The sequence below is a fragment of the Streptomyces sp. NPDC107581 genome (assembly GCF_055657175.1).
Genome location: NZ_JBVKBH010000016.1, coordinates 1 through 54,486 on the forward strand (window position 1 = coordinate 1; position 54,486 = coordinate 54,486).

Below are 54,486 nucleotides of genomic sequence, written 5' to 3' on the forward strand. Positions count from 1 at the left end.
GCCTCGAGGTCGAAGAGTTTGGTGGCGTAGGCGATCAGTCCGTTGGCGATGGCGGAGACCACGCCGATCAGGACGAGGGGGAGGATGGCCAGGATCGGTGCGCGGAAGATGATCAGCAGGGTGACCAGGATGATGACGAAGGTGCCGATGCCGATCAGGGCGTCGCCGCGTTTGGAGGAGTCCTGCTGGTCCAGGGCTTGTGCGGCGGGGCCGCCGAGTTTGACGTCGAGGTGGGTGCCGGCGGCGAGTTTCTTGGCGTCCTCGCGCAGTGTCTTGGCGGCGTCGGCCTGTTTGGGCTGGCCGGCGGTGCGGTCGTCCATCTGGACCAGGGTCATGGTGTATTTGCCGTCCGCGGAGGGCGGGCCGGGTACGACCTTTTGGACCTGGTCGATGTGTTTGCCGCCGAGTTCCGTGGTGATCCGGGCGACGTCCTTCTTGTCGTCGGCGGTCAGCCTGGCGCCGTCGGTGCGCTGGTAGAGCGCGATCGCCGAGGGGGTGAAGGCGGCAGGGAACGCCTTGTCCTGGACGTCTGCCGCTCTGATGGATTCGTAGCTCTTGGGCAGGAAACTGCTCTCGTCGCTGTTCGATGGAAGGCTGGGCGCGGTGGCGACGATGGCCACCGCCGCTATCAGCCACGCCACGATCGTCCAGACGGGATGACGGACGACAGCGGTCCCGATACGTCGGAACATTCGGGGGGTCCTCCTGGATGGGAAGATCACCGCCGCCCGGGCAGTCCCCCCGGCGCCGGCGACTCCGACCGGCATGCGCCAACAGGTCGGTCGATGGCTGGTGTTGAGAATGGTTGCCTAGAGGCCTGATCGGCGGGACCCCGCCGGGGACCGGAGCCGGGGACCGGACTCCGCCCGCGGAAAGTCCTCAGGAACCCTTGGGGAAAACGGCGCGCAGCGTGGAGCCGCGGGTGACGACGGCGGCCCGGATGACGGGCAGGGCGCACACACCCTGCATCACGGCGAACCAGAGCGGGCAGACACCCGGGATCAGGTCGACGCCGATGATCGCGATGGGCATGATGGCGCTGAGGGTCTCGACGCGGTCGAAAGCCTTACGGTTTCCCTGTGAAGCGGTGACGGCCATCCGGTGGATCACCACGGCGACGGCGAGCAGCACGGCCGACCGGACCCACATGAACGTGCTCACCGAGTGGCCGCTGATCGCCACCACGGCGAGCACGACGATGGCGACGGCGGTCAGCACACCGTAGAGCTTGATGCTGCTCTTCACCGTCTCGAACGCCGCCTGGACACCGGGGTCCGTGAGCTGCGTCGCATTGACCGTCGTGTCCTTGGTCTTGGCCATGTCCTTCATCCTCCGTCTTGTTGTGATGCCGACGCTACGGAGTGCAGGAGTGCCGCGGTATGGGCCTGGACGTACGGGTGGGTGGGGCCAGACCCACTCCCGGGCCGATCCGGGGGAAATGAGACAGACCGGTGCACGACGAGGCGATTCCAGCCTGCCCCGCCATGCGGCGCTCACACCTCGCAGCGGCGTGAGTCCGGTCTCGAAGTCGCCGCCGGCGCAGCGCCGGGTTCTAGGCTCGAAGACGTCCAGTGATCCCGGCGGAGGGCTTGAACTGCAGTGACTGAGCAGCGGGTTGTGATCGTGACGGGCGGAGGTACGGGTATCGGCGAAGCCACCGTACGGCTGTTGCGCGAGGGAGGTCACCAGGTGGTCGCCTCCGGCCGGCGGACCGAACCCCTGCGGCGCGTCGAACGGGAGACGGGGGCGCTGGCGTACCCGTCCGACGTCGGGGACCCGGACGCGGCCGACGGTCTCGTCCGGGCGGCGCTCGCCGCCCACGGACGGCTGGACGGGCTCGTGCTCAACGCGGGCATCGGGCGGGGCGGAGCGGTCGGGGACCTGTCGCTGCAGGACTGGGACGAGGTGATGCGCACCAATGTCACCGGACCGCTGCTGCTTCTGCGCGCCGCGATCCCGCACCTGCTGGAGACCAGGGGATCGGTGGTCGCCGTGGCTTCGGTGTCCGCCCTGCGCAACGGCACGAGCAACGCCCCCTACGCCACGTCCAAGGCGGCCCTGCTCCAGCTGTGCCGTTCCGTCGCCGTCGACTACGGGCGCCAGGGGGTCCGGGCCAACATCGTGTGTCCCGGCTGGGTCCGGACGGAGATGGCCGACCGGCGCATGGCACGCTTCGCCGGGGAGGCCGAGTTGCGGCAGGGGCAGGACGGGGGTGTGGCGGCCGCCTACGAGGAGGCGACCAGGCTGCTGCCCGCGGGCAGGCCCGGTGAGCCGGGCGAGATCGCGGAGACCATCGGCTGGCTGCTGTCCCCGGCCGCGTCCTACGTCAATGGCGCGGTGCTCACGGTCGACGGCGGGGCGACGGCCCTTGACCCCGGGACCCTCGGCTTCGACTTCCACATCGCGCCGCGCGATGACGGCCGAACCGGCACCGCACGATGACGGCGGTCACGTCGGGAGCCGACCATGACGGAAGAGGGACGGGAGCCGACCATGACGGAAGAGGGACGGGAGCCGACCATGACGGGAAAGAGACGGGAGCGGACAATGACGGAAAAGAGAAGGGACGCCCTCCGCACATGACGCAGTCCACATCCCTGCGCCGCCCACGGCCGCGCCCGCAGGCCCGCCTCCAACTGGTCTGTCTGCCCCACGCGGGCGGCTCGTACAGCATGTACAGCGCGTGGGCGGAGCTGCTGCCGCCCGAGGTGGAGCTGATCGTCGCCTGTTATCCGGGGCGGCTGCACCGGTTCACCGACCCCTGGCCCGTCTCCCTCGCGGCGCTCGCCGCGGATCTGGCCGCGGACCTGCGGACGGTACTGGACCGCCCGTGGCTGGCCTTCGGGCACAGCATGGGCGGCCTCGTGGCATATGAACTGGTCCTGGCCCTGGGGGAGTCGGGGAGCCCGGCCGAGCGGCTGTTCGTGTCCGCGCGTGAGGCTCCCGACTGCCCCGCCGCCCGGCAGCTGCATCTGCTGACCGACGACGAGATCTGCGAAACCCTGGTGGAACTGGGCGGCACCGAACCGGAGTTGCTGCAACTGCCGGACATGCGGAAGCTGATCCTGCCCGTGGTGCGCGGCGACTACCGGCTCCTCGGCACCTACACACCCCGCCCGGACGCCCGGCTGACCTGCCCGGTGACGGCGTTCGCCGGTCTGGCGGACGACCGGCTCTCCCCGGACGCCATCGCACGGTGGCGCGAGTGGACCTCCGGCCCCTTCGACTCCGTCGAGTTCCCCGGCGGCCACTTCTACCTCTTCGAGGAGAGGGACCGGGTGATCGGCGAACTCACCGACCGTCTCCTCGCCCACACCTGACGGGCACACCGAATCAGCACACCGGGCCCGTGTACCGAATCAGCGCACCGGACCCGCACACCGAGTCAGCGCACCGGGCCCGTGTACCGGATCAGCACACCGGCCCGGCGCACTGGTCCGGCGCACCGGACCAACCCATCGGACCAACCCACCGGTCCGGCGCACTGGCCCGGCGCACTGGTCCGGCGCACCGGACCAACCCACCGGACCAACCCACCGGTCCGGTGCCCCGTTCACTTCCCGCCGAACGCCCGCAGGATGCGTTCCGCGGCCAGGGTCGCCGTCAACGAGCCGTCCCTGACCTGCTGTTCGAGGCCGGGGGCTGCCTCGCGCACCGCAGGGTCCGCGTGCAGCCGGCCCAGCAGTTCGTCGCGGACCATCGACCAGGTCCAGTCGACCTGCTGGTCCCGCCGCTTGGCGGTGAGCCGCCCGGTGGAGTCGAGCAGCGTGCGGTGCTGTTCCAGGCGCTCCCACACCACGTCGAGGCCCGCCGACTCACGGGCACTGCAGCTGAGCACCGGAGGAGTCCAGAAGGCGTCCTTGCCGTGCATCAGGCGCAGCGCTCCCGCCAGCTCCCGTGCCGCCGCCCGCGCGTCGCGCTCGTGCGGGCCGTCCGCCTTGTTGACGGCGATCACGTCGGCCAGCTCCAGGACGCCCTTCTTGATGCCCTGCAGCTGGTCACCGGTGCGGGCCAGGGTCAACAGGAGGAAGGAGTCGACCATGTCGGCCACCGCGGTCTCCGACTGGCCGACGCCGACGGTCTCGACGAGGATCACGTCGTAGCCGGCCGCCTCCATGACCACCATCGACTCGCGCGTCGCCTTCGTCACCCCGCCCAGCGTGCCCGCGCTGGGGGAGGGCCGCACGAAGGCGTTCGGGTCCACCGCCAGGCGTTCCATCCGGGTCTTGTCGCCCAGGATGGAACCGCCGGTGCGCGTGGAGGACGGGTCCACGGCGAGCACGGCGACCCGGTGGCCCAGCGAGGTCAGCTGGGTGCCGAACGCGTCGATGAACGTCGACTTGCCCACGCCCGGCACGCCGCTGATGCCGATCCGCCGCGCCCGGCCGCTGTGCGGGAGCAGCTCGGTGAGCAACTCCTGTGCCAGCGCCCGGTGCTGGGGGCGGGTGGACTCGACGAGCGTGATGGCACGGGCCACCAGGGCCCGCTTCCCGTCGAGCACACCCTTCACATACGTGTCGAGATCGATCGCTGCCATGCGGATCAGAGGGCGTGGCCGAGGTTGCCCGACAGCCGCTGCACCAGGTCGTACGCCGCGTCCGGGATCACCGTCCCGGGCGGGAACACGGCCGTGGCGCCCATCTCCAGCAGTGTCGGCACGTCCTGCGGCGGGATCACCCCGCCGACCACGACCATGATGTCCTCGCGCCCCTCGGCGGCGAGCTGCTCGCGCAGCGCCGGGACGAGCGTGAGGTGACCGGCGGCCAGCGAGGACACCCCGACCACGTGGACGTCCGCCTCGACGGCCTGCCGGGCGACCTCCTCCGGGGTCTGGAACAGCGGGCCGACGTCGACGTCGAAGCCGAGGTCGGCGAAGGCCGTCGCGATCACCTTCTGGCCGCGGTCGTGGCCGTCCTGGCCCATCTTGGCGACCAGGATGCGCGGCCGGCGGCCCTCGGCCTCCTCGAACGCGTCCACCAGGGCACGGGTGCGGTCCACGGACGGGGACTGTCCTGCTTCGTTGCGGTACACGCCGGAGATCGTACGGATCTGGCTCGCGTGCCGGCCGTACACCTTCTCCAGGGCGTCCGAGATCTCCCCGACGGTCGCCTTGGCGCGGGCCGCGTGCACGGCCAGCTCCAGCAGGTTCCCCTCGCCGTCGGCGGCCCGGGTCAGCGCGTCGAGCGCGTCCCGGCAGGCCGTCTCGTCCCGCTCCGCGCGCAGCCGCCGCAGCTTCTCGATCTGCTGGGCGCGCACGGAGGAGTTGTCGACCTTGAGGACCTCGATCTGCTCGTCGCTGTCCACCCGGTACTTGTTCACACCGATCACCGGCTGGCGCCCGGAGTCGATGCGGGCCTGGGTGCGCGCCGCGGCCTCCTCCACGCGCAGCTTGGGAATGCCCGCGTCGATGGCCTGCGCCATGCCGCCCGCCTGCTCGACCTCCTGGATGTGCTGCCAGGCCTTGCGGGCGAGGTCGTACGTCAGCTTCTCCACATAGGCGCTGCCGCCCCACGGGTCGATGACCCGGGTGGTGCCCGACTCCTGCTGGATGTGCAGCTGGGTGTTGCGGGCGATGCGCGCCGAGAAGTCCGTGGGCAGCGCGAGCGCCTCGTCCAGGGCGTTGGTGTGCAGCGACTGGGTGTGGCCCTGGGTCGCCGCCATCGCCTCCACGCACGTACGCGTGACGTTGTTGAACACGTCCTGCGCCGTCAGCGACCAGCCGGAGGTCTGCGAATGGGTGCGCAGGGACAGCGACTTGGTGTTCTTCGGCTCGAACTGGGAGACCAGCTTGGCCCACAGCAGCCGGGCCGCCCGCATCTTGGCGATCTCCATGAAGAAGTTCATGCCGATGGCCCAGAAGAACGACAGCCGGGGCGCGAACGCGTCCACGTCCAGGCCCGCCTCGCGTCCGGCGCGGATGTACTCGACACCGTCCGCGAGGGTGTACGCCAGCTCCAGGTCGGCCGTGGCCCCGGCCTCCTGGATGTGGTAGCCGGAGATGGAGATGGAGTTGTAGCGGGGCATCCGCTGCGAGGTGAAGGCGAAGATGTCGGAGATGATCCGCATCGACGGCTTCGGCGGATAGATGTAGGTGTTGCGGACCATGAACTCCTTCAGAATGTCGTTCTGAATGGTCCCGGCCAGCTTCTCGGGCGGTACGCCCTGCTCCTCCGCCGCCACGATGTACAGCGCGAGCACCGGCAGCACGGCGCCGTTCATCGTCATCGACACGGTCATTCTGTCCAGCGGGATGCCGTCGAAGAGCTGACGCATGTCGTAGATGGAGTCGATCGCCACGCCCGCCATGCCGACGTCGCCGGTCACCCGCGGGTGGTCGCTGTCGTAGCCGCGGTGCGTGGGCAGGTCGAAGGCGACCGACAGGCCCTTCTGGCCGGCCGCGAGGTTGCGCCGGTAGAACGCGTTGGACTCCTCGGCGGTGGAGAAGCCCGCGTACTGACGGATCGTCCAGGGCTGGTTGACGTACATCGTCGGGTACGGGCCGCGCAGATACGGGGCCATGCCCGGGTAGGTGCCGAGGAAGTCCAGGCCCTCCAGGTCACGGCCGGTGTACAGCGACTTGACCCCGATACCCTCCGGGGTCTCCCACAGCGGTTCGGCGGCGCCGGTGGCCCGTTCCACGGCCCGGCGCCACTCACCGTCACCGCCCTCGGTGACCGGCGTCCCCAGCTCGATGCCGGAGAAGTCGGGGATTCCCATCAGGACACTCCCATGCGGTCGAGGGTCGCGGAGAGTACGGCGATGGCGTCGCAGCCCGCGAAGACGTACGAGTCGATGCCGGCGTGGTCGGCCGGGCGCCCCGCGAGGAACAGATGACGGGCGCCCGAGGAGCGCAGGAACTCGGCGGCCTGCCCTGCCTGTTCGGCGTAGAGGGCGTCACTGGAGCACAGGACGGCTTCGGTGGCGCCGCTGTCCTCGAAGCGGCCCTCGGTGACCGGCTCGATCCCGCCCGCCTGGAACAGATTGGCGGCGAAGGTCGCCCGCGCGGTGAATTCGGCGGCCGAGCCCAGGGTCGCGAGGAAGATCCGGGGCCGGGAGCCGGTCGCCGCCAGATGGGCGTCGGAGCGGGCCCGCAGGGCCTCGTACGCCTCGTCCCGGCGCACCCGGGGCAGCCCTCCGGAGGGCTGCTCGGGCGCCGGCTCGCGCTCCACCGGCTTCTCGGCGAGCAGCGGGAACTCACTGACACCGGTGATGGGCTCGCGCCGCTTGGCGAGCTTCTTGGAGCGCTCGGCCCAGGTCGTCGCCAGGTCCGTACGGATGCGGCCGGAGCGCAGCACGGCCGCCTGGCCGCCGTCCCGCTCGACGGTCCGGAAGAACTCCCAGGCCGCGTGGGCGAGTTCGTCGGTGAGCCGCTCGACGTACCAGGAGCCGCCCGCCGGGTCGATCACCCGGGCCAGATGCGATTCCTCGACCAGGATCGTGGAGGTGTTGCGGGCGATGCGGCGGGCGAAGGCGTCCGGCAGGCCGAGCGCGTGGTCGAACGGCAGCACGGTGACCGATTCGGCGCCGCCGACCCCGGCGGCCAGCGTCGCGACCGTGGTGCGGAGCATGTTCACCCATGGATCGCGGCGGCTCATCATCACCGGCGAGGTCACCGCGTGCTGTACCTGCGCGCCCGCCCCGGGTGCCCCGGACACCTCGGCGACCCGCGCCCAGAGCCGGCGTGCCGCGCGCAGCTTGGCGATGGTCAGGAACTGGTCGGCGGTGGCCGCGTACCGGAACTCCAGCTGGGCGCAGGCCGCTTCGACCGTGAGGCCGGCCTCGGTCAGCTCACGCAGATAGGCCACACCGGTGGCGAGGGAGGCACCCAGCTCCTGCGCGGCCGAGCCGCCCGCCTCGTGGTACGGCAGCGCGTCCACGGTCAGCGCGCGCAGGCCCGGGTACTGCTCGGCGCAGCGCGCGGCGAGGGCGGCGACGGGCGCGAAGTCCAGCGCGGTGCCGGTGCGGGCCTCGTACCCGAGCGGGTCCGCGCCCAGGTTGCCGCGCGCTGCCTTCGGGTCGACGCCGTTGTCCTCGTACAGCCGCAGCAGCGTGTCCGCGGCGGCCTCGACCTCCCGGCCGGCGTCCAGGACCACCGGGGCCAGGTCGAGGTAGACGCCGTCGAGGGCGCGCGCGATGCCGGACACCGGGATGCCGCCCTGGCCCACGAGCAGCCAGAGCGAGGTGACGCCGTTCTCCAGGTCGGCGAGGACGGCACCGTCGACGAGTGCCGCGTGCCGCTGCCGTACGTCCCAGCCGCCCGCGGTGCTGCCCTCGGGGCGGCTGCCGCGCACGAACGGCGCGAAACCGGGCAGACCGGGGTCTGGCGCGTCGTCATGCGCCGTGTACAGGGGCCGGGTGCGCAGCCCGTCCTCGAGCATGGTGGACAGGGCGTCCTCAGCTGCCGTACCCGAGACTTCCTTGCCCGACTTGCGCAGCACACCTTCGACCAGGTGTTGCCACTGCTCGTGGGTCGCGTCAGGGAACTCGGCGGCCAGTGGGAGCCCGTCGTCAGGCAGGACCGTCATGGCTCGGATGCTAGGGCAGCAGCCTCGGGTCGGAGCAGAGCCGGGCTTGTGACGTTTCCCTCCTTGCGCCGGTGAGCTGTACCGCACCCGCCCCCAAGAGCCCGTTTTCCTACGGTTCTACGGCTGCTGCGGCGCGTCGGCGAGGTCGGGGACCAGCGCGGACAGCGCCTCTCGCTGCTCGGGTCCGACGAACCGGGACAGTGCCTCCCGTACCGTCTGCGCGAGCGTGCCGGAGGCCTCCCGCAGCAGCCGCCGGGCCTTGTCGGTGAGCGCCACCTCGATGCCCCGTCTGTCCCCGCACACGGACTCGCGGGTGACCAGGCCGGCCCGCTGGAGGCAGGCGATCTGGTAGGTGAGCCGGGTCTTGGGGCGGCCGAGGAGTTCCGCGATCCGGGTCATGCGCAGGCCGCCGCGCGGCTGCTCGGCCAGCAGGCACAGGATGAGGAACTCGTCGTGCGAGACGTCGAGGGACTTCTTGACGACCGACCGCAGCCGCTGCTCCACGGCGCCCGTCGCGGCCAGCAGGAGCATCCAGGCGCGCAGCTCGCCCGGGAGCAGCCCGGTGCCCCCGGCGGAGGGGCAGGAGGGCTGGTCGGCGGGGGGTTCGTCGTGGGCGGCCATGGCTTCGAGTCTACCTGTTGTCCAAATTTGGATAGTGGGCTAGCGTGAGGTCATCCAAATTTGAACCACCGATGTCGCCGCAAGCCGGCCATCTCACCGAACAGGAGGACGGCCATGACCGTCGCCGTGGAAACAGGCACCTGGCAGCTCGACCCGGCCGCGTCCACCGTGGGCCTGCGGCACCGCACCTTCTGGGGCCTGGTCACCGTCAAGGGCACGTTCACCGCCGTCACCGGCCACGGAGAGGTGCGCGCCGACGGCTCGGCCACCGGCGCCGTGACCCTGGAAGTGGCCTCCCTGGACACCGGGAACGCCAAGCGCGACACGCATCTGCGCTCGGCCGACCTGCTGGACGCCGGCAACCACCCGGAGATCACCTTCGCCGTCCGCGCCGCGGACCGTCTCGACGGCAGCGGCAGCGGCAGTGGCAGTGGCAACGGCGACAGTGACGGTGTCCGGGTCGCCGGTCAGCTGACCGTGCGCGGCATCAGCCGGCCGCTGGACCTCACCGCGCGCCTGACCTCGGCGACGGCCGACGCGCTGACCCTGGAGGCCGAGTTCGAGGTGGACCGCGACCAGTTCGGGGTGACCTGGAACCAGCTGGGCATGATGCGCGGCCTGACCACGGTGACGGCCGGGCTGCGGTTCACCCGCACCGCCGTCTGACGTCAGCCCTGCCGGCCCAGCTCGGCCGGTCGCACATCACGGGTGGAGAGCGTCTGCGGGGTCGCCGTGAAGGCGCGCAGCCGGATACGGGCGCTCTTCTTGACGGACAGCGGGAACCGGCCCGAGGGCGCCCGGAGTTCCACGGTCGCCGTGGTGTGCGCCGGGATCGTGGCCGGACCGTGCTCCAGGGACCAGTACTTGCTCATGCCCTGGCCGGTGGTGAGCATGTAGTGCGGGGTGAGCGGGGAGCTTCCGGTGTTGGTCACCCGCACGGTCAGCCCCGACAGCGCGTGCCCGGTGGCCCGCCGCGCCGCCGTGATGTCCATCCGCAGCGGCGGCCGCCCCGAGACCGCGAGGACCGCACTCACCAGCGCGGGCAGCATCAGCAGCGCGACCGCGCCCGCCAGCGCCGGCCGCCGGCGCGGCCCCGAGAGCCACCGCGGGCGTGGCTGCCAGGCCCGCGCGAAGTCCGTCAGGGGCACGGTGACGGCCGCCGCGAGCCACAGCGGCGTCATCATCAGGTAGTAGCCGTCCTGGGAGCGGGTCGCCAGGTAGAAGGCACACCAGGGCAGCACGGTCGCCGCCGGGCCCAGCCGCCGCACGAAGAGCACGAACAGCGCCAGCAGGGCCGCGGCGAGCAGCACGCTCGCGTGGCCGTACCAGTCGAGCCGGTCGCTGCCGTGCGTGAAGTACAGGGAGATGTCCACCAGGCCCTGGCCGTGCAGCACCGCGCCCTGGGTCAGCGGCAGAGCGATCCCGTCGAGCCAGGGGCCCGGCTCGTGCACGACGAAGTACGCGTTGATCAGCAGCCAGGCCGCCGCGGCGATCCCGAGGATCCGCAGCACCACCAGCCGGGCCTCCCGGCCGCCCAGTTCCCCGCGGCGCACGGCGTAGACGCCGGCCAGCAGGAACGGCATCACGAACCAGGGAAGTTGCTGGGCCGCGCACGCGGCACCCAGGCACACGGCCCGTGCGACCCCCGCGGCGCCCAGCCGGCCGCCGCTGCCGATCCGCGGCCAGCGCACCACCACCGGCACCAGCAGGGCCAGCGCGACGATGGCCGGATAGCCCTGGCGGGCGTACGTCGGCAGGAAGCCGAAGCCCAGACAGACCATCGTCGCCGCCGAGCGCCACGGCACCGGCAGCATCCGCCACAGCACCACCGCGGCCGCGATCAGCGCGAGCGTCGCCGCCGCCGTCGCCGGGGCGCCGCCGTGGCCCAGCCACAGCAGAGGCGCCGTCAGCAGCGGGGTGAGCGGGGGATAGCCGTAGGTGAAGTCGTAACCGCCGGTCGTCGTCGGTGTCAGCGCGACGCCCTTGGCGTGGAACAGCCAGGGCCACGGCTGCCCGTACACCGGGTGCCCGGCCACCAGTTCCCGCGCGGCCTGCGTGGACAGGACCGCCTCGTCGCCGCCGGCGTGGTTCAGCGCCCAGGTGCACAGGGCGAGCGTGACCGCGGTCAGCAGCACCACCAGGTCCAGCCGGGCCAGCGAGCGCGCCCGCCGGACCGTCAGGGCGAGGACACCGGTGATCAGGATCGAGGCGTAGCAGACGGAGACGACCGCCGCGAGGACCGGCCGGTGGGTGGCTGCCTGGGTCCACACCGTGCGGGTGCCGATGAACAGGCTCACGTCCGCGAGCAGGGTCAGGACCCGGTGCCACTGCGCGGGGGCCCCCGGAGCGGCCGCGGCTGCCGCGCGGGCTCCCGGAGCGGCGGACACCGCCGACTGCGTCCGCCGGCCGGGTGTCACCTGCGGTGTTTCTGCCAAGTGCACGACATCGGACCGTAATGGCGGCTGGTGAGCGGGGTGTGGCGGGAGGTGAAGAGTCCGGTGTGAGGCCGGTAAGAACCGGGCGTATTCGTACATGTGCCCCTCGATGGGGCGGAACGAGGGGCCGCCGCGCCTGTGGCGCTTCGTGTCGCTGTTGGGCCGAACGGGTGACTTGGCGTAAGAATTGCCTGGTGCAGGCATTGAATGCGAGTCAGGTCGGGGGGAGCCGGTGAGCCGTTATGACGTCACCGATGAACAGTGGGAAGGGCTCGCCCAGGTCGTGCCGCTACGCGGGCGGGACGCGTGGCCGTCCGCGGTGAACCACCGCTCGCTGCCGGACGCGGAGACCGAGACCCGCCGCCGGTTCGTGGTCCTCAGGGTCAATGTCTTCGCGGACGCCCGGGAAGTCGCCGAGACGCTGATGGCCGGGGCGCCGGTCCTGCTCGATCTCTCGAGCGCGGAGGGCGAGGTCGCCAAGCGGGTCCTCGACTTCAGTACCGGCGTCGTCTTCGGACTGGGCAGCGGGATGCACCGGGTGGACCGCAACGTGTTCCTGCTGACCCCGCCCGGCACGGAGGTCAGCGGGCTGATGGAGGGGGCAGGCGTGTCCGGCGGCTGAGGCGGCGGGCGGTGCGGCCGGTGCGCGCGGCACCGGCCGTCCCCCGATCGTAGGAAGGCCCGGCGGAGAAAACGGTTCACCGGTCTCGCGCGGACCTACCGTCCGCATATGGCCGTGCCTTCCGCCTCCGCCGAGCCCTCCGTGTCCTCCGTGTCCGCCGGATCCTCTGCGGCCCCCGCTCCACCGACGTCTCCGGCAACCGCCGTGCCGCCGTCGGCTGCGCCCGTCGTGCCGGCCCCCGGCACCCCCGTCGACGTGCGTGCCCGCATCACCGAGTTGCGGCTGTCCGCGTTTGCCGGGCACCGGCGGGCCGTGTACCCGCTGGGCCCCGTCACCCTGTTCGCCGGACCCAGCGGGGCCGGGAAGTCGACTGCGCTCGGTGCGTACGAGGCCCTCGCGCGCCTCGGAGGAGGGGCGCCGCTCGCCGAGGTGTTCCCGGACCCCGGCGCCTGTGTGCCGGAGCGGGCGCGGCCCGACGGGGAGGGACGCAGGGGGTTCCGGATCGGGTGCACGGCCGACGGCGCCGAGGGGCCGGTCCGGCTGGATGTGGCCGTCCAGGCCGAGCCCGAGCTGCGGATCGTGGGCGAGCGGCTGACGGCCGGGGGAGTCGTCCTGCTGGAGACGGCCCTGCGCGATCCGGGACGCCGGGCCGTACAGGCCGCCTGGCACACCGCGGGTTCCTCCCCGGTGACCCGTGCCCCGCTGCCCGACGACCTGCTCGGCACCGCCCTGCTGCCGCTCAGGGTGGCCGGCAAGACGGACGGGCAGCGGCAGGTGCTGGCCGCCGCCGAGCAGATGGTGGTCGCGCTGCGCTCCGTCTTCGCCTGCGACCCGCGCCCCGAGTACATGCGCGTCCCCGTTCCGACGGGTTCGGGACGGCTCATGCCCGGCTGCGACAACCTCGCCGACGTCGTATGGCGCACTCGCTTCGAGTGCAGCCGCCGGCATGCCCAGCTGGTCGAGACGCTGCGTGCGGGCTGCGCCGGCCCGGTGGCCGATCTGCTCGCCGAGCCGATGGCCGACGGCACCGTCCGGGCGCTGCTGGACCGCGGCGACGGCTTCCGCACCGATCTGGCCCGGCTCGGCGACGGCGAGTTGCGCTATGTCGCGCTGGCACTCGTGCTGTTCACCGGACCCGGCGTCCTGGACGTCGACGCGCCCGGTGAGGTGCCCGATGCGCTGCGCAGCCTCACGGTGCTCGCCGACGGCTTCGACCGGTGCCTCGACCCCGCCCAGCGCAGCGAACTGCTGCGGACCGCAGCCCGGATGGGCGAGCGCGGGCACATCCGCTGCGTGGGCGCGGTGAGCGACGCCTCGTGGGCCGGGCGGACGCGGGGCGTCACAGTGGTAGACCTGAACCCGTGACGGAACACCTTGACCTGGCCGGACTCCAGCGCAGGCTGACCGAGTTCGCCGCCGCGCGCAACTGGCAGCCCTTCCACACCCCCAAGAACCTCGTGGCCGCCCTGAGTGTGGAGGCGTCCGAACTGGTCGAGATCTTCCAGTGGCTGACCCCGGAGGAGTCGGCCCGCGTGATGGACGACCCCGGCACCGCGCATCGCGTCACGGACGAGGTCGCGGATGTGCTCGCCTACCTCCTCCAGTTCTGCGAGGTCCTCGGCATCGACCCGCTGGCCGCCCTGTCGGCCAAGATCGACCGCAACGAACACCGCTTCCCGGCGCCGGGACCTGACGACACCGCCTGAACCGCGGACCCGGACCCAAGGGCCGGAACACCGCACTCCGTTATCACTCTCCGAAGTCAATTTCCCTGCTGAATCCGAATTGTTGTCCAGAGATTTCCGTCTTGCTCTGGCTTTTCGTCTGACGGCACCTCACTCTGGGTAGTGGAGTAGTGAGTTCGGGCGGACGTACGGCGGAGCACGACCGACGGGACGGGGGCAGCGCATGGATGCGGTGCGGCTCATAATGACGAGCAGGCGTGCCCTGGTGGGCGGCGCCGGTGGGCCCGAGATCATGGCGGAGGTGTGGCAGGCACAGGCTCTGGCCCAGGCGATAGGCAGCCGCCTCGCGGTGTCCGGCCCGCCGGAGCTGCGGGGCGAGGCGCTGGGTCTGACCGAGCTGGCGGGCCGCGGCTGCGGCGTCCTGGATCCTCCGGAGCTCGACCCCGGAGACCTGCGCGCCGCCCAGCTCACCGAGCTGGACGACGCCCGGCTGACCCTGATCAGCCTGGGTGGCCTGCTCGGCGAGGTCGGCATAGCCCTGGTCGGCATGGCCAGCGCCGCGGCCGACGAGGCGACGTACTGGCAGTGCATGGAGGCCATCGACGCGGCGGACGAGTCCCGGGACCGGGTCCTGGAGATGCTGCGCAAGCTGGCGGCGCGCGAGGAGGCGTTACCGGAGAACGCGAAGGACAGCCCGACCGGCGTATGAGGGCGGGGCCCTTCAGGCCGGGGCGGGAATCCGGGGGCGGCGGCCCCCGGCGCAACGGCACGTCACCCCAGCTCGCCTTCCTCGGCCGGCGCCCATCCCGACCCCCCGGCCGACTGCAGATCCGCGTCCAGCGCCGACAGGTCCGCGTTCAAGGCCGCCATCAGCTCCTCCATCTGCTCCAGCAACCCCTTGGGCCGGCCGGCGGAGCCACCCTGCGGGGGAACGGACTCCACGGACTCTTCGGACATGACGGCCTCCTCGGCCCCCGGCCCCGGGGAGGACCGGGGCGACGACGCGCGGGAACGGCGGCCGTCCGGCGCGGGTGCCGGACGGCCCGGCTCCGACCGCCCAACGATCACTGCCGTCGCCGGTCACTGGCCCGCCCGGCCCCCCGCGGGCACGGTTGACGATTTTCACCCGACCGGGGACGGCCGCGCCCGGCGGTACCAGTGGGGTTGACGGGGCGCCGGCCGTGCAGGATGGATGTATGGACCTTCGAATCTTCACCGAGCCCCAGCAAGGGGCGACCTACGACACCTTGCTCACCGTGGCGAAGGCCACGGAGGACCTCGGTTTTGAGGCCTTCTTCCGCTCTGACCACTATCTGCGCATGGGCAACGCCGACGGCCTGCCCGGCCCCACGGACGCCTGGATCACCCTGGCCGGCCTGGCCCGCGAGACCAAGCGCATCCGCCTCGGCACCCTGATGACGGCCGGCACCTTCCGCCTGCCCGGCGTGCTCGCCATCCAGGTCGCCCAGGTCGACCAGATGTCCGGCGGCCGGGTCGAACTGGGCCTGGGCGCGGGCTGGTTCGAGGAGGAGCACAAGGCGTACGGCATCCCGTTCCCGAAGGAGAAGTTCGCTCGCCTGGAGGAGCAGCTGGAGATCGTCACCGGGCTGTGGGCGACCAAGGCCGGCGAGAACTTCGACTTCCACGGCAGGTACTACGACCTCACCGACTCGCCCGCACTGCCCAAGCCCGCCCAGACGAAGATCCCGGTGCTCATCGGCGGTCACGGCGCGACCCGTACGCCGCGCCTCGCGGCCCGGTACGCCGCGGAGTTCAACATCCCGTTCGCCTCGGTCGAGGACAGTGAACGGCAGTTCGGCCGGGTGCGGGCAGCCGCCGAGGAGGCGGGCCGCGGGGCGGACGACCTGACGTACTCCAACGCGCTGGTGGCGTGTGTCGGCAGCAGCGAGCAGGAGGTCGCCCGGCGGGCCGCCGCTATCGGCCGTGAGGCGGACGAGCTGAAGGCCAATGGCCTGGCCGGCTCCCCGGCCGAGGTGGTCGACAAGATCGGCCGGTACGCCGAGGCCGGCTCGCAGCGGATCTACCTCCAGATCCTCGACCTGGACGACCTCGACCACCTGGAGCTGATCTCCTCCCAGGTCCAGTCGCAGCTGTCGTAGCCACCCGCCCTCTGTCCACCGCCCCCTCCGGCCCGAGGGGGCGGTGCGACGCCGTGACCGCACAAGGCCCCCTTGGCTCCCGCACCCGTCGGCGTGATGGTGCATAGAACATTGCGCAATCCGCGTGCCGGAGGGGATCGTCATGGCTTTACGATCATTCGGGAAGGACCCCGAGGCGAACGGCGACCACTGCCCCACGGTGTGGCTCGACGAGGACAAGCGAGAGTTCGTGTTCCAGGGATGGAAGGCGGACGAGGTTCTCCAGGCCCGGTGTCTGGAGACGGGGCCCATTCCAGACACGGAGGCGGTCGTCAGGCTGCCCGTCCGGATGGTGCAGCAGATCAGGGAGGCGTGTCATGCCGCAGACGGTTCCGCCGTTCGCTGAGCTGCTCGCCGGCTGTCAGCGGTCCGCGGTCCATCTGGAGACTCGCGACGTCTACGGCGTCGTCGAGGAGGACGAGGACTTCGCGGACTGGAAGGCGGGGCACGGGTACGCCCTCGACGATCGCGCGTCATGGTGGAACGGCTTCCATGACGCTGTAGCCCATGCCGTGGCGCGCGGAGTCGTCATGCGACGAGCCCGTGTCGTCTCGGAATCGGTGAGCGAGTACATCCGCTATGAGCACTCGTGCACGCCCCAGAACCTGGCGGCCGGCGAAGACGTCCGGTGGCTCCCGCGGCGCCTGGCGTCGGACTTGCTCCTCCCGGGAAACGACCTGTGGATCTTCGACGACCGGCTCATTCGCTTCAGCCTCTTCGCGGGTGACGGCCGTTTCGTCGAGGACGTCATGGAGGACGCCCCCGACGTCGTGAAGCGTCACGCCGAAGCATTCGAGGTTGTGTGGCAGCGTGGCGTCCCGCACCCGGACTACGTGATCTGAGCGCCGGCCCGCCGATGCAGTCTCCCTACCCTTCTGCCGCCCTCGACGAGGCCCGCCGCGCAATCGCGGAGAAACTCCGTGAGATTCGCCGTGACGCGGGGCTGTCGGGTAGGGAGGTTGCGGCGCGGGCCGGCTGGCAGCCCTCGAAGGTGTCACGCCTCCAGAGCGCGACTACGCCCCCGTCGGACGACGACATCCGGGCGTGGTGTCGCGCATGCGACGCGGAGAGCCAGGTCCCGGACCTGCTGGCGGATAACCGCACGGCTGACTCCATGTATCTGGAGTGGCGCCGGGTACAGCGCTCGGGGCTGCGACGACTTCAGGAGTCCCGGGTCCCCCTCTACGAGCGCACGAAGACGTTCCGTGTCTACAGTTCCACCGTCGTGCCCGGCTTCGTTCAGACCTTCGAGTACGCAGCCGCGCTGCTCCGGAACATCGCCCGTTTTCACGGCACGCCGGATGACGTCGAGGACGCGGCAGCTGCGCGGGTGGGGCGCTCGCGCATCATCCGTGGAGGGCGGCACCGGTTCGCGTTCCTGCTGGAGGAGTCCGTCCTGCGTCACGTGGTCGGCGAGCCGGCCGTTATGGCGGGGCAACTGGGCTATCTGCTGTCTGTCATGGCGTTGCCGGCTGTCTCGGTCGGGATAATCCCGGCCGGACGGCAGCGGCCCATGTGGACGCTGGAGACGTTCACGATGTTCGACGAAGACCGTGTGTCCGTCGAGTTGCTGACGGCCGGGGTGACGATCACCGCTCCGGGCGAAATCGCGATGTACACCCACGCCTTCGAGGAGATGGCGGCGCTCGCAGTCTTTGCAGCCGGAGCGCGGAGCCTCGTCTCGTCGGCGATCGACTCGCTCGAATGAAGACGCGTAGAACCTCATAGAACTCCGTGGAACTCTGATGTGACGCCTCCCTAATGTCATCCGTAGGACGACACGGCGGAGGAGCAGGGATGGTGTCGAAGACGGTGCTTCTGGGGAACCCCCCGATTCAGCTCACGGACCCGCACGGCTACAAGCGCCCCACGCCGAAACCGGGCTGTAGGGAATGCCGGGATCTTCAGCGTCAGATCAACCTGGCCACGGACCCGCGATGCGACGGGTTCGACCGGTCGAAGGCGACGGACCTCTATGTCAGGCTGGCGCGCCATCAGGTCAAGAGGGGGGCGTGCAAGTGAGCAATCATCCGCACCCCGACGTGGCGAGCACTGAAGACCTGAAGAAGCTGCCCGAAGATGTTTTCCTCGAAGTGGCCGGACGGCTCGTGCAGATCCCTCTGCGGCCCGGCGACGACCCCGTAGAGGTGGCGCAGGCTCACGCCGACGCGCGGCCGTGGGAGGACCGTTTCCGCCTCGTCACGATGCGCCGATTCCGGGTACCCGCGGAGCGGGCGACATGCGGAGCAGAGGCGGTGTCCGCGGAAGGTGTCGAGGTGGAGTGCGGCCTTGAACCTCACAACGACGGAGTGGATCACGCTGCCAAGGTGATGCGCGACGGCAAGCAGATCGGCGTCCACTACTGGCGAACGAAGACGATCCACATTCCCTAGACCCGCGCGCTGGACGTCTGTGCGTCCGGCTCACGGAGGGCGTGGCGGGGGCCGGTGAGTCGAGTGAGGCCGGCCTCTCCCGTCCCCCGCCGGCCTCCGAAGCTCCTCGTCCCTGCCCCCGCCGGGACGAGGGACCGCCCCGACGGCGCCCACCCGTCCCCTGTCCACCGCCCCCTCCGGCCCGAGGGGGCGGTGCGACGCCGTGACCGCTAACCGGCCGCGCCCGAGTACCGGAACCGGCTGCGGTATTCCGTCGGGGTGGTGTTCAGCCTGCGCCGGAAGGCCCGTATGAGCGTGTCGATGGTGTTGAAGCCGCAGACCGATGCGACGCGGTCGAGGGTGTCGTCCGTGGTTTCGAGCCGGTTCCGGGCGACCTCGACACGGGCGGACTCGACGTAGCAGCCCGGCGTGGTGCCGAGTTCGTCCTTGAACAGCCGGTTGAGCTGCCGTTCGCTGACATTGGCGTAGGCCGCGAGATCGGCGACCGAGAGACGATCGGCGATGTGCTGCGTGATGTGCAGGCGCAGGTCGTCCATGCGCCGTGAGGTGGAACCGGTCTCGATGGTCACACTGAACTGACTCTGTCCGCTGGGCCGCTTCAGATACATCACGAGCTGCCGGGCCACCCGCATGGCCGCGGCCTCCCCGAAGTCCTCCGCCACCAGGGCCAGCGACAGATCGAGGCAGGCGGTGAGCCCGGCTCCCGTCCACACCTCGCCCTGCCGGATGAAGATCGGGTCGGCGTCGACCTCCACCGCCGGATGGTCCGCGGCCAGCTGCTGGGCGGTCGACCAGTGGGTGGTGGCGCGCTTGCCGTCGAGCAGGCCGGCCGCCGCGAGGAGATGCGCCCCGACGCAGACGGAGGCGATGCGCCGGGAGCGGCCGGCGAGCTCCTTCACCCGGGCGACCACGTGCGGATCCACCAGGGCGTGGACATGGCGCAGCTGGTCGACCTCGACCGAGCCGGGAACCATGAGCGTGTCGACGGGCCGGCGGGCCAGTTCAGCAAAGGTCGTGTCGGGCAGGACCCGGACCCCGGCCGACGTGGTGACCGGGTCCAGGGTCTCGGCGGCCAGCACGACGTGGTAGCCGGTGTCCCCTTCCGTTTCCCGCCTGAGCAGCGCGAACACCTCCGGCGGTCCGGTGACGTCGAGCAGGTCGACGCCCTCGAAAAGCACGATGACGACGAGTCTTCGGATACGGCCCATTTTCAGTCCCCCCGGACGTCCGGGCGGCCTGTCATTTTCTGCAAGTAGTACGACATTGCCGCCATGTGTAGACGGATCGTAGCGTGTGATTCGGCCGCCGCGGATGGCCGGAAACTTCTGATGTACAAACAGAGAAGGGGCAGTTGTGCCTTCAAAAACCCTGCGTGACCTCAGCTCCCTCGACCAGACCCCGGCGTCGCTCGCGAACTCGACGCTGATCCTGATCGACCTGCAGAACACCTACACCCAGGGCGTCATGGAGCTGGAGGGCTGGGAGACCGCTCTGGACCGTGCGGCCGACCTGCTCGACAGGGCACGTCAGGCGGGGGCCGAGGTCATCCACGTCCAGCACGACGGCGGTGCGGGCAGCCCGTACGACCTGGACGCCGAAGTGGGCCGCATCCACAAGAAGGTGGCCCCCCTCGACGGCGAGCCGGTGGTCACCAAGCAGGCGCCCAACGCCTTCCACGGCACGGACCTGGGCGAGCTGGTGGACGAGGCCGGGAACAGCGACCTGATTCTGGCCGGCTTCATGACCCACATGTGTGTCACGTTCACCGCACAGGGCGCGTTCCTGCGGGGCAACCGGCCCACGGTGGTGGCCGACGCCACCGCCACCCGGTCCCTGAGCACGGACGTGGCCGACGTGTCCGCCGAGCAGCTGCACCACGGCGCCCTGGCGACGATCGCCGACCTGTACGGCGTGGTCGTCCCGTCCGCCGCGTCGCTGAGCTGACGCCGGACACCCGGAAATCTGCTGCGGAGAACGACGCTCACCCCCGTGCGGTCCGTTCTCCGCAGTGGCACGGAGTTCCTGCTTCCGAATTCCGTGCGGCATTTCGTTCGGTGTGATCGCACAGGCCGAGACGGTGAGGGCTGTTCAAGCGGTCCGTATTTTCCGGCCTGTTGGGGGGCTAGCGTCATACGCAATGCGCGTAGATGGGGATATCGCGCGCCTTTTCCGAGGGGGAAAAAGAGAGTGCCTACCCGAAGAACCGTCCTTGGTGCCGCCGCCGCCGTCGGCGCCACCGCAGCTCTCACCAATGTCAGTGCCACCGGTGTCGCCCACGCCGACTCCGACGCCGACCGCCAGAAGGCGGCCCGCGACGCGATCCGGAACGTCAACGCCGGCATGCGCAGCAACTACGCCACCCTGAAGGCGAACCTGACCCAGCACCTGGGGCCGGTCATCGTCGTCCAGAACGACTCGCGGGGCGGCACCTACACCCTGGTCGACAACGGCCAGAAGATCGAGCAGCTCCAGCCGGTCGACGAGATCTTCGAGCTGGCGAAGTCCATCGCGCACATCCCGCTGGGCATCTTCAGCATCCTCGCGCCGTACCTCGACCCGAACCGCATCCTCCCCGCTCAGGCCAAGTACATCGACCCGCACGACCTGAAGATGGTCGCCTTCGCCGGGCCGAAGGACACCAGCTGGACCACACCGCTCCAGGACTTCGTCAACACCCTAGACACCGCCCGCCGTCAGCTGGAGGAGGCCAACCTCCCCGCCGACCTGCACGACTCCTGCGCGACCATCCTCGACGCGGCGCACGAGTTCATCAACAAGACCATCCGCGCCCGCGCGTTCGACATGAAGTCCTACGAGGACTTCTCCGGCAGCGTCTATCCGAGCATCCGGACGAACATGTACTGGGCGTCGAAGATGCAGATCACCGGCGTCTCCAACCTGATGACCCGCTGGCGCAAGCAGGTCGGCGACGGTGCCTGGTCCGGCCTGTACGTCGTGGTCCTCACCCTGTGGACCACGTACGAGCTGAACCAGAACAGCATCATCATCAAGAACTTCATGAACAAGGACAAGGTCGACTCCCACCTGATCGACCTGATGACGGCGCAGCTCCCCACGGACGCCGTCGCCACCGCGCTCGACAACCTCGCCCGCATCGTGCAGGACAACATCGCGGCGGAAATGGTCTTCTGCACCGACCAGACCACCGCCGACGCCCTCAAGGGCAAGCAGGACCTGCTCTCCACCGAGATCCTGCAACTCCTCGGCAACGGAACCACCACCGCCGGCGGCGCAGCGGCCCTCACCAAGGGCCAGACCAACCAGCTCGTCTGCCCGTTCCACAGCCGCTCGGCGCCCACCGCGGCCGTCGTCTAAGCAGCACCCGACCGGACGTCCCGGCACCACCCGACCGGACGTCCCGGCATCACACAACCGGACATCCCGGCATCACACAAACCGAAGGCTTCCCCCTGTGAGACGACGTTGTCTCCGCCGCCGGGGAAGCCTTCGGCGTTTCCAGGGGGGAAATTGAAAAACTCATCCGCCGTTCACCGCGCCGCAAAACTCTGGGCGCTCACCGGCCTGGTGCTCCTCGCACTGAACCTGCGCGCGGCCATCACCGGAATCTCACCCATGCTGAGCGACCTGCAGCTCACCTTCCACCTCAGTGGGACGCAGACCAGCGTCCTGACCACGCTGCCCGTGCTGTGTCTCGGCGTCTTCGCCTCGCTCGCACCGCCGATAGCCCGCCGTATCGGCACCGAGACCACCATCGCCGCGGGCCTCGTCCTGCTCACCGCGGGAATCCTGCTACGGGCCTTTCCCTCCACGGTGCTGCTGTTCTCCGGCACCGTGCTGGCCGGCGCCGGAATCGCCCTCGGGAACGTCCTCATGCCCGTCGTCATCAAACGCCACTTCGCCCACCGGGTGGGCACCTTCACCGGCCTGGCGATGATGCTGATGGCGGCCGGCGGAGCCATCGCCGCGGGCCTCGCCGTCCCCCTCCACGACGCCGCTGGATGGCGTGTCGCACTCGCCGTCTGGGCCGTCCCCTCGCTCATCGCCGCACTGGCGTGGGGGCCGCTCGCGGCACGCGGCCGGCACGTCCCCCAGGACCCCTCGCCCGATTCCGGCCCGCACCTCGTGCGCTCCCCGCTCGCCTGGGCGGTCGCCGGATTCCTCGGCGTGGTCTCCCTGACGTTCTACGCCCTCATGGCCTGGCTCCCCGAGATCATGCACGACAGTGGATACCCCCCGGCGGAGGCCGGAATGATGGTCTCGGTCATGCAGGTCATCAGCATTCCGCTCGGCCTGCTCGTCCCCGTCCTCGCCGCCCGGATGCCCACCCAGCGCCCTCTCATCACCGCCGTGGCCGCGACCAAGGCGGTGGCCCTCCTCGGAGTCCTCCTGGCTCCCCACGCCGGATGGCTCTGGATCTGTGTGCTCGGACTCGCTACCGGCAGCGCCTTCCCCCTGGCCTTCACCCTGCTGAGCCTGCGCTCACCGAATCCGCGGATCGCCGCCCAGCTGTCCGGCATGGCCCAGGCCGGCGGCTACCTCGTGGCGGGGATCGGACCGCTGATGATCGGCCTCCTGCACAGCTTCACCGGGGGATGGAAGGTGCCGCTCCTCCTGCTGCTCGCCCTGCTGGTGCCCGAGACGGTCTTCGGGCTGCTGGCCGGCCGCCCCGTGTTCGTCCGCCCCGGCGGCCGGCACGCGGTCGGCAGCGATCTGCCGGTCCTGCAGCCGGTCACCTGACGCATCCGCGACCGCCCCGGCTCCGCGCGGCGAGGAGCCGGGGCGGTCCGCCGTGGCTCCTCGCCGCGAAGAGCCCGGGCGGTCCGCCGGGCCGGGCGATTCGTCGTTTCACCACCGCGAAGGTGAAATCGGCTGGCCAGACGGTGGGCGGGCGGGCGATGCTGAGACGTATGTTCCTGACGATCAGCACGACCGGCACAGCCGAGCGTCCGGCCACCGAGCTGGGCTTTCTGCTGCACAAGCACCCGGACCGGGTCCGGGTGGAGAGCCTGGCCTACGGCACCGCGCACGTCTTCTACCCGGAGGCGGACGCCGAGCGCTGCACGGCCGCGCTGTTGCTGGAGATCGACACGATCGCGCTGGTTCGCCGGGGCAAGGGCAAGGGGCGCGGCGGAGCACCCGACGCGGCTCTCGCGCAGTACGTCAACGACCGCCCCTACGCGGCCTCCTCGCTGCTCGCGGTCGCCCTGAGCGGCGTGTTCTCCAGCGCCGTGCGGGGTGTGTGCGCCGCCCGTCCGGAGCGGGCCGCCGCGCCGCTGCCGCTGCGCATCGAGGTACCCGCGCTGCCCGCCCGCGGCGGACCCGAGCTCGTACGACGGCTCTTCGAGCCGCTCGGCTGGGCGGTGACCGCCGAACCCGTCGCCCTCGACACCGAGTTCCCCGAGTGGGGCGCCTCGCGCTACGTCCGCCTCGTCCTGGAGTCGCAGGCACTGACCCTCGCCGAGGCGCTGCGCCATCTGTATGTGCTGCTGCCGGTCCTCGACGACGCCAAGCACTACTGGGTCGCCTCCGACGAGGTCGACAAGCTGCTGCGGGCCGGTGAGGGCTGGCTGTCCGGGCACCCCGAACAGAAGCTGATCACCAGCCGCTACCTCTCCCGGCGCTGGTCGCTGACCCGGCAGGCGAGGGAGCGGCTGGAACTGGTGCGCCTGGCCGAGACCGACGACAGCGAGGTCGAGGCCATCGACAACGCGGTCGAGGAGGAGACGGAGGCGGAGGAGAAGCCGGCACCGCTCGCCGTGCAGCGCCGGGAGGCGATCGTCGCCGCGCTGCGCGCCTCCGGTGCCGCCCGGGTCCTCGACCTCGGCTGCGGCCAGGGTCAGTTGGTGGGAGAGCTGCTGAAGGACGTGCGGTTCACCGAGGTCGTCGGCGTCGACGTGTCGATGCGCGCGCTCACCATCGCCTCCCGGCGGCTCGGGCTGGACCGCATGGGCGAGCGGCAGGCCTCGCGCGTCAAGCTCTTCCAGGGCTCGCTCGCGTACACCGACAACCGGCTCAAGGGCTATGACGCGGCCGTGCTCAGCGAGGTCGTCGAGCACCTCGACCTGCCCAGGCTGCCCGCCCTGGAGTACGCCGTGTTCGGGCACGCCCGCCCGAGGACGGTCCTGGTGACCACCCCCAACGTCGAGTACAACGTCCGCTGGGAGACCCTGCCCGCCGGTCATGTCCGGCACGGCGACCACCGCTTCGAGTGGACCCGCGAGGAGTTCCGCGTCTGGGCGGGCGCGGTGGCCGAACGGCACGGGTACGAAGTGGAGTTCGTCCCCGTCGGACCGGACGACCCCGAGGTGGGGCCGCCCACCCAGATGGCCGTGTTCGTGATGAACACCGCCGCCACGAAGACCGGTGAGGAGGCGAAGGCGGCATGACCGGGACACAGCACACGGGACGGGTCCTCCCCGTCACCGACCTCTCTCTCGTCGTTCTCGTCGGCGCCTCCGGCTCCGGCAAGTCCACCTTCGCCCGCCGGCACTTCAAGCCCACCGAGGTGATCTCCTCCGACTTCTGCCGCGGTCTCGTCTCCGACGACGAGAACGACCAGAGCGCCACCAAGGACGCCTTCGACGTCCTGCACTACATCGCCGGCAAGCGGCTGGCCGCCGGCCGCCGCACCGTCGTGGACGCCACCAGCGTGCAGCAGGACAGCCGGCGCCGGCTCGTCGAGCTGGCCAAGAAGCACGACGTGCTGCCCATCGCCATCGTGCTCGACGTGCCCGAGGAGGTGTGCGCGGAGCGCAACGCGGCCCGCACCGACCGCGCCGACATGCCCCGCCGGGTCATCCAGCGGCACATCCGCGAGCTCCGCCGCTCCCTGCGGCAGCTGGAGCGCGAGGGCTTCCGCAAGGTGCACGTCCTGCGCGGAGTCGAGGAGGTCGACGGCGCCACCGTCGTCACCGAGAAGCGGTTCAACGACCTGACGCACCTCACCGGCCCCTTCGACATCATCGGCGACGTCCACGGCTGCGCCGGCGAACTGGAGGCGCTGCTGGCCAAGCTGGGCTACGCCGACGGCGTGCACCCCGAGGGCCGTACCGCCGTCTTCGTCGGCGACCTCGTCGACCGCGGCCCGGACACCCCGGGCGTGCTGCGCCGCGTGATGTCCATGGTCGGGTCCGCGAACGCGCTGTGCGTACCCGGCAACCACGAGAACAAGTACGGCCGTCACCTCAAGGGCCGCAAGGTCCAGCACACCCACGGGCTCGCCGAGACCATCGCGCAGATGGACGGCGAGAGCGAGGAGTTCAGGGCGCAGGTGCGCCGCTTCCTGGAGGGGCTGGTCAGCCACTACGTCCTCGACGGCGGCAGGCTGGTCGTCTGCCACGCCGGTCTGCCCGAGAAGTACCACGGCCGCACCTCGGGCCGGGTGCGCTCGCACGCCCTGTACGGCGACACCACCGGCGAGACCGACGAGTTCGGGCTGCCCGTGCGCTACCCGTGGGCCGAGGAGTACCGCGGCCGCGCGGCCGTGGTCTACGGGCACACCCCGGTCCCGGAGGCGACCTGGCTGAACAACACCATCTGCCTGGACACCGGTGCGGTCTTCGGCGGCAAGCTGACCGCGCTGCGCTGGCCGGAGCGCGAGCTGGTCGACGTACCTGCCGAACGGGTCTGGTACGAGCCGGCCAGGCCGCTGCGCAGCGAGGCCCCCGGCGGGCGCGAGGGACGGCCGCCGGCCCTGTCGGACGTGCACGGCCGCAGGGTGGTGGAGACCCGGCACGCGGGCCGGGTCGCCGTCCGCGAGGAGAACGCGGCCGCGGCCCTGGAGGTCATGAGCCGCTTCGCGATCGACCCGCGCCTGCTGCCGTATCTGCCGCCGACCATGGCGCCGACGGCGACCTCGCGGGTGGACGGCTATCTGGAGCACCCGGTGGAGGCCTTCGCGCAGTACGCGGCGGACGGGGTCGAGCGGGTCGTGTGCGAGGAGAAGCACATGGGCTCGCGGGCCGTGGCCCTGGTGTGCCGGGACGCGGAGGCGGCACGCGAGCGGTTCGGCGTGGACGGCCCCACGGGGGCGCTGTACACCCGTACCGGGCGGCCGTTCTTCGACGACGAGAAGGTGACGGAGGAGATCCTCGGCCGGCTGCGCTCGGCCGTCGGGGACGCCGGGCTGTGGGAGGAGCTCGCCGGGTCCGACAGCGCGTCCGGCGCGGGGGACTGGCTGCTGCTGGACGCCGAGCTGATGCCGTGGTCGCTGAAGGCCTCGGGCCTGCTGCGCAGCCAGTACGCGGCCGTGGGCGCCGCCTCCGGCGCGGTGTTCCCCGGCGCGCTCGCCGCACTGGAGGCCGCCGCGGCCCGCGGGGCCGACGTGGCCGGCCTGCTGGAGCGGCAGCGGGAACGCGCCGCCGACGCGGCCGCGTTCACCGACGCCTACCGCCGCTACTGCTGGACCACCGACGGCCTGGAGGGGGTCCGCCTGGCCCCCTTCCAGATCCTGGCCGCCCGCGGACGCAGCCTGGCCGCGCTGCCGCACGACGAGCAACTGGCCCTGATCGACCGGCTGGTGGAGCACGACGGCAGCGGACTGCTGCAGACCACCCGGCGCCTGTACGTCGACACGGGCGACCCCGAGTCGGTCCGGGCCGGCGTGGACTGGTGGCTGGAGATGACCGGCCGGGGCGGCGAGGGCATGGTCGTCAAGCCGGTCGGCGCGCTGGTCCGCAGCCCGCAGGACAGGCTGGTGCAGCCCGGCATCAAGTGCCGGGGCCGTGAGTACCTGCGGATCATCTACGGTCCCGAGTACACCCGGCCGGACAACCTCGCCAAGCTGCGGCAGCGGTTCCTGAACCACAAGCGGTCGCTGGCGATCCGCGAGTACGCCCTGGGCCTGGAGGCCCTGGACCGGCTCGCGGCCGGCGAGCCGCTGTGGCGGGTGCACGAGGCGGTGTTCGGGGTGCTCGCCCTGGAGTCGGAGCCGGTGGACCCGCGCCTGTAGACCCGCGTCCGGAGACCGGCACAGAACACCCTTGTGTCACCCACACATCTGTCCATATGGTGGACGGCTGTGCGGCACAGGGGTGTTCGCGCGTACGGGACGAGCTGTGCGGCACCGGGTGTTCGCGCGCACGGGACGAGGGGTGGGCATGGAGAGAGGGGCGGGCATGGAGATACGGAAGATCGTGGTCCGCGAGGAGCAGAGCACCGGCCGCCGGCCGGCGATCCTGGAGAAGCGGCCGACCCGCTGACCATGCGTGTGCACCTGGTCGCGATGCCCTGGCACCCCCTCGACCTCCCCTCCCTGCAACTGGGCCTGCTGAACCGGATCGTGCGGCAGGCCCGCCCCGCCGACCGGGTGACCGAGTTCCACGGCTCCCTGCGCTGGGCGGAGTTCCTGCTGGAGCGCTCCGGGGGCCGGCTGCGGCCGGGCGACTGCGTGGCGGTCGGCAGCGACGCGATCTTCCACGGCCTGGGCGACTGGGTCTTCTCCGGCGTCCTGTACGACGACCCGGGCTGGGGCCTGGCCCGGCTGCGGGACTACGCGGCCGACCGGGACGTCCTCATCGACACCGCCGTCGCCATGCGCCCCTACGCCGCCGCGTTCATCGCCGCCTGCGCCACCGAGGTGCTGGCGGCCGGGCCCGACGTGGTCGGGTTCACCACCACGTTCATGCAGAACGTGTCCTCCCTCGCGCTGGCCCGCGAACTCAAGCGCCGCAGGCCCGGGTTGACGGTGGTGTTCGGCGGCAGCAACTGCGAGGGGCCCATGGGCCACGCCCTCCACCGCAACCACCCCTTCGTGGACCATGTGGTGCGCGGCGAGGCCGAGTACGCCTTCCCGGCCCTGCTGGGGCACCTGGACGAGGGCACCCCGCCGGCCGCGGTGCCCGGCCTGTGCTGGTGGGACGGCCCCGTGTCGCGGGCCAACACCGAGACCCGGCGGACCGTGGCGCCCGCGGACATCCCCTCGCCCGACTACGACCAGTGGCAGACCGCCCTGGACGCCTCACCGGTGCAGGAGTACGTCCACCCCAAGCTGGTGGTCGAGGGCGCCCGGGGCTGCTGGTGGGGCGAGAAGCACCACTGCACGTTCTGCGGGCTCAACGGCTCCGCGATGGCCTTCCGGGCCAAGCCGGGCGAGCGCCTGTGGGCCGAGATCGACCGGCTGGTCCGCCGCCATCGCCTCCTCGACGTGATCACCGTCGACAACATCATCGACATGGCCTACTTCCGGGACTTCCTGCCCCGGGCCGTGGCGAGCGGCTGGGACCTGCGGCTGCACTACGAGGTCAAGTCCAACCTCACGCCCGCCCAGCTCCGGCTGCTCGGCGAGTCCGGCACCGTGCACATCCAGCCCGGCATCGAGAGCCTGGGCAGCCGGGTCCTGGACCTCATGGACAAGGGCGTCACCGGCGCCCGCAACGTGCGCACGCTGCGCGAGTGCGAGAACCACGCCCTGACCTGCTCCTGGAACCTCCTCTACGGCTTCCCCGGCGAGTCGGCGGAGGACTACACGCCCGTCATCGAGCAACTCCCCGCCCTGGTCCACCTCCAGCCGCCGAGCGGTGCCCACCGCATCCAGCTGGAGCGCTTCAGCCCCCACTTCACGGACCCGGCGCTCGGCTTCGGCAAGCGCCGCCCGGCCGAGATGTACCAGCACGTCTACGACCTGTCCGAGGACGAACTGGACGACCTCGTCTACCTGTTCGACACCGAGGATGCGGGCATCTCCGGCCCGGTCGAGCAGCGGCTCAAGGACGCCGTGGCCGCCTGGCGGGCCGGACACGCGCACTCCCGGCTGCTGTTCGCGGAGGCCGGCGAGGAACTGCTGGTCATCGACCGGCGGCACGGCCGCCCGCCCGCCACGCACCGCTTCACCGGCTGGCAGGCGGAGGCCCTGCGTCTCCTGGAGGACGGCCGCAGCGCCCCCGCCCTGCACCGGCTGCTGGCACAGGGCGGCCATGAGGTGCCGGCCGACGCCCTCGACGCCTGGATCCTGCACGCCCTCTCCCTGGGCCTGCTGTTCCGCGACGGACTCACCTATGTCGCGCTCCCCGCCCGGGGCGAGCCGGTCCGCCTGCCCGAGGGCGCGGGGGCGGCCGGATGAGCGCGCTGCCCACGGCCGTGCCGCACCGGCTCACCGGCCGCCGGGTCGAGGTGGGGGTGCCGCTGGACATCGGCGGGCAGGGGCGGGACACGGCGGAGGCCGTGCGGTTCCTGCGCGAGTGCGCGGGCCTCGGCCTCCAGGTGAGCTGGCGGGCGGCGGGGCGGCCGTCGTACGACGTCCGCGCCCTGCGGCACCTGCCGCCGCCCGACGAACTGCCGTCCGCACAGCAGGAGTTGACCGCATGGCGGTCCGGGTACGGCCACGGGGCGCTCTACCATCGGCGTGGTCCCGGCTTCGTGACGGTCATGGACCGCAGGGAGCCGGGCAGGGCCGCCCGGCTCACCCTCGACCACCCGGACCTCCTGGCCGCCTTCGACCGGCTCCTCGACCCCACGCCCCTCGATGCGCTGGACCCCACCGGCCGGCAGGCCGCCGGCCTGCTGGCGGCCGAGCGGCTGGCCCTGGTCAGCGGCGGCTGGGCGGTGGCCCTGCCCCCGCGCATCCGGCGCTGGCCCGTCCCGTGCACCGCGATCTGACCGGTGCTCAGGCCAGCCTGAGCCGCTGTCCGCACACCCCGACCCGTACGGTCTGCCCCCAGGTGAGCTGGAGCGCGTCGCTCTCGATGCCGTCGCCGAAGGCGATGAGCCGGTCGGACTCCACGGTGACCGTGAGGGAGGCCGGGGCGGCCAGTTCGCCCGCCACCAGGGTCGTACCCGTGGCCGGTGACGGCCAGGCCTCCCGGACGAACCACACCAGCCGGTCCTCGGTGGGGGAGGGCAGCGGGAGCCGGCTGCCCCGCTCCTGCCACACCGAGCGCAGCCAGCCGGTCGCGCCGGTGCCGGTCCCCACCAGCACCCCGGAGGAGGCCTGGGCCTCGACGGCACCCCCGTCGTCGTCGAGGCCCAGGCGGTAGCGGGCGGTCTGGTGGCCCGGTGCGCCCAGATAGATCTCGTTGAGCGCCACCAGCCGCTGGGTGTCGTCGGCCTCGGCCTCGACCATGGTGAGTTCGTCGTCCACCGCGGCGTCCGCGGCCGGCAGCAGCTCGGCCGCGTCCTGCGGGCGGTGCCGTACCAGCACGCCGGGGTTGCGGCCCGGATCGGCGTCGATGCCGATCACCGGCTGGCCCGTCAGGTACTTGGCGACGTTCGCCACCAGTCCGTCCTGGCCGACCACCACCACCACGTCCTCCGGGGCGAACAGAAAACGGTCCAGGTCGGACCGCTCCACCTGCGCCTGACGCCAGGCCGGCGGCACGGCGGAGGTCACCTCGGCCAGGGCCCGGCGGGCCCGGCGGTGGCGTTCGGCGACCTCCTCGATGTCCCGGCCGCGGGAGGCGAGGAAGAAGGCGGCCTGGCCGTGCGTGCCGTGCCGGGCCACCAGTTCCTGGTACTCCGTGGTGCGGTGCACCAGGACGGCGCGCGGCGCGAGGCTCACCGCGTCGCCTCGGACGGGCCGCCGCCCAGCTTCGCGAGCAGTCCGGTCAGCACGTCCGGCGAGAGGGTCACGCTGTCGATCCGCGGCAGGTTCTCCGCGAGCCGGGTGGCGGTGAGGGCCTGCAGGGTCACCGCCCCGTCGATCCCGGCATCCGCGTGCGCCCGCAGCCAGGCGGCCTGTGCCTGCGCCCGGGCCTCGCCGATCTCCCGCGCGCCCGCGGCCTCCGCGCGGGCCACCCGCTCCGCCCGGGCGGCCTCGGCCTCGGCGAGCTTCAGGGTGCGTGCCGCCTCCGCCTCGGTGAGCTTCAGCGTCCGTGCCGCCTCGGCCTCCGCGAGCCGGACCGACCGGGCGGCCTCCGCCTGCGCCAGCGTCACCGACCGCGCCGCCTCCGCCTCGGCGCGCACCGCGTCCGCGGCCGCCTGCTCCTCGGCCTCGCGGCGCGCGTTGGTGCCGCGCTGCTCGACCAGCTGCTCCTCGCGGCGGGCGAGTTCGATGCGGCTGGCCAGCTCGTTCTCGGCGATGGCGCGCTCCCGCTCGACCGCCACGGCCCGCCGCTCATAGGTCGCCCGGTCCGCCTCCTGCTGGATCTGCTCCCGCGCGGGAGTGCGCAGCGCCCGCTCCACCTCCGGCTCCGGCCGCAGCGCCATCACGCGTACGGCCACCACGTCGATGCCGGTGGCCGGCAGCCGCGGTTCGGCGGCGAGGCCGGCCGCGACCTGCTCGCGCACCGCCGTCACCCCGTCGACCAGGGCCGCCGCGAGCGGCGTACGGGCCAGGACGTCCAGCGCGTGCTGCTGGGCCGTCTCGGTGAGCAGGGTGCCCAGCTGCTCCAGCGGGGTGCCCCGCCAGACGCCGGTGTCCGGGTCGATGGAGAAGTCCAGACGGGCGGCGGCGACGGCCGGGTCGGCGATCCGGTAGGTGACCGTCGCCTGCACCGACACGTCCTGGAAGTCGGACGTGCGGGCGTGGAAGGTCATCGCCAGCTCCCGGTCGTCCACCGGCACCTCGGACAGTGCGGCGGCCAGCGGGCGGAACCAGAAGCTGAGCCCGGGACCGTCGTGCACCAGCGTGCCGGAACGGTGGTGCCGGATGTGCGCCGTGGGCGCCCCGCGCAGATGGCGCCAGCCCAGGCGCCGGGTGATGTCGGCCATGATCCCCTCGCTTTTCGTCATCGCGACGATAATCCTGGACCCCGCTTCTCGTCAAGAGGACGAAAACAGGAAGCGGCAGAAACGGCCAAGAAGAGCGTGAAGACGGGCGCTGATGGCCAGGATGGAGGCATGGCATACCACGTCGACTCCGAGGCCGGACGGCTGCGCCGGGTGATCCTGCACCGGCCCGACCTCGAGCTCAAAAGGCTCACCCCCAGCAACAAGGACGCCCTCCTCTTCGACGACGTGCTGTGGGTGCGCCGGGCGCGCGCCGAGCACGACGGGTTCGCCGACGTCCTGCGTGATCGCGGGGTCGCCGTCCACCTCTTCGGCGATCTGCTCACCGAGACCCTGGCGATCCCCGAGGCCCGCACCCTGGTCCTCGACCGGGTCTTCGACGAGAAGGAGTACGGCCCCCTCGCCACCGGCCACCTGCGCGCGGCCTTCGACGGGATGGGCCCGGACGAGCTGGCCGAGGCGCTGGTCGGCGGCATGACCAAGCGGGAGTTCCTGGAGGCCCACGCGGAGCCGACCTCCGTCCGCTTCCACGCCATGGACCTGGACGACTTCCTGCTCCGCCCGCTGCCCAACCACCTGTTCACCCGGGACACCTCGGCGTGGATCTACGACGGCGTCTCCATCAACGCCATGCGCTGGCCCGCGCGGCAGCGCGAGACCGTGCACTTCGAGGCGATCTACCGGCACCACCCGCTGTTCCGCGACAACACGTTCCACATCTGGTCCCGCGGGCAGGCCGACTACCCCTCCACCATCGAGGGCGGCGACGTGCTGGTGATCGGCAGCGGGGCCGTGCTCATCGGCATGAGCGAACGCACCACCCCGCAGGCCGTGGAGATGCTGGCGCACAAGCTCTTCGCGGCCGGGTCGGCGCGCACCATCGTGGCGCTCGACATGCCCAAGCGGCGGGCGTTCATGCATCTCGACACCGTGATGACCATGGTCGACGGCGACACCTTCACCCAGTACGCCGGACTCGGCATGCTGCGCTCGTACACCATCGAGCCGGGCGTCGGCGAGCGGGAGCTGAAGGTCACCGACCATCCGCCGGAGCACATGCACCGCGCGATCGCCGCCGCCCTCGGACTCGGTGAGATCCGGGTCCTGACCGCCACCCAGGACGTGCACGCGGCCGAGCGCGAGCAGTGGGACGACGGCTGCAACGTGCTCGCCGTCGAGCCCGGTGTCGTCGTCGCCTACGAGCGCAACTCCACCACCAACACGCATCTGCGCAAGCAGGGCATCGAGGTCATCGAGATCCCGGGCAGTGAGCTGGGGCGGGGCCGCGGCGGCCCTCGCTGCATGAGCTGTCCCGTCGAGCGGGAAGCGGTGTGATCGAGCAGACCGCTCAAGCCTGTATAGAAATGCTAAACATCGTATAGAATTCCAAGGCCCGTTCACCCGTACCCCTGGAGCGCCCCCATGGCGACAGTCCCGACCGCCCTCGCCGGCCGCCACTTCCTCAAGGAGCTGGACTTCACCGAGGAGGAGTTCCGCGGCCTGGTCGAGCTGGCCGCCGAGCTGAAGGCCGCCAAGAAGGCCGGGACCGAGACCCCGTATCTGCGCGGCCGGAACATCGCACTGATCTTCGAGAAGACCTCGACGCGCACCCGCTGTGCGTTCGAGGTCGCCGCCGCCGACCAGGGCGCCGCCACGACCTACCTCGACCCGGCCGGCTCCCAGATCGGGCACAAGGAGTCCGTGAAGGACACCGCCCGCGTCCTCGGCCGGATGTTCGACGCCATCGAGTACCGCGGACACGGCCAGGGTGTCATCGAGGAGCTGGCCACCTACGCCGGGGTCCCCGTCTACAACGGCCTCACCGACGAGTGGCACCCCACCCAGATGCTCGCCGACGTGCTCACCATGACCGAGCACACCGACAAGCCCCTGGCCGAGATCGCCTTCGCCTACCTCGGCGACGCCCGCTACAACATGGGCAACTCCTACCTGGTCACCGGCGCCCTGCTCGGCATGGACGTCCGGATCGTCGCGCCCCGGCTGCTGTGGCCGGACGAGACGATCATCGAGGTGGCCCGGCAGCTCGCGGCCGTCTCCGGCGCCCGGATCACGCTCACCGACGACGTGAAGGAGGGCGTGCGCGGCGCCGACTTCATCGCCACCGACGTCTGGGTGTCGATGGGCGAGCCCAAGGAGGTCTGGGACGAGCGCATCGCCCTGCTCGGCCCCTACGCCGTGACCATGGACGTGCTCCGCGCCACCGGCAACGACCAGGTGAAGTTCCTGCACTGCCTGCCGGCCTTCCACGACCTCGGCACCGCCGTCGGCCGCGAGATCCACGCCCGGCACGGGCTGACCGAGCTGGAGGTCACCGACGAGGTCTTCGAGTCCGAGCACTCCGTCGTCTTCGACGAGGCGGAGAACCGGATGCACACGATCAAGGCGGTCCTCGTGGCCACCCTCGGCCGGTCCGCGCCGCAGGGCCTCGCCTGACCCGTCCCGCAGGTCCTCGGCCGGCCCGCGCCGCGGGGGCCTCGCCCGGTCTGCGTCACAGAGCCTTGCCTGAACGGCCTCACCAGGCCTTATCCTGACCGGCGGCCCGGCACCACCCCAACCGAGGCCGCCGCCGCGACCGTACGCCGGTCGCCCGCACCACCAGAAACGAGCACCACCCGCATGCCCGCTCCCCGCATCAAGTCCCCCGGCGCGCTGATAGCCGAATCCGGCGCGGACCGTGAGGGCCACGGTCTGAAGCGCACGATGGGCCTCTTCCAGCTCATCTGCTTCGGCGTCGGCGCCATCGTCGGCACCGGCATCTTCGTCGGCCTCTCCGACTCCGTCGCCCAGGCCGGCCCCGCCGTCGTGGTCTCCTTCATCCTCGCCGCGATCACCTGCGTCTTCACCGCCCTCTCCTTCGCCGAGCTGGGCGGTGCGATCCCGGTCTCCGGCTCCTCGTACTCGTTCGCCTACGCGGGCCTCGGCGAGACCACCGCCTTCCTGGTCGGCTGGTGCCTGCTGCTGGAGTACGGCATCTCCATCTCGGCCGTCGCGGTCGGCTGGAGCCAGTACGTCAACGAACTCCTGCACAGCCTCACCGGCTGGCAGCTCCCGCACGCACTGTCCGCGGGCCCGGGCGAGCACGGGATCGTGAACCTCCCCGCCGTGATCGTCATCGCGATGGCCTCCGTGCTGCTGGTGCGCGGGGTGCGGGAGAGCGCCCGGGCCACCGCTGCCATGGCCGCCGTGAAGCTCGTCATCCTGCTCGCCTTCTGCGTCATCGGCTACAGCGCCTTCAAGGACGGCAACCTCACCCCGTTCTCCCCGGCCGGCCTCGGCGGCATCGGCGCGGGCACCACCGCCGCGTTCTTCTCCTACATCGGCTTCGACGCGATCACCACGGCCGGCGAGGAGGCGAAGAACCCGCGCCGCGACATCCCGGTCGCGATCCTCGTCTGCATGGGCCTGGTCACCCTCCTGTACTGCGCGGTCGCGCTCGCCGCGATCGGCGCCATCGGCGGCGGCCAGGTCGCAGGCCGCCCGGCCGCCCTGTCCTACGTCGTCAACGAGGTCACCGGCTCCGCGATCGGCGGCGGGGTCATCGCCTTCGGCGCGGTCGTCGCCATCGCCTCCGTCGTGCTCGCCGTGATGTACGGCCAGACCCGCATCCTGATGTCGATGTCCCGGGACGGCCTGATCCCGCGCGTCTTCGAGAAGGTGTCCCCGAAGACCTCCACCCCGGTGGCCGGCACGCTGATCGTCGCGGTCGTCTTCGCGGTCCCGGCGGCCTTCGCCTCCCTGGACGCCGTGATGAACCTGTGCACCATCGGCACGCTCGCCGTCATGGCCGTCGTCAACATCGCCGTGATCGCCCTGCGCCGCCGTGAGCCGGGCCTCGACCGCAGCTTCCGGGTGCCGCTCTACCCCGTCGGACCGCTGCTCGGCGTCGGCTTCTGCCTGTACCTGATGTACGAGACGGGCTGGCAGACCTGGATCCAGTTCGCGGTGTTCCTCGTGGTGGGACTGGTCATCTACGTCGCCTACGGGCGCCGGCACTCCACCCTGGCCCGGGCGGCGGCCCCCGAGGTCACGCCGGACGCCGCTGAGCAGGAATTGCAGGCAGTCTGAACCACACCGCCTTGCCCGACGAGGTCGGGCGGTGACCACAGGACGAACTGAGGGCGCGGATCAGCAGCAGACCGCGCCCTCCCTCCTGCCAGGGGTCGGGCTGCTCGATCACCGGACGCGTCAGATGGCCGGGCGGCGCCGGATCCGGGTCGTGCACCTCGACCTGGCAGCCGGTCGGCAGCAGCTCCACCACCAGCTCTATCGGGCCGCGCCCGGCGGTGTGCTCCACCGCGTTGGCGACCAGCTCCGCCGTGAGCAGCTCGGCGGTGTCGCAGTCGGCCGTGTGCTCCACCTCGGTGAGGGCCGTCCGCACCAGGGCGCGCGCCACCGGCACCGCCGCAGTGGTGTGCGGCAGCGCGATGCGCCAGGAGGCCGGTCCGGTGGGGCGTTCGTGCAAGGCGAGTCCGTTCATGGAGCAGGATGTCCTGCTTTCAACTGTAGGAATGGTACGGGCCCGGCCACGGAGACCGTCGTCGGGTGCCGCGCGGGACCGTCGGCCCCGGTACCGGGCGGCTTACCCGGGAGAACGCCCCGCCTCGCCCCGCTGCGCCCACTGTTACGTCCCTGTGGACGATCGGTGACGCGTGTGACGGGACCGGACCGGGCTCGGTCGATCCGGGACTGGCGCATTGCGCCCTCATGACGACGGTCACAAACAAGTGATAACTTCGTGAGGCAGCGCAACGTGTGGCACCGCCGTCCTAGGAGGCGCACGTCATGAGTCCTTTCACCGGCTCCGCCGCCCGCACCCCTGAGTGGGAACACCTGAGGGTCGAGCGCGCCGACGGGGTCGCCACCGTCACCCTCGCCCGCCCCGACAAGCTCAACGCCCTCACCTTCGGCGCCTACGCCGACCTGCGCGATCTGCTCGCCGAGCTGTCCCGGGAGCGGTCGGTCCGCGCCCTGGTGCTGGCCGGCGAGGGGCGGGGCTTCTGCTCCGGCGGCGACGTGGACGAGATCATCGGCGCCACCCTCGCCATGGACACCGCCCAGCTGCTCGATTTCAACCGGATGACCGGGCAGGTGGTACGGGCGATCAGGGAATGCCCGTTCCCGGTGATCGCCGCCGTGCACGGGGTGGCGGCCGGAGCCGGTGCCGTACTCGCCCTCGCGTCCGACTTCCGGGTCGCGGACCCCTCGGCCCGCTTCGCCTTCCTCTTCACCCGGGTCGGCCTGTCCGGCGGGGACATGGGCGCGGCGTACCTGCTGCCCCGGGTGGTCGGACTCGGCCACGCCACCCGCCTGCTGATGCTGGGCGAGCCGGTGCGGGCACCGGAGGCCGAGCGCATCGGCCTGGTCAGCGAGCTGACCGAGGAGGGCCGGGCGGACGAGGCGGCGCTCGCCCTGGCCCGCCGCCTGGCCGACGGCCCGGCGCTCGCCCACGCCCAGACGAAGGCCCTGCTGACGGCCGAGCTGGACATGCCGTTGGCGGCGGCGGTCGAACTGGACGCCTCGACCCAGGCGCTGCTGATGAACGGCGAGGACTACGCGGAGTTCCACGCGGCGTTCACGGAGAAGCGCCCGCCGAAGTGGCAGGGACGGTGACCATGGCAGCCGACCCGAGCGACAAAGGGGCACGGGGCCCTGCCGGCACGCCGCCGCGCCGCGGGGCGCGACAAGCCACGACCGACCCGCAGCCGACGACGACCGGCCACCCCCAGCGCATCGCCGTCATCGGCGGAGGTCCCGGCGGCCTGTACGCGGCAGCGTTGCTGAAACGGCTCGACCCGGCCCGCGAAGTCACCGTGTGGGAACGCAACGCGCCGGACGAGACCTTCGGCTTCGGAGTGGTCCTCTCGGACGAGACCCTCGGCGGCATCGAACACGCCGACCCCGTCGTCTACGCCGCCCTGCAGGAGGACTTCACCCGCTGGGACGACATCGACATCGTGCACCGCGGTGTACGCCAGCGCTCCGGCGGACACGGTTTCGCGGCCCTCGGCAGACGCCGGCTCCTGGAGATCCTGCACGACCGCTGCCGCACCCTCGGCGTGCAGCTGCGCTTCCGCACCGCGGCACCGGACCCCGGCCACCTCGCGGCGACCCACGACCTCCTCGTCGCCGCGGACGGAGTCAACAGCACCACCCGCGAGACCTACGCCCAGGTGTTCCGACCCCGGGTGACCGCACACCGCTGCCGCTACATCTGGCTCGCCGCCGACTTCCCCTTCGACGCCTTCCGCTTCGAGATCGCCGAGACCGAGCACGGCGTGATGCAGCTGCACGGCTATCCGTACGCGGCCGACGCCTCCACCGTCATCGTCGAGATGCGCGAGGAGGTGTGGCGGGCGGCCGGCTTCGCCGACATGGACGAGGCCGAGTCCGTGGAGCGCTGCGCCAAGATCTTCGCCGACGCCCTCGGCGGACGCGCCCTGCGCTCCAACAACTCCACCTGGACCACCTTCCGTACGGTGGTCAACGACCGCTGGTCGCACGGCAACGTCGTCCTCCTCGGCGACGCCGCCCACACCGCCCACTTCTCCATCGGCTCCGGAACCAAACTCGCCGTGGAGGACGCGCTCGCGCTCGCGGCGTGTCTGGAGGAGCAGCCCGACGTCCCCGCGGCGCTGGCCGCCTACGAGGAGGAGCGCAGACCCGTCGTCGCCTCCACCCAGCGGGCCGCCCGGGCGAGCCTCGAATGGTTCGAGGACCTCCGCCTGCGCCTCGACCAGCCGCCGCGCCAGTTCGCCTTCAACCTGCTCACCCGCAGCCGCCGCGTCACCCACGACAACCTGCGGCTGCGCGACGCCCGCTTCACGGAGGCCGTCGAGCGCGAGTTCGGCTGCCCGCCCGGTACGCCGCCGATGTTCACGCCGTTCCGGTTGCGCGGACTGACCCTGCGCAACCGGGTCGTCGTGTCGCCGATGGACATGTACTCGGCCGTGGACGGAGTTCCCGGCGACTTCCACCTCGTCCACCTCGGCTCCCGTGCCCTCGGCGGGGCGGGACTGGTGATGACCGAGATGGTGTGCGTGAGCGAACAGGGTCGGATCACCCCCGGCTGCGCCGGCCTCTACACCGGACGCCAGGGCGAGGCCTGGCGGCGGATCACCGACTTCGTGCACGCCCAGGCGCCCGGTACGGCGATCGGCGTGCAGCTCGGGCACTCCGGCCGCAAGGGCTCCACCAGGCTGATGTGGGAGGGCATGGACGAGCCGCTGCCCGACGGCAACTGGCCGCTGGTGGCCGCCTCCCCGCTGCCGTACAGGCCGGGCGGCCAGATCCCGCGCCAGCTCTCCCGCGCCCAGCTCACCGACATCCGCGAGCAGTTCGCGGCAGCCGCCTGGCGGGCCGCCCGGGCCGGCTTCGACCTGCTCGAACTGCACTGCGCCCACGGCTATCTGCTGTCCGGATTCCTCTCCCCGCTCACCAACCGGCGCACCGACGCCTACGGCGGCTCGCTGGAGAAGCGGCTCCGGTTCCCGCTGGAGGTCTTCGACGCCGTCCGCGGGGTGTGGCCGGGCGAGCGGCCCATGACCGTCCGGATCTCCGCCACCGACTGGGCCGAGGGCGGCACCACCGCCGAGGACGCGGTGGAGATCGCCCGGGCCTTCGCCGCGCACGGCGCCGACGCCATCGATGTGTCCACCGGGCAGGTGGTGGCCGAGGAACGGCCCGAGTACGGGCGGTCGTACCAGACGCCGTTCGCCGACCGGATCCGGAACTCGGCCCGCATCCCGGTGATCGCGGTCGGCGCGATCTCCTCCTGGGACGATGTGAACTCCCTGATCCTGGCCGGGCGTACGGACCTGTGCGCCCTCGCCCGACCGCACCTGTACGACCCGCACTGGACCCTGCACGCGGCGGCCGAGCAGGGCTACACGGGCCCCGGAGTCGCCTGGCCCGCGCCCTACCGGGCGGGCAGCAGACCCCCGCAGACCGGCCGCACCGACGCCCCCAAACCCCGCCTGACGCTCGGCGGCTGAGAGCCGTCTGCTGTACTCGCGTGCGAGACGGCGAGACGACGGAGAGACCATGAGCGTGGTGTACGACTACTTCTGGGCGGCCGACCGGGCCACGGCGGTCGAATGGGCCATCGGACCGGACGGCGACTGGCTGCACGGAGGGTCGCTGGGCGCGATGTGCGCGGACCGCCTGGAGGTGAAGCGCCTGGACCCGAACATCGCGCTGGGCAAACTGGTCTCCTTCGCCGCGGGCATACCGTTCGGCAGCGTCGTGGACCCGGAACTGGTCTGGCCCGACCCGGCGGAGTGGCCCTACGGCCGGCAGGCGCCGCCCGGTACCACGTCCCCCTGGGACAGCGGCCTCGTCCTGGAGGAGCTGCCCGAGAGCTGGCTGGAGACGCTCGCCGGGGTCGTCGACGACGCGGTGCCCATGCTCGCGCTCCAGTGGCTCGACATCGAGGAGGTCCGCTTCGCCGACTACCTGGACGCCGAGGACCGCGTCAGCACGTTCGTCGCCATGGCCCGCCGGGCCAGGGCGGCCGGTGCGCGGCTGTACTGCTCCTACTGCGTGTGACCGTCCCGGACCCCGGACCCCCTCACACCGCCGCGAATCCCGCCCCCGCGTCCCGCAGACGCCCGTGCAGTGCCCGGAACACCTGCGCCGAGCGGACGCCCGGCCAGTCGGCGGGGAGCAGGGGGGTGGGGAGGCCGGGGTCGGTGTAGGGGAGGTGGCGCCAGGAGTCCAGGGCGAGGAGGTAGTCGCGGTAGGCCTCCTCGGGCGGGGTGTCCGCGCGGCACTCCCACGCGTGCAGGACGGGCGCGTGCACGTCCAGGAAGCGCTCGTGTTCCTTGGCGATCGCGGTCAGGTCCCACCAGCGGGCGACGGCCTCGGGGGTGGCGGCGAAGCCGAGGTGCTCGCCGCGGAAGAGGTCGACGTAGGGATCGAGCCGCAGACGGCGCAGGGTGTGGCGGGTCTCCTCGTACAGGCGGGCCGGGGCGATCCACACCCCGGGCGCCGCCGTGCCGAAGCCCAGGCCGGCCAGCCGGGAGCGCAGCACGTGCCGCTTCTGCCGCTCCGACTCGGGGACGGAGAAGACCGCCAGGACCCAGCCCTCGTCCTCGGGGGGTGCCGTCGCGTAGATGCGGCGGTCGCCGTCGTCCAGCAACTGGCGTGCCTCGGGGGAGAGCCCGTAGCCCGCCGCACCGCTGTCCGTACGGGCCGGCAGCAGCAGGCCGCGGCGTTTGAGCCGGGACACCGAGGAGCGCACGGACGGCGCGTCCACCCCGACCGCGGCAAGGAGCCGGATCAGCTCGGCGACGGGCACCGGGCCGGGCAGGAAGCGGCCGTACGCGCCGTAGAGCGTGACGATGAGGGACCTGGGGGCGTGCTGCTCGGACACGTTGATCATTTTAGGTCGTCGGCATCACTGCCGGTCACCTTCGGTGCGCAGCCGGAACCGCTGCAGCTTGCCGGTGGCCGTGCGGGGCAGTGCGTCGAGGAAGACGAACTCGCGCGGGCACTTGTAGGGCGCCAGTTCGCCGGTGAGGAAGGCGCGCAGGGCGTCCAGGTCGCGCCGGGCGCCGTCCCGCAGCACCGTGTACGCCACCACCACCTGGCCGCGCGCCTCGTCGGGCCGCCCGACCACCGCTGCCTCCGCCACGTCCGGGTGGCGCAGCAACGCGTCCTCGACCTCCGTTCCGGCGATGTTGTACCCGGACGAGATGATCATGTCGTCGGCGCGGGCCACATAGCGGAAGTAGCCGTCGCTCTCGCGGACGTAGGTGTCGCCGGTGACGTTCCAGCCGCCGCGCACGTACTCCCGCTGCCGCGGGTCGGAAAGGTACCGGCAGCCGACCGGGCCGCGCACCGCCAGCAGGCCCGGCTCGCCGTCGGGCACCTCCTTGCCGGTCGCGTCCTGCACCCGCGCCTGCCAGCCCGGCACCGGGACGCCCGTCGTGCCGGGCCTGATCCGCTCGTCGGCCGCGGAGATGAAGATGTGCAGCAGCTCGGTGGCGCCGATGCCGTTGATGATCCGTACGCCGGTGCGCTCGTGCCAGGCCCGCCAGGTGGCCGCGGGCAGGTTCTCGCCGGCCGACACGCAGCGCCGCAGCGAGGAGATGTCGTACCCGTTCAGCTCGTCGAGCATCGCCCGGTAGGCGGTCGGCGCCGTGAACAGCACCGAGACGCGGTGCTCGGCCATCGCGGGCAGCAGCTGCCGGGGGCCGGCGTGCTCCAGGAGCAGGGAGCTGGCGCCGGCCCGCATCGGGAAGACCACCAGCCCGCCGAGGCCGAAGGTGAAGCCGAGCGGGGGACTGCCGGTGAAGACGTCGTCCGCGCGGGGGCGCAGCACATGTCCGGAGAAAGTGTCGGCTATGGCCAGCACGTCCCGGTGGAAGTGCATGCAGCCCTTGGGGCGGCCCGTGGTGCCGGAGGTGAACGCGATCAGGGCGATGTCGTCGGCGGCGGTGTCCACCGCCGGGAACGGGGTGCCGGGCGCCGGGCGGCACAGCAGGTCGTCGGGGGTGTCACCGCCGTAGGTCATGATGCGCAGCCCGGGTGTGCCGGCCTTCGCCAGGTCGTCCACGGCCCGGACGTCGCACAGCGCGTGCCGGACCCGGGCGATCCGGCACACCGTGGCCAGCTCCTGCGGGCGCTGCTGGGCCAGCACCGTGACCGCGACCGCGCCCGCCTTCAGCACGGCCAGCCAGCACGCGGCGAGCCAGGGGGTGGTGGGGCCGCGCAGCAGGACCCGGTTGCCGGGTACGACGCCCAGGTCGCCGGTGAGGACGTGGGCGATGCGGTCGACGCGGGCGCGCAGCTCGCCGTAGGTCCAGGTGGGGCCGGCCGGGGTGTGGAAGACCGGGCGGGCGGGGTCGGTGCGGCCGAGGAGCTCGACGGCGCAGTTGAGCCGTTCGGGGTAGTTCAGCTCCGGCAGGTCGAAGCAGAGTTCCGGCCATTCCTCGGGCGGGGGGAGGTGGTCGCGCGCGAAGGTGTCGACGTGGGCCGAGACGTGCATGGCGGTTCGCCCCCTAGCCGTGACAAGCGTCGAGACGGGCGTCCAGATGGGCTCGGGCGTCCTGGTGGGCTCGCCCGTCGAGCGTATCGTGTTGGTGACGGCAGTCAACTGTGCGCGATAGCCTCGGGGGGTGACGGGGACGGGTCGCCGCGATCCGCCCGGAGGGAGGACCGGCAGATGACCGCATTCTCACTCGCACCCGAGCAGAGCGCCTGGTGTGCCGAGCTGCGCTCGATGGCCGCCGAACGGCTGCGCCCGCTCGCCGACAAGGGGGAGCCGGGCCGCGTCAACCGGCCGCTCCTCGCCGAACTCGGCCACCTCGGACTGCTCGCCCGGCTGTTCACCTCCGGCGCCCTGGAGCTGTGCCTGATGCGGGAGTCCCTGGCCCGGGCGTGCACCGAGGCCGAGACCGCGCTCGCGCTTCAGGGCCTGGGCGCCCACCCGGTGCACGCGCACGGCACCGCCGCCCAGCGCGAGCGCTGGCTGTCCCGGGTGGCCGACGGCAGCGCGGTGGCCGCGTTCGCGCTGAGCGAGCCGGGCGCGGGCTCGGACGCGGCGGCCCTCGCGCTCGCCGCCGAGCCGGACGGCACCGGCGGCTGGCGGCTCACCGGCGCCAAGTGCTGGATCTCCAACGCCCCCGAGGCCGACTTCTACACCGTCTTCGCGCGCACCACACCCGGCGCCGGAGCCCGCGGGGTGACCGCCTTCCTCGTCCCCGCCGACCGGCCCGGACTCACGGGCTCCGCACTGGAGATGATCTCGCCGCACCCCATCGGCGCCCTCGACCTCGACGCCGTACCCGTCACCGCGGACGACGTGCTCGGCGAGACCGACCGCGGCTTCGCCGTCGCCATGGGCACGCTGAACCTGTTCCGGCCCAGCGTCGGGGCCTTCGCGGTCGGCATGGCCCAGGCGGCGCTCGACGCCACCCTGGAGCACACCCGCGGGCGGGACGCCTTCGGCGGCAAGCTGATGGACCTGCAGACCGTGGCCCACCAGGTCGCCGAGATGGCCCTGCGCACGGAGGCGGCCCGCCTGATGGTGTACGCGGCGGCGACGGCCTACGACGACGGGGCCCCCGGTGTCCCCGGGCGGGCCGCGATGGCCAAGCTGCTCGCCACCGAGACCGCGCAGTACGTCGTCGACGCCGCCGTCCAGCTGCACGGTGCCCGCGCCCTGCGCCGCGGACACCTTCTCGAACACCTCTATCGCGAGGTCCGCGCCCCACGGATCTACGAGGGTGCGAGCGAGGTCCAGCGGGGCATCATCGCCAAGGAGTTGTACGCCATGACACGCAACGGGGAGGCCCGGTGACGGCCGAGCGCATCAACCCGCCGGAGCTGTCACCGCCCACGGGCTTCTCGCACGCCGTCGTCGCGGCCGGCTCCCGGGTGGTCTTCCTGGCCGGCCAGACCGCCCTCGACACCGACGGCAAGGTCACCGGGACCACCCTGCCCGAGCAGTTCGAGAAGGCGCTCACCAATCTGCTCACCGCCCTGCGCGCGGCCGGCGGCACCCCCGCCGACCTCGCCCGCGTCACCGTCTACGCCACCGACGTCGCCGACTACCGCACCCATGTCCGTCGGCTGGGCCGCATCTGGCAGCAGCTGGCCGGACGGGACTATCCGGCGATGGCGGTCGTGGAGGTCGTACGCCTGTGGGACGAACAGGCACTGGTGGAGCTGGACGGCTTCGCCGTGCTGCCCTAGGTGCTCACGCCGCCACGGCGAGTCGCCCGGACGTGACCCGGTGGGGCGGGACCACGCTGCCGTCGGGGTGGAGCTCCCCGGTGTCGTCGAAGAGGATCGAGCCGTCGCACAGCAGGGTCCAGCCCTGCTCCGGGTGGGCGGCCACGGGGTGCGGGGTACCGGCGTCTGACGCGGCGCACGAGGTTCGGCAGGAGCACATGGCGCACCTCCACATCGGATGTGAGGGGGCCGGCGGATGAGACCGCCGCCCGGTACACCCAGACCATCCTCCTGTCGTGAACGGCCCGGAACCGCCCGCGGTGAAGCGTGACAACACGCGGACAACTCCCGGACGGTTCCATGACGCGCCACCGAAGGAGTGACGGTCACGTCCGGCGGCGCGGCCACCCGGTACCAGTGGAGGCCCCACCCCACGGATCCGGGAGGCATCCCTTGCCCGTACGCCCCGCTCTCGCCGCCGTGTTCGGCGCAGCAGCCCTGCTGGGCACCGCCGTCGGCCCGGCCGGCGCCGACCCGTCCGAGACCGTGACCGTCGACCCGGGCGGCCGTATCGCCCCGGACGGCACCATCACCCTGTCCGGCACCTACCGCTGCACCGGGGCCACCGGTCCGGCCTTCGTCAGCTCCTCCATCGGCCAGGACGACCCGCACGTCCGGAACGGCATCGGAGGCACCATCGCCGAGTGCGACGGCGTCGAGCACCGCTGGGAGAACTCCGGCAGGATCACGCCGAACCCGATCAAGGCCGGAAAGGCCCATGTGCAGGCCACGGTCACGGAACTGCACCCCGGCGGCATTCTGGTGCTGCCGGTCTTCCACGCCGTCAAGGACCAGGACGTCAAGCTCACCGGGCAGTGAGCCGTCCGCACGCCGGGTGCCCCGGCACACCGGTGCGTGCCGGGGCACCCGGCGTGCGGACGTGATCCGTCAGGAGTGCTGCCAGCTGTGCGGCGCGTGGAAGGCGTGCGGGCGCCACGAGGTGGTGCCGGGGGACGTGGCCTCGGTGCCGGCCCCGGCCAGGGCGCTGCGGCTGAGCAGCAGCACCGCGATCGCGGCCAGCTCCTCGTCCGTGGCCTCGCCCTTCTCGACGCGGATGGGGGGAGCCAGGGGTGCGGGAGACGTGGGGGACATGGGGGATCTCCTTCACTGAGGGGGATTGCCGTGCTTGCGGGCGGGGCGCTCGGCGTGCTTGGAGCGGAGCATCGCCAGTGCGGCGATGAGGGCGGACCGGGTCTCGGCCGGGTCGATGACGTCGTCCACCAGACCGCGCTCGGCTGCGTAGTACGGGTGCATCAGCTCGGCCTTGTACTCCTTGACCAGCTCCGCCCGCGTGGCCTCCGGGTCGTCGGCCTCGGCGATCTGGCGGCGGAAGATGACGTTCGCGGCGCCCTCCGCGCCCATCACCGCGATCTCGTTGGTGGGCCAGGCGTAGGTCAGGTCGGCGCCGATCGACTGGGAGTCCATGACGATGTAGGCGCCGCCGTAGGCCTTGCGCAGGATCAGGGAGATCCGGGGCACGGTCGCGTCGCAGTAGGCATAGAGCAGTTTCGCGCCGTGCCGGATGATGCCGCCGTGCTCCTGGCCGACGCCCGGCAGGAAGCCGGGGACGTCGAGCAGGGTGACGATCGGGATGCTGAACGCGTCGCACATCTGGACGAAGCGGGCCGCCTTCTCCGACGCCTCGATGTCCAGGACGCCGGCCAGGGCCTGCGGCTGGTTGGCGACGATGCCGACGACCTGGCCGTCCAGGCGGGCCAGCGCGCAGATGATGTTGCGCGCCCAGCGCTGGTGCACCTCCAGGTACTCGCCGTCGTCGACGATCTCCTCGATCACCCGGGCCATGTCGTAGGGCCGGTTGCCGTCCACCGGCACCAGGTCGGCCAGCGCCTCGCAGCGCCGGTCGGCCGGGTCGTCGCAGGGCACCGCGGGCGGGTTCTCGCGGTTGTTGCGGGGGAGGAGGGACAGCAGGTAGCGGACCTCCTCCAGGCAGGTCTCCTCGTCGTCGTAGGCGAAGTGGCACACGCCCGAGGTCTCGGCGTGCACGTCGGCGCCGCCGAGGCCGTTCTGGGTGATCTCCTCGCCCGTCACGGCCTTGACCACGTCCGGGCCGGTGATGAACATCTGGGACGTCTCACGGACCATGAAGACGAAGTCGGTCAGCGCGGGACTGTAGGCGGCGCCGCCGGCGCACGGGCCGAGCATCACGCTGATCTGCGGGATGACCCCGGACGCGGCCGTGTTGCGCCGGAAGATGCCGCCGTAGCCCGCGAGGGCGGTGACGCCCTCCTGGATGCGGGCGCCGGCGCCGTCGTTCAGGGAGACCAGGGGCGCACCCGCCGCGATGGCCATGTCCATGATCTTGTGGATCTTGGTCGCATGGGCCTCGCCGAGGGCGCCGCCGAAGATCCGGAAGTCATGGGCGTAGACGAAGACGGTCCGCCCCTCCACCGTGCCCCAGCCGGTGACCACACCGTCGGTGTACGGTTTCTTCGCCTCCAGGCCGAACCCGGTCGCCCGGTGCCGTCTGAGCGGCTCGACCTCGTGGAACGAGCCCTCGTCGAGGAGCAGTCCGATCCGTTCGCGCACGGTGAGCTTGCCCTTGGCCTGCTGGGCGGCGGTTGCCTTGGCGCTCGGACCGGCGAGTACGTGTTCGCGTATGCCGGCCAGTTCCTCGACGCGGGACCTCATGTCTCCCCCTGACTGGGTGAAGTGGCGGAACGTCAATTGCCGAGCGGGCGCGGGCCGCGCGTCCGGAGCGCGGCGACCGCCGCGACGGTAGGGGCGGGCGACGGCCCCGGTGCGTGCGCCGGGGTCCGGCTCGTGCTCGTGCGGCCTCCTGGGGCCGGGGCCGGCTCCGATCCGTCGGGTGGCACCGGCCTGCCGGCTTCCACTGGCCCGTCGAGCGTGCCAGGGCGGGCTGACCGGGGACTGACGGACCGCTTACGCGGACCGGCCCCGCCGCCCGTCAGACGGGCTGGAGGCGGAGGTCGCCGGTGAGCGCCGGGTCGTGGGAGAGGATCGCGCTCTCGATCCGGCGCAGGGCCGGGGAGGGCTGGATGCCCAGCTCCTCGTCGAGGTGGCGGCGCATCCGGCGGAACACGTCGAGGGCGTCGGCCTGCCGTCCGGAGCAGTACAGGGCGATCATCAGCTGCTCGCAGAACCGTTCCCGCAGAGGGTGGTTGGTGTGTGCCTCGGCCAGCTCGGCGAGGACCGGGGCGTGCCGGCCGAGCCGCAGTTCGGCGTCGAAGCGCAGCTCCATGGCCCGCATCCGGTACTCCTCGAAGCGGGCACCCGCCAGCTGGCACAGGGTGCTGGCCGCGAACCCGCCGAAGACCGGACCGCGCCACATCGCGAGCGCCCCGCGCAGCAGCCCCGCGGTACGGGCCGCGTCATCGGGGCCGGCGGACTCGGCGAGCCGCACCGCCCGGATGAACTCGGCCGCGTCCAGCTCGCCCTCGCCCACACCGAGCCGGTAGCCGGAGGGGTGGATGGTCAGCCGGGAGGCCGGCCGCTCCGGCTCCAGCTCGCGCAGCCGGCGGCGTAATCGGCTGACGTGGGCCTGGAGCGCGTTGGCCTGGCGGTCGGGGACGGCGTCCCCCCACATCTCCTCGGCCAGGCTCTCCCCGGACACCGGCTGTCCCTCGCTGACCAGCAGCGTCTGCACCAGGGTGCGCTGCAGATCGCCGGAGATGTCCGCCGGGCCGGCCCCGGTGTGTATCTGAAGTGCCCCGAGAATGCTGAACCTCAGCATGTATTCCCCCCTTGGTGGCCGTTCCTTGGTGAGATGTTTCTTTCTGGGGTTGCGCTGCGGTGAAAGAAAGGTGACCGAACGCGCCGCGCCCCGGCGGGCCTCTACTCCTCAACGGCCCGCCGGGGCGGTTGCTCCGCCGGGACGGGGGGCGGCCGGCGGTTCCTGGGAATCCGGTCCTGTGCCGCGTTCGGCGCAGTACCGGTGTGGGATGGTGCATTCCGTGCGGTGGGCCGGTGAATACAGGATCACCGCGCACGGAATTCCGGTCCGACAGTGCTCCGGCCGTGATGCCGCCGGTGGCGGAGAGGGCAGGATTTGAACCTGCGCAGGCCGTTGCCGGCCCGACCTTGAGGCGCGCTCATGGTCCCCGATCAGCCACTCCGGGCACCTCTCCCCGATCCCGGCTCCGGGTTTTCCGTGCCGTTCACGGGAACCACAGTGGCAGCGTCCGCTGACGGAATGCTGACACGCTTCTGACGCAGGCAATGAATTTCTTTCGGCCCTTTTCCCGGACGTCCACTCGGTGCTGTACTCCCTTCGATGGGAAACGCTCCCGAAAGGGGTACGCAAATGACCGCGACCACCACCGAAACCGTCACGGACAGCCAGGTTCTCGACGCCGTACGCACGCATACGGCAAGCGAGAACCCGAGTTCGTTCCTGACGCTCAACAGCGGAAACAGTACGTTCACCGTCCCGGGCGCGGACGGTGTCATCGTCTACCGCCGCACCGGCCGCTACGCCGTGCAGTTCGGCGGTCCCTTCGCCGCCGAGCAGGACTACGGCACCCTCCTCGACGCCTTCCGCAGCCATGTCCGCGACGAGGGCCTCACCCTGGTCGGCGTCCAGCTCCAGCGCGCCGACGCCGAGCGCTACGCCGGGCTCGGCTTCACCGTCAACCAGGTCGGCGCCTCCTGGGCGGTGAGCCTCGCCGAGTTCACCCTGCGCGGCACCAAGTTCATGCAGCTGCGCAACAAGATCTCCCGCGCCCTGCGCAACGGCCTCGTGATCCAGGAGGCCGACGCGTCCGACGTGCAGGACGCCATCGCCACCATCGACCGCGCCTGGCTCGGCTCCAAGGGCGGCGCCCAGCAACTGGAGTTCCTCGTCGGCCAGATCGGCGGCGCGGCCCAGGCCCACCGCCGGCTCTTCGTCGGCACCATCGACGGCGCACCGGTGGCGTACATCTCCTACTCGCCGGTCTACGGCAGCCGGGCCGGCTGGATGCACGACCTCAGCCGCCGCATCCCCGAGGGCTCCCCGGGCCTGATGGAGGCCATCAACGCGCACGCCATCGAGGTGTTCCGGGCCGAGGGCGTCGCATGGCTGCACTTCGGGTTCACGCCGTTCACCGGCCTGGACGCGAGCCACGAACTCGACGGCCACAGCCCCGCGTTCCAGTGGCTGATGCACGCCCTGTGGGCCGAGGGCGCCGCCCTGTACCCGGCGCAGACGCAGCTGTCGTACAAGCACAAGTGGGCCCCCGACCTGCTGATCCCCGAGTACGTCGCGTTCGACGGACCGCAGGCCTCGCTGCCCGGCTTCGCGCACATCTTCCGTGCCTGCAACGCCTTCTGACCCTCCGACACCGACAGGAGAGGACGACATGAGCCAGTCCACCGAAGAACTCCAGCACGCCATGGTCGAGCAGCTGATGGCCGTCATCGGCGCACCCGACGACGAGGCGGTGGCCGAGGCCGCCGACACGGTCGTGCGCGCCCTCGACGAGCGGCTGCGCGGCGCGGCGGCCGCCTGAGCCGCCGCGCGTGAGCCGTGGGGCGCGCCGCCGCAGGCGAACGAGCCATGGACAGCGCACCGCACACCCGATCAGAACGGCATCAGTGTCACATCAGCGCTCCACGGAACGCTGGACACACGTTCGCCCGGCGGTCCGGGCCCGGAAGCACCGCACTGTGCTCCCGTCGCCCGGGTCCGCCGGGCGGACCCCGCCCGCGACGGTGACCGCACGCGGGAGCCTTGTCGACTCGCGGCGCCCGCAGGTCCGCGGGGCAGCGGCGCCGCCGCCCGATCCGGGCACGTCTCCCAAGGAGAGCAGCACATGCAGCGTCCGCACATACAAGAAGCCGGGGCTCCGGCCACCGGCGGAGGGGCCGGCGCCGGACAGCGCACCGGTGCCTCGGCGACCTTCGCCGAACTGCTCAAACGGGTCAAGGCCGAGGGCCTCCTCGACCTGAACCCGCGGTACTACGTGGGCAGGCTGGCCCTCAACACCACCCTGCTGCTGATCGGCTTCGCAGCCTTCTTCGAGCTGGGCGACTCCTGGTGGCAGCTCCTGACGGCCCTGTGGATGGGGCTGTGCGGCGGGCAGTCGGCGTTCATGTGGCACGACGCCGGCCACAAGGCGATGTTCCGCAGCAAGAAGGCCGCCTCCGCGGTCGGCTACGTCCACGCCAACCTGGTCAACGGGGTCAGCTACGGCTGGTGGGTCAACCACCACAACCGGCACCACAGCAACCCCAACCACCTGGACATGGACCCGGACATCGGCCGGCGCACCGCCATCTTCGACATCAAGCAGTACCCGACCCGCAAGGGCACCCAGAAGCTCGTCGTGCGCTACCAGAGCGTGCTGTTCTTCGTGCTGCTGGTCCTCGAGGGCTTCAAGATGCTGAAGACGGCGGTCCTGTCGATCGCCCAGGGCAAGACCAAGCGGCCCGCGCTGGAGACGTTCCTGATCCTGCTGCGCGCCGCCGTCTATCTGACCCTCGTCTTCACCCTCCTGTCCCCGGCACTCGCGGTCGCCTTCATCCTGGTCCAGCACGCCGCGCTCGGCGTGTACTTCGGGATGATCTTCGCCCCGAACCACAAGGGCATGCAGATCCGCGACGGCGAGGAGGAGACCCTGGACTGGCTGGAGCGCCAGGTCCTCACCTCCCGCAACATCCGCCCCAACCTGCTGGTCGACTTCCTCTACGGCGGTCTCAACTACCAGGTCGAGCACCACCTGTTCCCGGCGATGCCGCAGAAGAACCTGGGGCGTGCCCGGGAGCTGACCATGGAGTACTGCGCCGAGCGCGGGGTGCCGTACCACGAGGTCGGCTTCTGGGCGTCGTACCGCGAGGTCGCCTCCTACCTGCACGAGGTCAGCGCGCCGGTGCGGCGCGGTGACGTGGAGGAGCAGATCAGGCGCCGGGCCATGGAAGCGGCCTGATCCCACCCGTCCCCCGCCCGATCCCCACCCGCCCGCTGACCCCCCACACCCCCACACCCACACCCCCCACACCCCGGCCCCCGGGCCGCACGCCCGGGCCCGTCGGCGGCCCGGGCGGTTCCTTCCCGGGAGCGGCGTACGAACAGTCCCCAGGAGTACCGAAGGAGCCAGCCCCATGTCCCAGACCACCGCGGCGACGGGCGGAGTCACCGCTCCCGCCCCGATCGGGGTCCGCCTGGACCGCATGCCGATCACTCCCCTGCACCGCAGACTCACCGCGGTCATCGGCGTCGGCCTGTTCTTCGACACCTTCGAGAACAACCTGTCGGGCACCATCGGCAAGGTGCTGCAGAGCGACTTCGGCTTCGGCGCCACCTCGCTCAAGCTCGTCCTGGCCTCCGTGTTCGTCGGCCAGTTCATCGGATCCCTGACGCTCGGCCGGATCGCCGACCGGTTCGGCCGGCGCCGGGCCTTCCTGATCAACCTCGCCATCTACTCGGTCTTCTCCCTGCTCGGCGCCTTCTCCCCGAACGCCGGCTGGCTGATCGCCACCCGCTTCCTCGCCGGGATCGGCATCGGCGCCGAACAGGCCCTGTCCGACTGCTACCTGGCCGATGTGCTGCCCGCCAAGAAGCGCGGCCGGTTCATCGCCTGGGCCTACACCCTCGCCTTCTGCGGAGTGCCCGCGGTGGGCTTCGCCGCGCTGTGGCTGGTCCCGCTGACGCCGCTGGGCGTGGCCGGCTGGCGCTGGCTGTTCGTGCTCGGCGCGCTCGGCTCGGCCGTCGTCTGGGTGCTGCGCCGCCAGCTGATCGAGTCCCCGCGCTGGCTGGCGGCGACCGGCCGGACCGCGCAGGCCGAGCGGCTGGTGTCGCGGATGGAGGCGGAGGCGGCGGGCCGCGGACTGCCGCTGGAGCCGCCCGCGCCGGCCGGCCCGGACCCGGTCACGGCCCCCTCCCGGCTGCGGGACGTGGTCGGCCCCGGAATGCTCCGCCGCACCCTCGTGCTCTGGCTGTTCTGCGTGCTCTCGGTCGTCGGCTACTACGGCTTCGGCACGCTCGCCCCGCAGATCGTCGCGGCCAAGGGCTACGGCATCGTCGCCGGCCTCGGCTTCACCGCGCTGTCCTTCATCGGCTACCCGGTGGGCTCCGCGCTCGCCCTGCCCGTCGTGGACCGCGTCGAGCGGCGCACCCTGATCGCCCTCTCGGCGGCCGCGATGGTCGCGGCCGGACTCGGCTTCGCCTACGCGGGCTCGGCCGTCCAGATCGTGACCTGCGGGTTCGCCTACACGCTGTGCAGCAACGTCTTCTCCAGCGTCTCGCACGTCTACCTGTCCGAGCAGTACCCCACCGCGATCCGCGCCACCGCCTCCGGCGCGGCCTACTCGCTGTCCAAACTCAGCGCCGCCGCACTGCCGTTCGTCCTGCTGCCGGTCCTGGACGCGCACGGCCCCGGCGCCCTGTTCGGCGTCATCGCCGCCTGCATGGGCGTCCTCGCCGTCACCGTGCTGACGCTCGGCGAGCGCACCACCGGCACCCCGGTCAAGTGAACAGCCCCGTCTCCCTCAGGAGTTGAGCATGGCCTACGTCATCGGACTGCCCTGCGTCGACATCAAGGACCGTTCCTGTATCGACGAGTGCCCCGTGGACTGCATCTACGAGGGCCGCCGCGCCCTGTACATCCATCCCGACGAATGCGTGGACTGCGGCGCCTGTGAACCGGTGTGCCCGGTCGACGCCATCTACTTCCAGGACGACCTGCCCGAGGAGTGGGGCGAGGACCACGCCTCCTCCAACGCCGCCTTCTTCGAGAAGCTCGGAGCGCCCGGCGGCGGCAGCTCCCTCGGCCCCCAGGACCATGACTCCCCGCTGGTGAGCGCGCTGCCGAAGGGGGTGTCGGTGGCATGAGCGGCATCCTCGCCGGCAAGCGGATCCTGGTCACCGGGGTCGTCACGGACGCCTCCATCGCCTTCCACACGGCCCGGATCGCCCAGGAGGAGGGCGCCGAGGTGCTGCTGACCGGCTTCGGACGGCTGACCCTCATCGAGCGCTTCGCCTCCCGGCTGCCCAAGCCGGCCCCGGTGATCGAGCTGGACGTCACCGACCAGGGCCACCTGGACAGCCTCGCCGAGCGGATCGGCGAACACGTCGACTCCCTGGACGGCGTCGTGCACTCCATCGCCTACGGCCCCCAGGGCGCCTTCTCCTTCCTGGACGGCACCTGGGACGACGTGTCGACGGCCGTGCACGTCTCGGCGTACTCCCTGAAGTCGCTGACCACCGCCTGCCTGCCGCTGCTGGAGCGGCGCGGCGGCTCGGTCGTCGGACTCACCTTCGACGCGGCCGTCGCCTGGCCGCACTACGACTGGATGGGCGTGGCCAAGGCCGCCCTGGAGTCCACCAGCCGCTATCTGGCCCGCGACCTGGGCGGCCGCGGCATCCGCTGCAACCTGGTCGCGGCCGGACCGCTGCGCTCCATGGCCGCCAAGTCCATCCCGGGCTTCGCCGGCCTGGCCGACGTCTGGACCACCGACCGGGCCCCGGCCGGCTGGGACCTCACCGACCCGGACCCCGCCGCCCGCGGGGTGGTCGCCCTGCTGTCGGACTTCTTCCCGCGCACCACGGGCGAGATCGTCCACGTGGACGGCGGGGTGCACATGATGGGCGCCTGACCCCACGGCGAAGGGGGCGGGGGGGGGGGGGGGGAGAACCCACCCCCCCCCCCCCCCTCCGTTGTTTCGCCCTTGTCCCCCCCCCGCGGAGTCC

General features: G+C 71.8%; 52 protein-coding genes and 1 pseudogene. 34 read left to right on the forward strand and 19 right to left on the reverse strand.

The annotated features are described in order from the left end of the window. Positions 1-692 (reverse strand): MMPL family transporter (locus ACZ7P3_RS32900; RefSeq protein WP_472087235.1); only part of this gene is annotated, 692 nt, incomplete at its 3' end. 187 nt (positions 693-879) lie between these two features. Beyond that, entirely contained in the window at positions 880-1,320 is a 441-nt protein-coding gene (locus ACZ7P3_RS32905) for a hypothetical protein (protein WP_472087237.1), read from the reverse strand. Between the two features lie 279 nt (positions 1,321-1,599). On the opposite strand from ACZ7P3_RS32905, the gene ACZ7P3_RS32910 reads away from it, so the two are divergent. Both ACZ7P3_RS32910 and ACZ7P3_RS32915 read left to right on the forward strand, forming a co-directional pair. Beyond that, a complete protein-coding gene (locus ACZ7P3_RS32910) occupies positions 1,600-2,442 on the forward strand; it encodes an SDR family NAD(P)-dependent oxidoreductase (RefSeq protein WP_472087239.1) in 843 nt (280 codons plus the stop codon). Between the two features lie 137 nt (positions 2,443-2,579). Then, positions 2,580-3,320, forward strand: a complete 741-nt coding sequence (locus ACZ7P3_RS32915; protein ID WP_472087241.1) for a thioesterase II family protein — start codon at positions 2,580-2,582, stop codon at positions 3,318-3,320. Positions 3,321-3,553: 233 nt separating this feature from the next. On the opposite strand, the gene meaB is transcribed toward ACZ7P3_RS32915, so the two are convergent. From meaB to ACZ7P3_RS32935, 4 genes are all read right to left on the reverse strand, one after another. Further along, entirely contained in the window at positions 3,554-4,537 is a 984-nt protein-coding gene (gene meaB / locus ACZ7P3_RS32920; protein WP_472087243.1) for a methylmalonyl Co-A mutase-associated GTPase MeaB, read from the reverse strand. A 5-nt stretch (positions 4,538-4,542) separates the two neighbouring features. After that, positions 4,543-6,717, reverse strand: coding sequence for a methylmalonyl-CoA mutase (gene scpA, locus ACZ7P3_RS32925; protein WP_472087245.1), 2,175 nt, complete (start codon positions 6,715-6,717; stop codon positions 4,543-4,545). Beyond that, positions 6,717-8,525 (reverse strand): methylmalonyl-CoA mutase family protein, encoded by a 1,809-nt coding sequence (locus ACZ7P3_RS32930; protein WP_472087247.1) that lies wholly within the window; start codon positions 8,523-8,525, stop codon positions 6,717-6,719. Before ACZ7P3_RS32930 ends, scpA begins: the two co-directional genes overlap by 1 nt. A 117-nt stretch (positions 8,526-8,642) precedes the next feature. Next, positions 8,643-9,146 carry a MarR family winged helix-turn-helix transcriptional regulator gene (locus ACZ7P3_RS32935; protein WP_472087249.1) on the reverse strand — a complete coding sequence of 168 codons (504 nt, stop codon included), beginning with the start codon at positions 9,144-9,146 and terminating at the stop codon, positions 8,643-8,645. 114 nt (positions 9,147-9,260) lie between these two features. Between ACZ7P3_RS32935 and ACZ7P3_RS32940 the strand changes: the two genes are divergently transcribed. Beyond that, a complete protein-coding gene (locus ACZ7P3_RS32940; protein WP_472087251.1) occupies positions 9,261-9,812 on the forward strand; it encodes a YceI family protein in 552 nt (183 codons plus the stop codon). Positions 9,813-9,814: 2 nt separating this feature from the next. Here ACZ7P3_RS32940 and ACZ7P3_RS32945 read toward each other — a convergent pair whose 3' ends face one another. After that, positions 9,815-11,587 carry a hypothetical protein gene (locus tag ACZ7P3_RS32945; protein WP_472087253.1) on the reverse strand — a complete coding sequence of 591 codons (1,773 nt, stop codon included), beginning with the start codon at positions 11,585-11,587 and terminating at the stop codon, positions 9,815-9,817. Positions 11,588-11,813: 226 nt separating this feature from the next. Between ACZ7P3_RS32945 and ACZ7P3_RS32950 the strand changes: the two genes are divergently transcribed. The 4 genes from ACZ7P3_RS32950 (at position 11,814) to ACZ7P3_RS32965 (ending at position 14,597) form a co-directional block, all read left to right on the forward strand. Further along, complete coding sequence (locus tag ACZ7P3_RS32950) at positions 11,814-12,203, forward strand: cell division protein SepF (RefSeq protein ID WP_472087255.1); 390 nt, start codon at positions 11,814-11,816, stop codon at positions 12,201-12,203. 108 nt (positions 12,204-12,311) lie between these two features. Beyond that, entirely contained in the window at positions 12,312-13,568 is a 1,257-nt protein-coding gene (locus ACZ7P3_RS32955; protein WP_472087257.1) for an AAA family ATPase, read from the forward strand. After that, complete coding sequence (locus ACZ7P3_RS32960) at positions 13,565-13,909, forward strand: nucleotide pyrophosphohydrolase (protein ID WP_472087259.1); 345 nt, start codon at positions 13,565-13,567, stop codon at positions 13,907-13,909. The genes ACZ7P3_RS32955 and ACZ7P3_RS32960 overlap by 4 nt, the downstream gene beginning before the upstream one ends. Positions 13,910-14,111: 202 nt before the next feature. Beyond that, on the forward strand, positions 14,112-14,597 hold the full coding sequence (locus tag ACZ7P3_RS32965; protein WP_472087260.1) for a DUF6099 family protein: 486 nt from the start codon (positions 14,112-14,114) through the stop codon (positions 14,595-14,597). A 62-nt stretch (positions 14,598-14,659) separates the two neighbouring features. On the opposite strand, the gene ACZ7P3_RS32970 is transcribed toward ACZ7P3_RS32965, so the two are convergent. Then, a complete protein-coding gene (locus ACZ7P3_RS32970; protein ID WP_472087262.1) occupies positions 14,660-14,845 on the reverse strand; it encodes a hypothetical protein in 186 nt (61 codons plus the stop codon). 239 nt (positions 14,846-15,084) lie between these two features. On the opposite strand from ACZ7P3_RS32970, the gene ACZ7P3_RS32975 reads away from it, so the two are divergent. The 5 genes from ACZ7P3_RS32975 to ACZ7P3_RS32995 all read left to right on the forward strand — a co-directional run bounded on the left by ACZ7P3_RS32975 (position 15,085) and on the right by ACZ7P3_RS32995 (position 18,440). Beyond that, entirely contained in the window at positions 15,085-16,008 is a 924-nt protein-coding gene (locus ACZ7P3_RS32975) for an LLM class F420-dependent oxidoreductase (protein WP_472087264.1), read from the forward strand. A 142-nt stretch (positions 16,009-16,150) separates the two neighbouring features. Beyond that, positions 16,151-16,393, forward strand: a complete 243-nt coding sequence (locus ACZ7P3_RS32980; protein WP_472087266.1) for a hypothetical protein — start codon at positions 16,151-16,153, stop codon at positions 16,391-16,393. After that, a complete protein-coding gene (locus tag ACZ7P3_RS32985; RefSeq protein ID WP_472087268.1) occupies positions 16,365-16,889 on the forward strand; it encodes a DUF6879 family protein in 525 nt (174 codons plus the stop codon). The genes ACZ7P3_RS32980 and ACZ7P3_RS32985 overlap by 29 nt, the downstream gene beginning before the upstream one ends. A 14-nt stretch (positions 16,890-16,903) precedes the next feature. Beyond that, positions 16,904-17,755: a helix-turn-helix domain-containing protein gene (locus tag ACZ7P3_RS32990; RefSeq protein ID WP_472087269.1), complete on the forward strand. Its 852-nt coding sequence runs from the start codon at positions 16,904-16,906 to the stop codon at positions 17,753-17,755. A gap of 310 nt (positions 17,756-18,065) precedes the next feature. Further along, positions 18,066-18,440 carry a hypothetical protein gene (locus tag ACZ7P3_RS32995; RefSeq protein ID WP_472087271.1) on the forward strand — a complete coding sequence of 125 codons (375 nt, stop codon included), beginning with the start codon at positions 18,066-18,068 and terminating at the stop codon, positions 18,438-18,440. A 209-nt stretch (positions 18,441-18,649) separates the two neighbouring features. Here the strand turns inward: ACZ7P3_RS32995 and ACZ7P3_RS33000 are convergent, their stop codons facing one another. Beyond that, on the reverse strand, positions 18,650-19,648 hold the full coding sequence (locus ACZ7P3_RS33000) for a GlxA family transcriptional regulator (protein WP_472087273.1): 999 nt from the start codon (positions 19,646-19,648) through the stop codon (positions 18,650-18,652). 145 nt (positions 19,649-19,793) lie between these two features. Here ACZ7P3_RS33000 and ACZ7P3_RS33005 point away from each other — a divergent pair, with 145 nt between their 5' ends. From ACZ7P3_RS33005 to ACZ7P3_RS33035, 7 genes are all read left to right on the forward strand, one after another. Further along, complete coding sequence (locus ACZ7P3_RS33005; protein WP_472087274.1) at positions 19,794-20,384, forward strand: cysteine hydrolase family protein; 591 nt, start codon at positions 19,794-19,796, stop codon at positions 20,382-20,384. 243 nt (positions 20,385-20,627) lie between these two features. Then, positions 20,628-21,776, forward strand: a complete 1,149-nt coding sequence (locus tag ACZ7P3_RS33010; protein WP_472087276.1) for a hypothetical protein — start codon at positions 20,628-20,630, stop codon at positions 21,774-21,776. 153 nt (positions 21,777-21,929) lie between these two features. Beyond that, positions 21,930-23,159, forward strand: a complete 1,230-nt coding sequence (locus ACZ7P3_RS33015) for a CynX/NimT family MFS transporter (RefSeq protein ID WP_472087278.1) — start codon at positions 21,930-21,932, stop codon at positions 23,157-23,159. A 170-nt stretch (positions 23,160-23,329) separates the two neighbouring features. Beyond that, positions 23,330-24,808: a 3' terminal RNA ribose 2'-O-methyltransferase Hen1 gene (locus ACZ7P3_RS33020; RefSeq protein ID WP_472087280.1), complete on the forward strand. Its 1,479-nt coding sequence runs from the start codon at positions 23,330-23,332 to the stop codon at positions 24,806-24,808. Beyond that, entirely contained in the window at positions 24,805-27,372 is a 2,568-nt protein-coding gene (locus ACZ7P3_RS33025; RefSeq protein WP_472087281.1) for a polynucleotide kinase-phosphatase, read from the forward strand. Before ACZ7P3_RS33020 ends, ACZ7P3_RS33025 begins: the two co-directional genes overlap by 4 nt. Before the next feature lie 252 nt (positions 27,373-27,624). Continuing rightward, complete coding sequence (locus ACZ7P3_RS33030; protein WP_472087283.1) at positions 27,625-29,481, forward strand: RiPP maturation radical SAM C-methyltransferase; 1,857 nt, start codon at positions 27,625-27,627, stop codon at positions 29,479-29,481. Then, positions 29,478-30,017, forward strand: a complete 540-nt coding sequence (locus ACZ7P3_RS33035) for a DUF5825 family protein (RefSeq protein WP_472087285.1) — start codon at positions 29,478-29,480, stop codon at positions 30,015-30,017. Before ACZ7P3_RS33030 ends, ACZ7P3_RS33035 begins: the two co-directional genes overlap by 4 nt. A gap of 7 nt (positions 30,018-30,024) precedes the next feature. On the opposite strand, the gene ACZ7P3_RS33040 is transcribed toward ACZ7P3_RS33035, so the two are convergent. Further along, the gene (locus ACZ7P3_RS33040; RefSeq protein ID WP_472087286.1) at positions 30,025-30,915 is read right to left on the reverse strand and encodes an NAD(+)/NADH kinase; all 891 of its coding nucleotides are present in this window, start codon (positions 30,913-30,915) and stop codon (positions 30,025-30,027) included. Further along, entirely contained in the window at positions 30,912-32,066 is a 1,155-nt protein-coding gene (locus tag ACZ7P3_RS33045) for an SPFH domain-containing protein (RefSeq protein ID WP_472087561.1), read from the reverse strand. The genes ACZ7P3_RS33040 and ACZ7P3_RS33045 overlap by 4 nt, the downstream gene beginning before the upstream one ends. A 129-nt stretch (positions 32,067-32,195) precedes the next feature. Here ACZ7P3_RS33045 and ACZ7P3_RS33050 point away from each other — a divergent pair, with 129 nt between their 5' ends. The 3 genes from ACZ7P3_RS33050 (at position 32,196) to ACZ7P3_RS33060 (ending at position 36,170) form a co-directional block, all read left to right on the forward strand. Next, positions 32,196-33,419, forward strand: a complete 1,224-nt coding sequence (locus ACZ7P3_RS33050) for an arginine deiminase (RefSeq protein WP_472087288.1) — start codon at positions 32,196-32,198, stop codon at positions 33,417-33,419. An 87-nt stretch (positions 33,420-33,506) separates the two neighbouring features. After that, positions 33,507-34,538, forward strand: coding sequence for an ornithine carbamoyltransferase (gene argF / locus ACZ7P3_RS33055; RefSeq protein WP_472087290.1), 1,032 nt, complete (start codon positions 33,507-33,509; stop codon positions 34,536-34,538). A 183-nt stretch (positions 34,539-34,721) separates the two neighbouring features. Then, a complete protein-coding gene (locus ACZ7P3_RS33060; protein WP_472087291.1) occupies positions 34,722-36,170 on the forward strand; it encodes an amino acid permease in 1,449 nt (482 codons plus the stop codon). Here ACZ7P3_RS33060 and ACZ7P3_RS33065 read toward each other — a convergent pair. Then, the gene (locus ACZ7P3_RS33065) at positions 36,130-36,582 is read right to left on the reverse strand and encodes an ATP-binding protein (RefSeq protein ID WP_472087293.1); all 453 of its coding nucleotides are present in this window, start codon (positions 36,580-36,582) and stop codon (positions 36,130-36,132) included. The two genes, ACZ7P3_RS33060 and ACZ7P3_RS33065, sit on opposite strands and share 41 nt — an antisense overlap. 305 nt (positions 36,583-36,887) lie before the next feature. Here ACZ7P3_RS33065 and ACZ7P3_RS33070 point away from each other — a divergent pair, with 305 nt between their 5' ends. Genes ACZ7P3_RS33070 through ACZ7P3_RS33080 form a run of 3 tightly spaced genes read left to right on the forward strand, consistent with a single transcriptional unit; the run spans position 36,888 to position 40,649 of the window. Further along, complete coding sequence (locus tag ACZ7P3_RS33070; protein ID WP_472087295.1) at positions 36,888-37,715, forward strand: enoyl-CoA hydratase family protein; 828 nt, start codon at positions 36,888-36,890, stop codon at positions 37,713-37,715. A 2-nt stretch (positions 37,716-37,717) separates the two neighbouring features. Continuing rightward, positions 37,718-40,096 (forward strand): bifunctional salicylyl-CoA 5-hydroxylase/oxidoreductase, encoded by a 2,379-nt coding sequence (locus tag ACZ7P3_RS33075; RefSeq protein ID WP_472087297.1) that lies wholly within the window; start codon positions 37,718-37,720, stop codon positions 40,094-40,096. Between the two features lie 49 nt (positions 40,097-40,145). Next, positions 40,146-40,649 carry a hypothetical protein gene (locus ACZ7P3_RS33080; protein ID WP_472087299.1) on the forward strand — a complete coding sequence of 168 codons (504 nt, stop codon included), beginning with the start codon at positions 40,146-40,148 and terminating at the stop codon, positions 40,647-40,649. A 22-nt stretch (positions 40,650-40,671) separates the two neighbouring features. On the opposite strand, the gene ACZ7P3_RS33085 is transcribed toward ACZ7P3_RS33080, so the two are convergent. Then, on the reverse strand, positions 40,672-41,484 hold the full coding sequence (locus ACZ7P3_RS33085; RefSeq protein WP_472087300.1) for a PaaX family transcriptional regulator: 813 nt from the start codon (positions 41,482-41,484) through the stop codon (positions 40,672-40,674). Positions 41,485-41,499: 15 nt separating this feature from the next. After that, the gene (locus ACZ7P3_RS33090) at positions 41,500-43,092 is read right to left on the reverse strand and encodes an AMP-binding protein (RefSeq protein ID WP_472087302.1); all 1,593 of its coding nucleotides are present in this window, start codon (positions 43,090-43,092) and stop codon (positions 41,500-41,502) included. A 177-nt stretch (positions 43,093-43,269) separates the two neighbouring features. Between ACZ7P3_RS33090 and ACZ7P3_RS33095 the strand changes: the two genes are divergently transcribed. Both ACZ7P3_RS33095 and ACZ7P3_RS33100 read left to right on the forward strand, forming a co-directional pair. Further along, entirely contained in the window at positions 43,270-44,406 is a 1,137-nt protein-coding gene (locus ACZ7P3_RS33095; RefSeq protein WP_472087304.1) for an acyl-CoA dehydrogenase family protein, read from the forward strand. Next, positions 44,403-44,801 (forward strand): RidA family protein, encoded by a 399-nt coding sequence (locus tag ACZ7P3_RS33100; RefSeq protein ID WP_472087306.1) that lies wholly within the window; start codon positions 44,403-44,405, stop codon positions 44,799-44,801. Before ACZ7P3_RS33095 ends, ACZ7P3_RS33100 begins: the two co-directional genes overlap by 4 nt. A gap of 4 nt (positions 44,802-44,805) precedes the next feature. Here the strand turns inward: ACZ7P3_RS33100 and ACZ7P3_RS33105 are convergent, their stop codons facing one another. Then, the gene (locus tag ACZ7P3_RS33105; RefSeq protein WP_472087308.1) at positions 44,806-45,000 is read right to left on the reverse strand and encodes a DUF5999 family protein; all 195 of its coding nucleotides are present in this window, start codon (positions 44,998-45,000) and stop codon (positions 44,806-44,808) included. A 233-nt stretch (positions 45,001-45,233) separates the two neighbouring features. Between ACZ7P3_RS33105 and ACZ7P3_RS33110 the strand changes: the two genes are divergently transcribed. Then, positions 45,234-45,659: a DUF6299 family protein gene (locus tag ACZ7P3_RS33110; RefSeq protein ID WP_472087310.1), complete on the forward strand. Its 426-nt coding sequence runs from the start codon at positions 45,234-45,236 to the stop codon at positions 45,657-45,659. Positions 45,660-45,728: 69 nt separating this feature from the next. Here the strand turns inward: ACZ7P3_RS33110 and ACZ7P3_RS33115 are convergent, their stop codons facing one another. The 4 genes and pseudogenes from ACZ7P3_RS33115 to ACZ7P3_RS33130 all read right to left on the reverse strand — a co-directional run bounded on the left by ACZ7P3_RS33115 (position 45,729) and on the right by ACZ7P3_RS33130 (position 48,946). Next, the gene (locus ACZ7P3_RS33115) at positions 45,729-45,932 is read right to left on the reverse strand and encodes an acyl-CoA carboxylase subunit epsilon (protein WP_472087312.1); all 204 of its coding nucleotides are present in this window, start codon (positions 45,930-45,932) and stop codon (positions 45,729-45,731) included. A gap of 12 nt (positions 45,933-45,944) precedes the next feature. Next, positions 45,945-47,489 (reverse strand): acyl-CoA carboxylase subunit beta, encoded by a 1,545-nt coding sequence (locus tag ACZ7P3_RS33120; RefSeq protein WP_472087313.1) that lies wholly within the window; start codon positions 47,487-47,489, stop codon positions 45,945-45,947. Positions 47,490-47,766: 277 nt separating this feature from the next. Further along, positions 47,767-48,552, reverse strand: coding sequence for an AfsR/SARP family transcriptional regulator (locus ACZ7P3_RS33125; RefSeq protein ID WP_472087315.1), 786 nt, complete (start codon positions 48,550-48,552; stop codon positions 47,767-47,769). A 297-nt stretch (positions 48,553-48,849) separates the two neighbouring features. After that, positions 48,850-48,946, reverse strand: a pseudogene (locus ACZ7P3_RS33130). Positions 48,947-49,122: 176 nt separating this feature from the next. Here ACZ7P3_RS33130 and ACZ7P3_RS33135 point away from each other — a divergent pair. The 6 genes from ACZ7P3_RS33135 to fabI all read left to right on the forward strand — a co-directional run bounded on the left by ACZ7P3_RS33135 (position 49,123) and on the right by fabI (position 54,392). Further along, on the forward strand, positions 49,123-50,130 hold the full coding sequence (locus ACZ7P3_RS33135) for a DUF2156 domain-containing protein (protein ID WP_472087317.1): 1,008 nt from the start codon (positions 49,123-49,125) through the stop codon (positions 50,128-50,130). Between the two features lie 28 nt (positions 50,131-50,158). Further along, positions 50,159-50,308 carry a hypothetical protein gene (locus ACZ7P3_RS33140; protein WP_472087318.1) on the forward strand — a complete coding sequence of 50 codons (150 nt, stop codon included), beginning with the start codon at positions 50,159-50,161 and terminating at the stop codon, positions 50,306-50,308. Positions 50,309-50,611: 303 nt separating this feature from the next. Next, positions 50,612-51,724 carry a fatty acid desaturase family protein gene (locus tag ACZ7P3_RS33145; protein ID WP_472087319.1) on the forward strand — a complete coding sequence of 371 codons (1,113 nt, stop codon included), beginning with the start codon at positions 50,612-50,614 and terminating at the stop codon, positions 51,722-51,724. Between the two features lie 175 nt (positions 51,725-51,899). Then, positions 51,900-53,270, forward strand: coding sequence for an MFS transporter (locus ACZ7P3_RS33150; protein ID WP_472087320.1), 1,371 nt, complete (start codon positions 51,900-51,902; stop codon positions 53,268-53,270). A 28-nt stretch (positions 53,271-53,298) separates the two neighbouring features. After that, the gene (gene fdxA / locus ACZ7P3_RS33155) at positions 53,299-53,628 is read left to right on the forward strand and encodes a ferredoxin (protein WP_472087321.1); all 330 of its coding nucleotides are present in this window, start codon (positions 53,299-53,301) and stop codon (positions 53,626-53,628) included. After that, positions 53,625-54,392 carry an enoyl-ACP reductase FabI gene (fabI, locus tag ACZ7P3_RS33160; protein ID WP_472087322.1) on the forward strand — a complete coding sequence of 256 codons (768 nt, stop codon included), beginning with the start codon at positions 53,625-53,627 and terminating at the stop codon, positions 54,390-54,392. The genes fdxA and fabI overlap by 4 nt, the downstream gene beginning before the upstream one ends. Positions 54,393-54,486: the final 94 nt, after the last annotated feature.

Coding starts and splice junctions, on each gene's coding strand:
- ACZ7P3_RS32905 (WP_472087237.1), bottom strand. CDS start 1,320: ATGGCCAAGACCAAGGACACGACGGTCAATGCGACGCAGCTCACGGAC.
- ACZ7P3_RS32915 (WP_472087241.1), top strand. CDS start 2,580: ATGACGCAGTCCACATCCCTGCGCCGCCCACGGCCGCGCCCGCAGGCC.
- meaB (WP_472087243.1), bottom strand. CDS start 4,537: ATGGCAGCGATCGATCTCGACACGTATGTGAAGGGTGTGCTCGACGGG.
- scpA (WP_472087245.1), bottom strand. CDS start 6,717: ATGGGAATCCCCGACTTCTCCGGCATCGAGCTGGGGACGCCGGTCACC.
- ACZ7P3_RS32930 (WP_472087247.1), bottom strand. CDS start 8,525: ATGACGGTCCTGCCTGACGACGGGCTCCCACTGGCCGCCGAGTTCCCT.
- ACZ7P3_RS32935 (WP_472087249.1), bottom strand. CDS start 9,146: ATGGCCGCCCACGACGAACCCCCCGCCGACCAGCCCTCCTGCCCCTCC.
- ACZ7P3_RS32940 (WP_472087251.1), top strand. CDS start 9,261: ATGACCGTCGCCGTGGAAACAGGCACCTGGCAGCTCGACCCGGCCGCG.
- ACZ7P3_RS32955 (WP_472087257.1), top strand. CDS start 12,312: ATGGCCGTGCCTTCCGCCTCCGCCGAGCCCTCCGTGTCCTCCGTGTCC.
- ACZ7P3_RS32965 (WP_472087260.1), top strand. CDS start 14,112: ATGGATGCGGTGCGGCTCATAATGACGAGCAGGCGTGCCCTGGTGGGC.
- ACZ7P3_RS32970 (WP_472087262.1), bottom strand. CDS start 14,845: ATGTCCGAAGAGTCCGTGGAGTCCGTTCCCCCGCAGGGTGGCTCCGCC.
- ACZ7P3_RS32975 (WP_472087264.1), top strand. CDS start 15,085: ATGGACCTTCGAATCTTCACCGAGCCCCAGCAAGGGGCGACCTACGAC.
- ACZ7P3_RS32980 (WP_472087266.1), top strand. CDS start 16,151: ATGGCTTTACGATCATTCGGGAAGGACCCCGAGGCGAACGGCGACCAC.
- ACZ7P3_RS32985 (WP_472087268.1), top strand. CDS start 16,365: ATGCCGCAGACGGTTCCGCCGTTCGCTGAGCTGCTCGCCGGCTGTCAG.
- ACZ7P3_RS32990 (WP_472087269.1), top strand. CDS start 16,904: ATGCAGTCTCCCTACCCTTCTGCCGCCCTCGACGAGGCCCGCCGCGCA.
- ACZ7P3_RS33000 (WP_472087273.1), bottom strand. CDS start 19,648: ATGGGCCGTATCCGAAGACTCGTCGTCATCGTGCTTTTCGAGGGCGTC.
- ACZ7P3_RS33020 (WP_472087280.1), top strand. CDS start 23,330: ATGTTCCTGACGATCAGCACGACCGGCACAGCCGAGCGTCCGGCCACC.
- ACZ7P3_RS33025 (WP_472087281.1), top strand. CDS start 24,805: ATGACCGGGACACAGCACACGGGACGGGTCCTCCCCGTCACCGACCTC.
- ACZ7P3_RS33030 (WP_472087283.1), top strand. CDS start 27,625: ATGCGTGTGCACCTGGTCGCGATGCCCTGGCACCCCCTCGACCTCCCC.
- ACZ7P3_RS33035 (WP_472087285.1), top strand. CDS start 29,478: ATGAGCGCGCTGCCCACGGCCGTGCCGCACCGGCTCACCGGCCGCCGG.
- ACZ7P3_RS33045 (WP_472087561.1), bottom strand. CDS start 32,066: ATGGCCGACATCACCCGGCGCCTGGGCTGGCGCCATCTGCGCGGGGCG.
- ACZ7P3_RS33050 (WP_472087288.1), top strand. CDS start 32,196: ATGGCATACCACGTCGACTCCGAGGCCGGACGGCTGCGCCGGGTGATC.
- argF (WP_472087290.1), top strand. CDS start 33,507: ATGGCGACAGTCCCGACCGCCCTCGCCGGCCGCCACTTCCTCAAGGAG.
- ACZ7P3_RS33060 (WP_472087291.1), top strand. CDS start 34,722: ATGCCCGCTCCCCGCATCAAGTCCCCCGGCGCGCTGATAGCCGAATCC.
- ACZ7P3_RS33065 (WP_472087293.1), bottom strand. CDS start 36,582: ATGAACGGACTCGCCTTGCACGAACGCCCCACCGGACCGGCCTCCTGG.
- ACZ7P3_RS33070 (WP_472087295.1), top strand. CDS start 36,888: ATGAGTCCTTTCACCGGCTCCGCCGCCCGCACCCCTGAGTGGGAACAC.
- ACZ7P3_RS33075 (WP_472087297.1), top strand. CDS start 37,718: ATGGCAGCCGACCCGAGCGACAAAGGGGCACGGGGCCCTGCCGGCACG.
- ACZ7P3_RS33080 (WP_472087299.1), top strand. CDS start 40,146: ATGAGCGTGGTGTACGACTACTTCTGGGCGGCCGACCGGGCCACGGCG.
- ACZ7P3_RS33085 (WP_472087300.1), bottom strand. CDS start 41,484: ATGATCAACGTGTCCGAGCAGCACGCCCCCAGGTCCCTCATCGTCACG.
- ACZ7P3_RS33090 (WP_472087302.1), bottom strand. CDS start 43,092: ATGCACGTCTCGGCCCACGTCGACACCTTCGCGCGCGACCACCTCCCC.
- ACZ7P3_RS33095 (WP_472087304.1), top strand. CDS start 43,270: ATGACCGCATTCTCACTCGCACCCGAGCAGAGCGCCTGGTGTGCCGAG.
- ACZ7P3_RS33105 (WP_472087308.1), bottom strand. CDS start 45,000: ATGTGCTCCTGCCGAACCTCGTGCGCCGCGTCAGACGCCGGTACCCCG.
- ACZ7P3_RS33115 (WP_472087312.1), bottom strand. CDS start 45,932: ATGTCCCCCACGTCTCCCGCACCCCTGGCTCCCCCCATCCGCGTCGAG.
- ACZ7P3_RS33120 (WP_472087313.1), bottom strand. CDS start 47,489: ATGAGGTCCCGCGTCGAGGAACTGGCCGGCATACGCGAACACGTACTC.
- ACZ7P3_RS33125 (WP_472087315.1), bottom strand. CDS start 48,552: ATGCTGAGGTTCAGCATTCTCGGGGCACTTCAGATACACACCGGGGCC.
- ACZ7P3_RS33135 (WP_472087317.1), top strand. CDS start 49,123: ATGACCGCGACCACCACCGAAACCGTCACGGACAGCCAGGTTCTCGAC.
- ACZ7P3_RS33140 (WP_472087318.1), top strand. CDS start 50,159: ATGAGCCAGTCCACCGAAGAACTCCAGCACGCCATGGTCGAGCAGCTG.
- ACZ7P3_RS33145 (WP_472087319.1), top strand. CDS start 50,612: ATGCAGCGTCCGCACATACAAGAAGCCGGGGCTCCGGCCACCGGCGGA.
- ACZ7P3_RS33150 (WP_472087320.1), top strand. CDS start 51,900: ATGTCCCAGACCACCGCGGCGACGGGCGGAGTCACCGCTCCCGCCCCG.
- fdxA (WP_472087321.1), top strand. CDS start 53,299: ATGGCCTACGTCATCGGACTGCCCTGCGTCGACATCAAGGACCGTTCC.
- fabI (WP_472087322.1), top strand. CDS start 53,625: ATGAGCGGCATCCTCGCCGGCAAGCGGATCCTGGTCACCGGGGTCGTC.